The following is a 56,690-nucleotide window of genomic DNA, read 5'->3' as shown; positions in this document are numbered from 1 at the left end:
CGTGCGAACGTAGTTCAGGGGTAGAACACAACCTTGCCATGGTTGGGGTCGCGAGTTCGAATCTCGTCGTTCGCTTTAAAAATTGAATATTATGCACCCGTGGCTCAACTGGATAGAGTACCTGACTACGAATCAGGCGGTTGCAGGTTCGAATCCTGCCGGGTGCATTGATTTCTGAAAAAGAAATCATGATGATAATAAACTTTATCTCGGGAAGTAGCTCAGCTTGGTAGAGTACTTGGTTTGGGACCAAGGTGTCGCAGGTTCGAATCCTGTCTTCCCGATTGGTAGATATTTCTATCTTAATTTTGGCGGTGTAGCTCAGCTGGCTAGAGCGTTCGGTTCATACCCGAGAGGTCGGGGGTTCGATCCCCTTCGCCGCTATTATGTTTTACAGCTGGATCTTTAGCTCAGTTGGTTAGAGCTCTCGGCTCATAACCGAGCGGTCGTTGGTTCGAATCCAACAAGATCCATTTTTGGAGAATTTCCCCAAGTCCGACTGAGGGAAGCGGTCTTGAATACCATATGTGAGTTTGTCTCTCACGGTTTCCCTTTATTTCGGCTCGGTAGCTCAGTTGGTAGAGCAATGGATTGAAGCTCCATGTGTCGGCGGTTCGATTCCGTCTCGCGCCATTTGCGGGTGTAGTTTAGTGGTAAAACCTCAGCCTTCCAAGCTGATGTTGTGAGTTCGATTCTCATCACCCGCTTAGTTTTTTCTAGACATTTAGGAAAAATTATTTTATAATTTGGGAGCATAGCTCAGTTGGTTAGAGCACTGTGTTGATAACGCAGGGGTCCGAGGTTCAAATCCTCGTGTTCCCATAGATGTTTATAATATCTATATATTGTGAATAACTGGTGGGGAGTTACTCAAGAGGCTGAAGAGGACGGTTTGCTAAATCGTTAGGTCGGGAAACCGGCGCGAGGGTTCGAATCCCTTACTCCCCTTCTGTATAACGACTATTGTTAAATAGTCGTTTTTATGCTTTATATAGAAAGTTGAAGGAGAGGAGGTTCTATGTCTTTTCTTACCAAGGAAGAATTAACAGAACTAAAAAATCAGGTAAATATTGCTGATTTGATTTCGCAATACGTATCTCTCGTCAAGTCTGGGAAAAATTATTTGGGACTTTGTCCTTTTCATGGAGAAAAAACACCAAGTTTTAATGTTAATGCAGAAAAAGGATTTTATCATTGTTTTGGCTGTGGTAAGTCAGGCGATGCGATTGACTTTATAAAGGATTACAAGCAGGTTGGTTTCGTTGATGCAGTGAAAGATGTTGCTGATTTTGCAGGGATTACACTGAACATTGAAAATAATGGTGTGGAAGAAAAAGATAATCCTAATGCGCTTCTCTATGATATAAATAATCAAGCCGCTCGACTTTATCATATTGTTCTCACTTCTACTGAAATAGGTGAACAGGCTCGGCTCTATTTGGAGAAGAGAGGAATTACTTCAGAGATAATTAAACAGTTTAATATTGGTTTGGCACCAGATGAGAATGATTTTATCTTCGAAAATTTAGCTGGAAAATTTGATGAAACTGTTCAAGCAAATTCAGGTCTTTTCAATTTTTCCAGTAATAAAGTTTTTGATGCTTTTCAAAACAGGATTATGTTTCCTTTGAAAAATGAGTATGGGCATGTGGTTGGTTTCTCTGGGAGAAAGTGGCAAGAAGGTGACACAAGCAAGGCAAAGTACATTAATACAAGTGCAACAAGTATTTTTGACAAGTCATACGAGCTTTATAATCTGGATAAGGCTAAGCCTACTATTTCAAAGACACGTGAAGTTTATCTGATGGAAGGTTTCATGGATGTTATTGCAGCTCATAAGGCCGGAATATTTAATGTCGTGGCAACCATGGGAACAGCTTTAACTGATAAACATGTTAAACGTTTGAGGAAAATAGCTAAAAATTACGTACTCATATATGACGGTGACAATGCAGGACAAAATGCGATATATAAAGCGATTGACTTGATAGGTGAAAGTAAAACACAGATTGTACGTGTTCCAGAAGGTTTAGATCCTGACGACTACAGTAAGAAGTATTCTTTAGAAGCACTGGCTAACCTGATGGAAAATGGTCGGATACAGCCCACCGAGTTTCTGATTGATTATCTTAAGCCTGAAAATCTTTCGAATTTACAAAATCAGCTGGATTTTATTGAGCAAATGGCTCCAGTAATTGCAAGGGTCCCATCGATTACGGCGCAAGATGCTTTTATAAGAAAATTAGTTGAGATTTTACCTGATTTCGAGTATAATCAAGTAGAGCAATCTGTCAATTTAAAGCGTGAAAACGTCCTTAAATCAAGGGCAGAAACTGGAAATTTTGAAGAGAGTTTTGGAAACTTTGATGAGGAACAATTTTCAAATTATCCGGATCCTGGATTCATATCAGGGGAGCATGAATATTATGAAAGTTTTCCTCTTCATCAGCAAGAAGTAATTGCTCCTGTCCGCCCACAGCCCAATCTATCGAGAAGTGAACGAGCTGAAGAGCAGCTTTTGAATCGAATGATTTACCATCAAAATGTTCTTCAGAAGTTTGCGGACGATGAAACTTTTCGGTTTGTCCACCAACGCTATCAAAATCTTTTTGAAAAAATCATACTTGAAGCTATGAGTTTTGACGAAATTGATCCTTCTCACTTTGGCACGTCATTAGATGCGGAGGAGAAAAATTTATTTTATCAAATTTTAAGTTTAGATTTGCCAGAAGAGACAAGCAGTCAGGAGCTGGAAGATTTGGTAGTTGTTTTTGCTAAGGAAATGGAACAAATAAAGTTCAGTGAACTACAAAAACAATTAGAGAATGCCCAAAAATTGGGGAATAAGAAACGTGAGCTAGAGCTCACAATCCAAATTATTAATCAGAAGAAAAAAATATGAGCCAGTTGCTTATATTGTTCATTGAGGAGGATTAAATTGGCAAGTAATAATAAGAAAAGAATCAGTCAAATTGCAAAAGAAACTGGAATTACGAATAAAGCTTTAATTGCAAAAGCACAAGAACTTGGTATGGGAGTTAAATCTCACTCAAGTTCTATTTTCGAAGCTGAAGAAGAAAAACTCCTTAAAGCAATGGATTTCAAGCCAATTATTGTCGAAAAAGTTGATGTTTCAAAGCTGAAAGAAAAAGGTTCTAAGCAGGTTACTTCTGTTAAAGAAAAAGCAGATAAGAAGATGGCTATTCAAGAGACTGATACATTTGACAGCAAAGCATTTGATAAGGCAGTGTCAGACTATATCACAAAGCGTAAACCCCTTGAAGAAGCCCTAGATGATGAAATTACGGATGAGTTAGTTGTTAAGTTTGGCTTGGAAGCTGAAGCTATTGAAGATTTACTTCAACAAATCCAAGATGCAGGAATTTCAATCGTTGATAAGGACGGAAACCCAAGCCCTTTAGCTTTGCAAGCTGAAGAAGAAGAAAAGCTAGATGATAATGCGATGGATGAAATCGTAACGAATGTCCGTATTGATGATCCTGTTCGTATGTACCTTAAAGAAATTGGGCGTTATCCGCTGATTTCACTTGAAGAAGAAACAAAACTTGCAGAAGCTATCGTTGCGGGTGGAGATGAAGCAGAGTTTGCTAAGCAAATGCTTGCAGAGGCTAACTTGCGTTTGGTTGTTTCGATTGCGAAACGTTATTCTGGACGTGGCATGCAATTCTTGGATCTGATTCAAGAAGGAAATATGGGTCTAATGAAGGCTGTGGACAAATTTGACCATACTAAGGGGTTCAAGTTCTCCACTTATGCGACATGGTGGATTCGTCAAGCTATCACACGTGCCATCGCTGACCAAGCACGTACAATTCGTATACCTGTACACATGGTGGAAACTATCAATAAGTTAATCCGTGTGCAGCGTAATCTTTTACAAGAGTTGGGACGTGATCCATTGCCAGAGGAAATTGGTAAAGAATTGCATATGACCCCTGATAAGGTCCGTGAAGTCTTGAAAATTGCGCAAGAGCCTGTTTCATTGGAAACACCTATTGGTGAGGAGGATGATTCGCATCTTGGAGATTTCATTGAAGACGATGTGATTGAAAGTCCAGTAGACTACACAAATCGTATTTTACTTCGTGAACAGCTTGATGAGGTTATGGATACCTTGACGGACCGTGAAGAAAACGTATTGCGTATGCGTTTTGGTCTTGATGATGGGCGCATGCACACCCTTGAAGATGTTGGCAAACAATTTAAAGTGACACGTGAACGTATCCGTCAAATTGAAGCGAAAGCTATTAAAAAATTACGTCATCCACGTCGCAGCAAACCACTGCGTGACTTTATGTAGCTCTACAGGAACACTCTCGGAAAGTAAGCCGAGGGTGTTTTAACTCACGATATATGGCAGCTTTTTTTGAAGATTTCAGCCGTTTCAAAAGTTAAAACCAGTACTTTTAATCGGACAAAACATTTGATAAATTTTCTAGAAGTGATATAATAAAAATATTAAAGGTCAAAAAAGGTCAGACTCGAAAAGTGAGAAATCAGATAGGATTCTTACATTAATGAGAAACAAAGAAATAGAAAAGATATTATTACAAAGGAGAAAGATATGCTCTGCCAAAACTGTAAGATAAATGAAGCAACAATTCACCTTTACACCAATGTGAATGGGCAGCGTAAGCAAGTTGATTTATGCCAAAACTGTTATCAAATTATGAAATCAGGTGGTCAGGAAAGCCTCTTTGCTGGGGCTACAAATATTTCTAACAATGATGATCCTTTCAATCCATTTCCAGATATTTTTCAAGCTCTACATGGTAATGATCAAGGACGTTCAATGACGCCACCTACTCAGACAGGTCGGCGTGGTCCTGGTGGTCCGCAAAATCCTCGTGGAGGGCAAGCGCCTAAAGGGCTTTTAGAAGAATTTGGTGTCAATATTACTGATGCTGCACGCCGTGGGGAAATTGATCCAGTTATCGGTCGTGACTCAGAAATTACACGTGTCATTGAAATTTTGAATCGCCGGACAAAAAACAATCCGGTGCTCATCGGTGAGCCAGGTGTTGGTAAAACCGCAGTTGTTGAAGGACTTGCTCAGAAAATTGTTGATGGTGATGTGCCACAAAAACTGCAAAATAAAGAAGTCATCCGTCTTGACGTTGTAAGTCTCGTTCAAGGAACGGGCGTGCGTGGGCAATTTGAAGAGCGTATGCAAAAATTGATGGATGAAATCCGTAAACGTGATGATGTCATTCTCTTTATTGATGAAATTCATGAAATTGTTGGTGCAGGATCTGCGGGAGAAGGAAATATGGATGCTGGAAATATCCTTAAACCTGCTCTAGCCCGTGGCGAACTTCAACTTGTTGGCGCAACCACACTGAATGAATACAGAATTATAGAAAAAGATGCAGCGCTTGAACGTCGTATGCAGCCTGTTAGGGTTGATGAGCCATCTGTAGATGAAACAATCACGATTTTGCGTGGTATTCAAAAACGCTATGAAGATTATCACCATGTGAAATATTCAGATGAAGCTATCTTAGCTGCCGTAAATCTGTCCAATCGTTATATTCAGGACCGTTTCTTACCGGATAAGGCGATTGATTTGCTTGATGAGGCGGGCTCCAAAAAGAACCTCACACTCAAATTTGTGGATGCAGAAGATATCAAGAAACGCATTGAGGAAGCAGAAGTACAGAAAAATGAAGCGATGAAACGCGAAGATTTTGAGAAAGCTGCGCATTTTCGAGATCAAATCGCAAAATTACGTGAACTGCAAAATCATGAAGTTTCGGATACAGAAATGCCCAATATCACAGAAAAAGATATTGAAGCAATTGTCGAAGAAAAAACACATATTCCAGTTGGTGATTTGAAAGAAAAAGAACAAACACAGCTGATTAATTTAGCAGAGGATTTAAAAGCTCATGTTATTGGTCAAGATGAAGCTATCAATAAAATCTCTAAAGCTGTACGCCGCTCGCGTGTTGGACTCGGCAAGCCTAATCGTCCGATTGGTTCCTTCCTCTTTGTTGGACCAACTGGTGTAGGGAAGACAGAGCTTGCCAAACAGCTGTCTTATGAGCTCTTTGGCTCAAGAGATAGTATGATTCGCTTTGACATGTCGGAGTACATGGAAAAACATAGTGTGGCTAAATTAATTGGTGCTCCTCCAGGATATGTGGGTTATGAAGAAGCAGGTCAGTTGACAGAACGTGTGCGCCGTAACCCATACAGCTTAATCTTATTGGATGAGATTGAGAAAGCTCACCCGGATGTGATGCACATGTTCTTGCAAATTCTTGATGACGGACGTTTGACGGACGCACAAGGGCGTACAGTTTCCTTTAAAGATGCCATCATCATTATGACATCAAATGCTGGTACAGGTAAGGTTGAAGCGAGTGTTGGTTTTGGTGCTGCGCGTGAAGGCCGGACGAATTCAGTACTTGGAGAATTAGGTAATTTCTTCAGTCCAGAATTCATGAACCGTTTTGATGCTATCATTGAATTCTCAGCATTGAGTAAAGAAAACTTGCTTAAGATTGTAGATTTAATGTTGGATGAGGTTAATGCTCAAATCGCGCAAAATGACATTCATCTTGATGTCACACAAGCCGTTAAAGAAAAGCTTGTTGACTTGGGTTACGATCCAAAAATGGGTGCTCGTCCACTCCGTCGTACGATTCAGGACAATATTGAGGATGCCATTGCTGATTTTTACATTGAGCATCCTGAGTATAAAGAGTTACTTGCAGACTTGGTTGATGATAAGATTGTTATTGTGAATAAGCCTGAAGAAGTGAAGAACGAAGAGAAACAGGCGGAGACTTTAGAAGAGCCAGATGAAGAATAATTTCTCTAGAAAGTTTCTGGAAAGATGAAGAAATAAAGGTTGAAAAACTTTTATTTCTTTTTTTTGTGAATATTGTATTGGGTTTTCGTATTAATACTTATAGAAAGGAATTTATCATAATGAAATGAATTGTTAAGAAAGGCGGGAATATTTTAAATAAGAATTAAAAAAAAATAGTATTGGTATTTACACTTATCTTACTGCTATTTTCAGGCGTTTCTCCCATTTTTTCTATAAGGGTTGGAGCAGGAAGTTACGCAGCAGTAGAGGAAAATAATGAAGCCTTATTTCTAGGTTCTGAAGTAGAAAAGCTGAAAGAATTTCATCAACAGGTCAATGAAGTAATGATTACTAACCAAGAAGGCAACCAGGAAACAGCAACGATTTCAGATGTAGATTTAGTACGAATATTGGAAAAGTCAGGCTATGCGGTTTCTCCTGAGATTAAAAGGATAATGTTTCAGAGAGGGGCTGGAGTGACTGAAATAGTATGGTATGGCAATCGTAGAAATGGAAATTATAATCTTTATCTTTCAAGGAGTATGTTGCAAGCTATAAAATATGCACAGTCAGGTATAAATGTCCTCTTGGCAGCTATGTCTGCTTTTTCTGGTAATTTATTTATGTTTACACGTGGTATGATAAGAGCGACTGTAAATATGATTAGGGCAAATGCGATTATTCATGGAAAAGTTTTTTATTCCCGTGCATGGATTCCTAGAGGCTCTGGGAATCAGTAACCATGCTCTGGAGAATTTTAAACGAAGAAGATATAGCCCGGAAATATGATCAAAAAACGTCTTCAAAATACACAGCCTTTAATCAAGTCAATAATTATTTTATTGGAGCAATTAGTGGATTTGTGATAATAATCGCTCTCCCCCCCATATATTTTCCTTTTTTACCCCGTTTACCTCATAATAACAATTATCCTTAATGTTCAGGACTATAGGATAAGGAAACGACAGCTTGAAAAATTGTTAAACAAAAAAGAATAAGCCATAAATGCTTATTCTTTTTGCTTGGGTAAATTATTGAATAATCAAGAGTCCATCTTTAACAGCCCAAGGTTCTTTTTCATTGATGTGATCGTAGAACATGATACCGTTTGTATGATCAATCTCATGTTGTACGCACATTGAAGGGAAGCCTTTCAGACGTATTTTATGTTTTTCATTGTTTTTATCGTAGTACTCCACTGTTACGCGCGCGTGGCGGATAACTAAACCAGGCACTTCACGATCCACAGAAAGACAGCCTTCACCAGACTCAATAGCTGCATCTTGAACAGAGTGACTGACTATTTTGGCGTTATACATGATTTCGGCCATTTTATAAGCTTCTTTTGGAGCCACTTCATTACCATTTTCGTCAATCTCAGGATCATTAGGGATAAGAACAGCAATGATTTTTTTAGCAATATCAAGTTGATTAGCAGCAAGTCCAACACCAGGACGAAGTTGCATTTTTTCAGCCATTGTAGGATTTTGTGAATTACGGAGAAATTCCATCATTTTTTCACCGAGAAGGATATCTTCATCAGACAAGGGTAAGCTCACTTCATCAGCAACAGTGCGGAGGGTTTCATTTCCTTCACGAACGATATCATCCATATTAATCAGATGACTTGCTTTGATCAAATTTTCTTGCACAGACATATTTTTACTTCCTTGATCTATTATTACTATGTAATTTATTATAACAAATTATTTATATTTTGCTTATTATCATCGACTGAAAAATAAAAGAACAACACCTGCATCAAGAAAATATTGTCTATTTCAGCATATAAAAAAGATTTAAAAATGTCTATAAAATATTCTTTTGAAGGATTTAAAGATAAAGTTTACATATTCGTAACATTTTTTAACTGTTTGTTAAATTTAATTTTTTTTGATATAATGACTCCGTGTTATCCTGAGGAAATAGGAGAAAAAACTTAATATGATTGACGTTATCAACCTCGAAAAGAAATTTGACAATGGATTTACAGCTTTAAAATCTGTAAATTTTACTATCGAAAAAGGAGATTTAATCTGCTTGCTTGGCCCTTCAGGTTGTGGGAAGTCAACCATCTTAAACTTAATTGCTGGACTCTTGACCCCAACTTCTGGAGACATTAAGTTTTCTGGAAGCTCTGTTATTCACACAGCACCTAAAAACCGTGATATTGGATTTGTCTTCCAAAACTATGCGCTTTATCCGCATATGACCGTTTTAGAAAATGTTCTTTTTCCTTTAACAGTTGGTCAGAATAAAATTTCTAAAGCAGAGGCTATGCCGATTGTTGAAGAATATATGCATTTGACAAATATCGAAGATTTACGTGATAAAAAGCCTGGCACACTTTCAGGTGGTCAACAACAACGTGTCGCGATTACACGTGCCTTGGTACAAAAACCAGATATTCTCTTGCTTGATGAACCCTTGTCAAATCTCGATGCACGTTTACGCCTACGTATACGTGAGGAAATTCGTAAATTGGTGAAACAAGTCGGCATCACAGCTGTTTTTGTTACACATGACCAAGAAGAAGCTTTGTCTATTTCCGATAAGATCATTCTAATGAATGAGGGGATTGTCCAACAGTATGCGTTGCCGCAAGAACTGTATCTTGAACCATCAAACCTTTTTGTAGCCAAGTTTATTGGTTCTCCTATTATTAATACTTTTGATGTAACTGTTCGTTCACAAGCTGTTGATTTTGGTCTTTTCCAAATTCCCTTATCTAACTTTACAGATGCAAGATTTCAAGTTCAATTACAAGAAAATGAAAAATATACTTTTGCCATTCGTCCAGAAGATGTGCTGACTAAGCCAGAAAGTGCAGGACATTTTGATATGACCATTACAGGGTATGAGATTATTGGGCGTGATTGTATTCTTCAGTTTGAGCAAGACGATTTCAAACTCAAATCAATCGTGAATATTGAAGAAGCCAAAAGTGATTATCCGCTCGGTTTGAGTTTTGACCTTGATAAAGCGTTCATATTTAATGAGTCTGGGGAGCGTGCGTATTGATGATTAAAAAAGGTTATAATCCAGAAAACCAGAAAAAAGCTTGGGTATTTTTAGCACCTACTTTGGTTTTTATTTTCATTTTCAGTGTTTATCCGCTCTTCCGCTCATTTTATATGAGTTTTCAAAAAGGCTTTTTGCTTAACCAGCATTTTGCAGGTTTTGCAAACTATATTCAAATTTTTCAAGACCCTGTTTTTATTCACTCCATTGTTAATACTGCTCTTTTTGCCATAACAGTAGTACCTATTTCATTGATGATTGCTCTTTTTATATCTTGGGCAATTTTTGAAAAGGTGAAATTTAAAGCTCTTTTTGAGACGATCTTCTTTATGCCTTATGTGACTTCAATCATCGCTATAGGCATGGTTTTCCGATATTTTTTCAATAAATCCTACGGATTGGTTAATTTTTTCTTGGGCCTTATAGGAATTCCAGCTGTCAATTGGCTGGATAGTGTAAGCATGTCCATGACGACTTTGATTATTTTTGGCATTTGGAATGGTTTGGCTTTTAATATCATCATTCTCCTTTCTGGTTTTCGTAACATTAACCGTGAGTATTATACGATTGCGGATATGTATGGTGCGACGAACTGGGAAAAATTCCGACGTATCACTCTGCCCCAGCTAATGCCAACAATCAGCTTCCTTTTGACAGTTAACTTTATCGGTGCTTTCAAAGTTTATACGGAAGTCTTTGCTCTTTTTGGTGGGCAAGCAGGGATTGCTAACTCAGCAGTTACGGGGGTATTCTACGTTTATAATAAATTTTATGTGCAAAATCAATCAGGTACGGCTATGGCAGCATCGGTTGTTCTCTTCTTGATTATCATTATCAGTACTTTGATCCAAAGTAAAATTGTAAGGAGAAAACGCTTATGATGAATAAAATTGGTACATTCTTTTCTTATCTTCTATTGATTATATTCAGTTTGATTACATTGTTTCCTTTTGTATATATGGTCTTGTCGAGTTTGATGACCCATCGTGAAACGACGGCTATTCCACCGACATTTATACCGGAATCTTTTCAGTTTGTTAACTATGTGAAGGTCTTTCAACAAGTCCCATTCTTACGTTATTTTATCAATACCGTCCTTGTTTCGGGAATAACAACCTTTATGACATTGATTACTTGTACCTTGGCAGCATTTGCTTTGTCTAGCCTTGAGTTTAAATTCAAGAAAGTGATCTTTGGCTTGTTGATTGTGCTTCTCATGGTGCCTTACGAGTCAATTATCTTTACCAACTATAATACGATGGCACAGCTTGGACTCTTAAACACTTATGTAGCTCTGGTTTTACCATTTTTCACAAGTGTCTTTTATGTTTATTTCCTTAACAACTATATGAAAACAATTCCAGCTTCGCTATACAAAGCGGCTAAGCTTGATGGAGCAAGTGATCTAGAATATATTCGCCGTATTTTGATACCGATAATTAAACCCGCTTTAGTGACTGTAGGTATTCTTTCATTTATTATGAGCTGGAATTCATTCCTTTGGCCATTACTCATTACAAACAATGATAATATGCGTCTCTTGAATAACGGTTTAGCAGCTTTTGCCTCAGAAAATGGTTCCGCTACAGATCTACAAATGGCTGCAGCAACTTTGACTGTTATTCCTGTTTTGGCACTTTACTCTATATTCAGAAAACAAATTATTAGAGGAGTATCCAATAATGGAATTAAAGGATAAGGTAGAAGTTACCTTCCATGCCGGGGTTTTGACAATTGGTGGAACGATTGTTGAGATTGCCTATAAAGATTCACACATATTTTTTGACTTTGGAACAGAGTTCCGTCCAGGACTTGATTTACCAGATGAAAATCTGCAGACACTCTTGGATAACGGATTGATTCCGGAGCTTAAAGGATTGTATGATTTACGTTTTAACTATGAGTACAAGGGCGATGAGACGAAAGATTATGCACATACTGCTGTCTTTATCTCACACTCGCACTTGGACCACACGCGTATGATTAACTATCTGGATTCAGATATTTCAATGTATGCTCTTGAAGCAACTGCAGAAGTTGTTTCCATGCTTAATCAAAATGGGGATTTTCTTCTTCCTTCTCCATTTGAGAGTGAAAAAGCTTTTACACGAAAGATTACAGCTGTCGCGCCTTATGGAAAAATTCAGGTTAGCGATATCGAAGTTCAGTTGGTTCCTGTTGACCATGATGCGTATGGAGCTTGCGGGATGATTATCACGGTAGCAGGGCGTAAGATTGCTTATACAGGTGACTTACGCCTACACGGCTATAATCCAGAAGATACAGAGAAATTTACAGAGTTGGCCTATAAGGCTGATATGATGATTATGGAAGGTGTATCGATCAGCTTCCCAGAGCGCAAGCCAGTAAAGGTGGCTTGTCCGATTCACTCTGAAAATGCTCTCATTGCTGGTTTCGTTCAACTTCAAAAGGTAAATCCTGAACGACAAATAACATTTAATGCCTATCCAGCTAATGTTCAACGTTTTAGTGAAATGGCTAAGCAGTCGATTCGTCAAATCGTTTTAACAGCTGATATGGCTCTCTTGTTGAAGAAATTATTTGACCAAGATGTTGCTTATTACAAAGAAAATGTTGAACAAGATACCTCTCTGTTAGATAAGACTCTTGAAGTTGATTACGTCGACTTACTGGCTGATAAGACAAACTATATTTGGCAAGTCACTGATAACTTTGATAAGTTGCAGGCTGGTGGTCTTTATATCCATTCAGATGCTGCACCACTTGGTGACTTTGACCCTACTTATGAAAAATTCCTCGCGCTATTGAATTCAAACGCTATTGAATTCGTCCGTATGGCTTGTTCAGGACATGCTACTCCTGATGATTTGGACAAAATTGTTCGTCTCACTAAGCCTCAACTTTTGATTCCTATCCATAGCTACCATCCAGAAAAATTGGAAAATCCCTATGGTGAAAGAATACTGCCTCATCGTGGGCAAAAATTGCTACTGTGAGAAAAATTCGCAGAGAAATTAGGAGGATTCATGAAACTCAAAAAACTTGTTTTGCCGCTCGTTGGCTTAGCGGCTGTCACTACACTTGCTGCGTGCTCAAACTCTAAAAGCACGGGAACTTCGTCAAACCCATCTTCTATCCAAAATTCAGTGACAGAAGATACGACCATCACATTTTGGCATGCAATGACAGGTTCATCTTTGAAAACTTTGGAAAAGATGACAAAAGATTTTGAAGCAGCCCATCCCAAAATTCATGTAAAGCTAGAATCTCAAAGCTCATACCCATCATTGCAAGCGAAATTGACTTCTACAATGCAGTCTCCAAAAAACTTGCCTACGCTTACACAAGCTTATCCAGGTTGGCTCTATAATGCTTCTAAAAGTGATATGCTTGTAGACCAAGCCAACTTTCTTTCAAATAGCGAAATCGGAATTTCTGGTGACGAGTCTATCCAACCTCCTTTACTTAAAGGTGCCCAGCTTGACGGTAAACAATATGGTATTCCATTTAATAAGTCAACAGAAGTATTGTACTATAATAAAACTTTACTTGATGAATATGGAATCAAAGTACCGACAACAAAGGATGAACTTAAGGAGGCAGCTCAAAAAGTTTGGAAAAAATCAAACCACACAATAGTAGGTGCTGGTTTTGATTCCTTGAACAATTACTATTCTATTTCAATGAAAGATTCAGGAAAAGAATTTAATAAAGAACTTGACTTCACAGGTTCTGAATCTCAGTCTACAATCAACTATTACTTCAATGGAATTAAAGAAGGTTACTTCCGTATCGCCGGTTCAGACCAATATTTGAATGCACCATTTGATTCGAAAAAACTTGCCTTCTTTGTTGGCTCATCTGTTGGTGAAAGCTATCTTAATAAAGGGATTGACTTTGAGTATGGTGCAGCTGCACGTCCAACGAAGAATAATGTTCAACAAGGAACAGACATCTACATGTTTAGCTCAGCTGATAAAAATCAACAAACAGCAGCTTACCTTTACGAAAAATTCCTTGTTTCGACGAAAGAACAAGTTTACTGGGCAACCCAAACAGGTTATATGCCTGTAACAAATGCTGGTTTGACAGCTAAAGAGTATACAGAAAGTAAAACTTCTAAAGTACCAGCTATTATCGAAAAAACAACAAAGCATCTCTTTCCTTTACCAATTGCAGATAACTCCGATGCTGCTTACAGCCAATTGACTGCAAGCATGCAAGCTATCTTGTCAAATCCTAAGGGTAATCTTGATGACTTAATGGATGCTCAAGCAAAACAACTTAAGAGCGTTTGGAATCAATAAAAGTAAAAAAAGAAGAGTACTGGCTCTTCTTTTTAGTAGAAAGACAATCAACACATTATGAAAATTAGAATTTTAGAAACCAGTGATATGCATGGTTTTGTTCTTGCGAGTAACTATACAGAACGTCAGATGAATTTGCCCTTTGGTATGACAAAAGTGCGTTCAGTGATGCGTAAAATCGAAGAGGAAGCGACAAAAGATGACATTATCTTAAAAGTCGATAATGGTGATATCTTGCAAGGGTCTGCCTTGGCTTATTATATGGCTAAGCAATCATCAAATGGTGTAGTAGACTTAACTGCAGTGACCAATAGTTTTGATTATGACCTTGGACTTTTAGGGAATCACGAGTTCAATTATGGCATAGATTATTTGAAAGATTATGTGGCAAATGTCGATTATCCTATTTTAGCTGCTAATGTTCTTGATAAAGAAAACAAACCAGCTTTTGGACAAGCTTATAAGATAATTGAAAAAAAAGGTGTGAAAATTGCTGTTCTAGGTCTGTTGACACAGTATATCCCTCATTGGGAGCAACCAAAAACGATTAAAGGATTGACTTTTAAGTCAATCGTTGAAACAGCGAAAAAATATCTGCCTCAACTCCGTGAAGAAGCCGATGTTGTTATTGTTGCTTATCATGGTGGATTTGAGCGTAATTTAGAGACTGGAGAGCCGGAAGAAGCATTGACCGGAGAAAACGAAGGCTATCAACTCTTGAAAGAGTGTGGCCAATGGATTGATGCTTTTGTGACCGGGCATCAGCATCGTGAAATCGCGCAATCTGTTCTAGGGGTACCTTCAGTTCAACCGGGATATCGTGGTGCAAATTTGGCAGAAATTGTTTTGGAATTGTATGAAAATAAAAATATCATTGATTCAGAAACAAGGCTACATCCTGTAGGAGACTTTGCTGAAGATGCGGAAGTGCTCTCGCTTATTTCTCCTGTGTCTAATCGTGCCGAAGACTGGCTCGACCAGACGATGGGAAGAGTAAGTGGTGATATGCGTATCACAAACCCGATGCAAGTACGTGTAATGGAACATCCTTATATTGAGTTTATCAATAAAGTACAGATGGAAAGTTCAGGCGCAAAAATATCAGGTACAGCTTTATTTAACAACGAAGCTAAAGGTTTTCAAGAAAGTATTAGCATGCGTGATATTTTGACCAACTATATTTACCCCAATACTTTGACGGTATTACGCGTCACAGGAGAGGATTTAAGAGGGGCATTAGAGATGTCAGCCACTTATCTCTTTCTTGATGATGAAGGACGAATCGTCTTCAATCCTAAATTTATTAATCCTAAGCCACAGTACTACAATTATGATATGTATGAAGGAATTGAATACACTATAGATTTGGCGCAAGCTGAGGGCAGTCGTATCGTCGAGTTGAGCTTTGAAGGACAGCCTGTTGAGCCTGAGCAAGAACTGGAAATCGTTGTGAATCAATACCGCGGTGTCGGCGGCGGAAATTACTCAATGTTTGACAAAAGTAAAATCGTCTCAGAAATCACAGTCGATATGACCGAACTTATTGGTGAATATTTGGAAAAACACCCTGTGATTGAAGCGACAAGCAACCAAAATTTTAAAGTTTTACAAGCATTGAAAGATTAAAAAGCGTAAAAGTAAGGTCTTTGAGATTAGAAACGTAAAAAAACTTATCGTTCTTATTAACAAGAACTATAAGTTTTTTTATAGTGGGACACAGCTGTGCTTTGAGTGTGAAAAAGTTTGTTAAGGGTTCAATTTTGAAGTAAAAATGTTAAAATTAAGTAAAGCAAGAGTCTACAAGGTGGCAGAAATGAAAACTTACAGAAAAAATACAGCAGCAATTATTTTAAATGCCAAAAATGAAATTTTACTTTTTCAGCGCGCTGATTTTCCTCAAATGTGGGGCTTTCCACAAGGAGGAGTGGAGAGAGGAGAAAGTGCGGAACAGGCAGTAGTAAGGGAGCTTCAAGAGGAAATTGGTACAGGGGATTTTGAAATTATAGGGAAATATCCAGAACTTTTACGCTATGACTTTCCGGATGGTATGACTTTTCCTGACTGGAGCTATGCTGGACAAGAACAGCAGTATTTTCTTATTCGACTTTGCCCAGAAGCTTCGATTAATGTAAAAACAAATCATCCTGAGTTTATCAGCTATAAAGCGATACATTTTGCAGATATTGATTTTAGTTTATTTAGTTTTAAAGCCGATGTGTATCGAAAGGCCCTCACTTATTTTAAAAAAGAATTTAAGGAAATAAAATGATAGAACGTATAACAGATAATAAATTTGACCTGATCAGTAAGTATGAACCAGCTGGAGATCAAGGGGAAGCTATTGAAGCCCTTGTAGAAAATATTGAAAACGGTGAAAAAGCGCAAATTTTGCGAGGAGCTACTGGTACAGGAAAGACCTATACTATGAGTCAAGTTATTGCGCGTACAAATAAGCCAACATTAGTCATAGCACATAACAAAACTCTAGCGGGACAGCTTTATAGTGAATTTAAAGAATTTTTCCCTAACAATGCTGTCGAATATTTTGTCAGCTACTATGATTATTACCAACCAGAAGCTTATGTGCCCTCCTCAGATACTTATATCGAAAAAGACAGCTCAGTCAACGACGAGATTGACAAACTTCGTCATAGTGCGACAAGTTCACTTTTAGAGCGGAATGACGTGATTGTCGTCGCCTCTGTTTCCTGTATTTATGGTTTAGGATCACCTAAGGAGTATCAAGACAGCGTTGTGAGTTTGCGTCCCGGGCTTGAAATTTCTCGTGACAAACTGTTGAACGATTTGGTGGGCATTCAGTTTGAGCGTAATGATATTGACTTTCAGCGTGGACGTTTTCGTGTACGTGGCGATGTCGTGGAAGTTTTCCCTGCATCTCGAGATGAACATGCCTTTCGTATCGAATTTTTTGGCGATGAAATTGATCGCATCCGAGAAATAGAAGCCCTCACAGGTCAGGTTTTAGGAGAAGTAGATCACCTTGCCATATTCCCGGCAACTCACTTCATGACCAATGACGAGCGTATGGAAGAGTCTATTGCCAAAATTGAAGCAGAACTGCAACAGCAACTAAAAGTCTTCCGCAGTGAAGGAAAACTCCTAGAAGCGCAGCGTTTGGAACAAAGAACCAACTACGATATTGAAATGCTACGTGAGATGGGCTACTGTAATGGGGTCGAAAACTATTCACGTCATATGGATGGACGTACGGAAGGTGAACCACCTTTCACCTTACTCGATTTCTTCCCCGATGATTTTATGATTATGATTGACGAAAGTCACATGACGATGGGACAGATTAAGGGGATGTACAATGGTGACCGGGCGCGTAAAGATATGTTGGTCAACTACGGGTTCCGCCTGCCTTCAGCTTTAGATAATCGCCCGCTTCGCCGTGAAGAATTTGAAAGTCATGTGCATCAAATAGTCTATGTCTCTGCAACTCCTGGTGACTATGAAATGGAACAAACGGAGACGATTGTAGAGCAAATTATTCGTCCAACCGGCCTCCTTGATCCAGTCGTGGAAGTTCGGCCGATGATGGGACAGATTGACGATCTCTTAGGGGAAATCAATGCGCGTGTTGAAAAAGACGAACGTGTTTTTGTAACGACTTTGACGAAAAAGATGGCCGAAGATTTAACTTCCTATTTCAAAGAAATGGGTGTAAAAGTCAAATACATGCACAGTGATATCAAAACTTTAGAGCGAACAGAAATTATTCGTGACTTGAGATTGGGTGTTTTTGATGTTTTAGTCGGTATTAATCTTTTGCGTGAAGGAATCGACGTTCCAGAAGTTTCTCTGGTCGCTATTCTAGATGCGGATAAAGAAGGTTTCTTGCGTAATGAACGTGGTTTGATTCAGACTATCGGACGTGCAGCCCGTAATGCTAATGGGCGTGTTATCATGTACGGAGATAATATTACTCAGTCCATGCAACGGGCCATGGATGAGACCAGCCGTCGGCGTGAAATTCAAATGGCTTACAATGAGAAACATGGGATTGTGCCACAAACCATTAAGAAAGAAATTCGTGATCTGATTTCAATTACAAAACGTACTGAAAACGGAGAAGTTGAAGAAGTTTCGGCTGAAGCAATGACGAAAAAAGAGCGGAAAGCATTGCTTAAAAAGCTGGAAAAAGAAATGGCCGAAGCTGCCGGTGCGCTTGACTTTGAATCAGCCGCTCAGTTACGAGACATGATTTTGGAAATCAAGGCTTTGGACTAAATAAAAAAAGAGCTGCTGCTCTTTTTTATTATTTTTCTTGCTCAGCAGCTTCATCTACGATGAAGGTAAACTCACAGGTTGTTACTTTCTTGCCATCAACATATGCAGCAGCATCAGCCTTACCTACTTTTCCGCGGAATTTAGTAATTTCAAATTCGAGTTTCATTACATCGCCAGGAACAACTTTTTGACGGAATTTTGCTTTGTCAATCCCACCAATATAGGCCATTTTCCCTTGGAATTCTTCTTTTTTAAGAATCAAGATAGAACCGGCTTGTGCCAAACTTTCCAAAATCAAAACACCTGGAAAAGTTGGACTACCTGGGAAATGTCCATTAAAAACTTCTTCGTTGATTGTAACGTTTTTCGTTGCAAGAATCTTATTTTCTGAGATTTCGTCAACATAATCGATAAACATAATGGGATAGCGGTTGGGAATAACTTCCATAACCTCTGTAGCTGTCATAGCATACTTTGAATTTGTCATATTTAGTACCTCATATTTTATTTGCACCCCCTTATTATATCACTATTTTTATTGTTTTATACATAAAAACATTAGAATGCTGTATTGTTGAATATTTGCTGTCGTTGCAGGTCATTTTTAATACCTCATAGAATAAATCATATGTAAAAAAGAGCTAAAATAGCTCTCGTTTTAACCAACATATTCAGTTACAGCAGCATTTATCTCTATACTAACACTATAATATTTCGCATTTATCCTGTTCTAGAACAAGTGCAGAACGATGTTGGAGGATAAAAAAGAGGAAATCAAATTATTTTTTTGCTGATTTTATAGCAGATACAAAGCGTTCCGCAATTTCCTGAGGACGCGTGATAGCTCCACCAACAACTTGCGCTAAGACTCCCATTTCCTGAATTTCTTTAGCCTGTTCAGGATTATGAATTCCACCCTCAGCGATAACAGGAAGCCCTTCGTGGAGTAAAGAGGCAATGAGTTCAATATCGGGCTTAGGGCGGTTTTTAGTAGCCTCTGTGTAGCCAGACAGTGTTGTGCCTATGAAGTCACAGCCAGCTTCATAAGCTGCTTTTCCAGCTTCAAGCGTATCAATGTCAGCCATAAGCAGTTGATTAGGGTATTTTTTCTTTACTTGTTTGACGAATTCTTGCATGCTCAAACCATCATGCCGCTCCCTCAATGTGCAGTCTAAAGCAATCACTGCAATATTAAGCTCAGCAAGTTCATCAATTTCACGCATTGTGGCTGTAATATAAGGTTTCTGTGGTGGATAATCGCGTTTTATCAAGCCAATGATAGGGACATCTACGACTTCTTTTATTTCCTCAATGTCTTGTACCGAGTTTGCACGAATACCGACAGCACCAGCGTTCTGAACGCCGAGGGCAATCAAGGGCATGATACCACCATCTATACGATAAAGAGGTTCACCGGGTAAAGCTTGGCAAGAAACAATGAGGCCACCGCGTACTTTATTTATAAATTCTTGCTTATTCATATATCCTCACTTTCATTATGAGTTTATTGTATCACCAATTTTAGGATATTTAAAATATTTTTTTATGGGGAAGAAAGAAACTTGACAATTGAGTATTTTTACTTTACAATGTTTTATGTAGTAAGTATTTTTATACATTAAACTATTTGCTTATATTTTCTGAAATATATTTTTTTATTTTTAAGGGGACTTATTTATATGTTTTTAGAAGGAAAAAAAATTGTCGTTATGGGTGTAGCAAACAACAAGTCTATTGCTTGGGGCTGTGCTAAAGCTATGAAAGATCAAGGGGCAACGTTGATTTACACTTATCAAAATGAGCGTATGGAAAAGCAGCTTGCCAAGCTTGCTGAACCAGAAGATTTACTTATCGAGTGTGATGTTGCATCTGACGAATCTATTCATCAGGCATTTTTAACGATTGAAAGTCGTGTCGGTAAAATAGATGGTCTGGTGCATGCCATTGCTTACTCTAAAAAAGAAGAGCTTGACGGTAATGTATCAGATATTTCACGTGATGGCTATGCGCTTGCACAAGATATCTCAGCTTACTCATTGCTTGCTGTAGCAAAAGCTGCTAAACCTTTATTTAATGAAGGGGCTGGTATTGTTACTTTGAGCTACATGGGTTCTGTTCGTGCCATTCCTAACTATAATGTTATGGGGATTGCTAAAGCAGCCTTGGAAGCAACGGTACGTTACTTAGCGGCAGAAATGGCACATGTTGGCGTACATGTCAATGCGATTTCTGCTGGAGCAATCAAGACACTTGCAGTCTCAGGTGTTGCCGGCTATAAAGACCTGATTAAAGAGTCAAATAGTCGTACAGCGGATGGCAAAGGCGTTACTATTGAGGAAGTTGGTCAGACGGCTGCCTTCCTCGTCAGTCCATTGGCCACAGGAGTTATTGGTGACGTTATTTATGTAGACAAAGGCGTACATTTGACTTAAAGCAATCGAAAAAGTCCAGTAGCGTAATAAACTCTACTGGACTTTTTCGATTGCTCCTCTTTTGAGGTGCTTCCTCATGAAAGCTAAACTCTAGTTAGAATTTGTGTTTTTCGCTGAGGAATTAAAGGAGGTAAAAAGGAGGCTTACACAACTTGGTCACTGATTTCATCTTATCTCGAGCTCAGATGCCCAAATTTTTAACAGTCTATGTACTTTATTTTCAATAGCAAAAGGAGCTAACATAAGCTGCTCCTCTTTTTATACTTTTATTTGCGTTTTTGCTTACCGCTGTTACGTCCTTTATTATTTTTCTTATATGGGGCATCTAAGTTTTTCAAGCCCTGTTGTGTGGCAGACTTAGGTGTCACATCTTTTGGAAGATCTGCCATTTTTGGTGGATTATGCTTGAATTCCTCTTCAATTTTTTGGCGCATACGTGGCTTCATAATATAAGTAATGATAATTTGTTGAATAACCATAACGATACCGCCAACAGCCCAGTAAAGTGCTACACCTGCGGGAGACATGAAACTGAAAATGATGATCATTACAGGACTCATAATGAGCATCGTTAGGCCAGTTTTCTTTTGTTCAGGTGTCATGCTCTTTGTAGAAATCCAAGTTTGGAGGAAGTAGAAGACACCTGCAATAAGTGTGATAACAATACTAGAGCTCCCTAAGTTTATACCAAAGAAAGTTGCCGTAGAGATACCCGGAGTATATGCTGCTGCATTGTAAAGGGCAATGAAGAAAGGCCATTGAATAAGTAATGGTAGACAACCCAATGAAGATAACATATTGATTCCATTATCTTTTTGAGCTTTCATCAAAGCTTGTTGGGCAGCCATACGTTCTTCGGGCGTTGTTGCAGCTTTCAATCTCGCATTAAGGGGTTCAAAAACAGGAGCCAAATAGGCCGTTTTTTCCTGCATATAAGTTGATTTGTAGGCTTGATTAAGACCAAGAGGAAGAATGAGGAAACGGATAATCAAGGTTACCAAGACAATTCCCCAGCCATAACCCAGGTTCATGTTATTGGCGAATAAGTCGACAAAGGAAGACATTGGCTTGACAAGAATTTGATACGTTAAGCCTTGTGTCGCAGCTTCAGTAGGAACACGTACACCATCAACGATATGGGTTTGGACACAGCCAGAGAGCAGAAGCAAACCGGTACTTGCTACTCCTAATAAGGACAATTTTTTTTTCAAATTTTTCAAAATAAATTCGCTTTCTATAAATAAACAGTCTGTTACTATTCTACAGGAAATTATTTTATTTTTCAATAGGTCTATGGTCTGAAATCAGCTATTTTATCACATTAAAAAGACTTTTTATTTCCTTGAAACAAGTAAAATAGATAGCTTTTGATTGAAAGCTAAAATAAACAAAAAGTCTGTCTGTTAAAGACAGCTTTTTATCTGAATCTTAGGCAATAAAAGTTTTAATTTCTTTTTCAAAATGTTCAATCTTACTTTGTGCTTGTTCTTCTGTATCTGCAACGGCTGCCATATAGAATTTTATCTTAGGCTCCGTACCTGAAGGACGAACCGCAATCCAGCTGCCATCTTCTAAATGATATTTTAAAACATCAGAAGGAGGGGTGCTTAATTTTTCAACTTTACCGCTGTGCGATGTTGCAGTAAGTTCCTTGAAGTCTTCAGTCAAAAGAATTTCAAGACCGTCAAATTTTTCTGGTGCATTGTCACGGAATTTACCCATGATTTCAGCGATTTGTTCCTTACCAGTACTGCCTTCAAGCGTAACTGAAAGTGTCTTTTCAACAAAGTAGCCATATTCAGCATAGATATCTTGAATACCATCATAAAGTGTTTTACCTAAAGAGCGGTAGTAAGCCGCAACTTCACAGATAAGGAGCATGGCTTGGATGGCATCTTTATCGCGTACGAAAGGCTTGATAAGATAGCCAAAGCTTTCCTCGAAACCAAACATGTAAGTGTGGTCACCAGTAGTTTCCCAAGCATGAATCTTTTCACCAATAAATTTGAAACCTGTAAGGACATTGAACATTTCTACATTATAGCTTTCAGCAATATGACTGACTAACTCAGTAGAAACGATAGATTTAGCCATTGCCGCATTAGCAGGTAATGTGCCAGCTGTTTTGTGTGCTTCAAGGATATATTTAGCCAAGACAGCTCCGATTTGGTTTCCTGTCAAAGGTTGATAACTTCCATCAGGCAAGCGGACTTCCACACCGATACGGTCGGCATCAGGATCAGTCGCAACTAACATGTCAGCTCCAACTTTACGGCCAAGTTCTTCCGACATTGCAAAAGCTGCTTGACTTTCAGGATTTGGTGATTTTACAGTTGAAAAGTCTGGATCGGGAATAGCTTGTTCTTCAACGACGGCAATTTTTTCAAATCCAGCTGTGGCAAGCGCACGACGTCCGAGCATTTCGCCTGTTCCGTGAAGCGGTGTGTAAACGATGTTAAGATCGCGACCGTACTTATTAATCAACTCATGATTGATGGTTACAGTTTCGATATTTTTAAGATATTTTGCATCGATATCTTCGCCAATAATGGTAATCATGCCTTCAGCGATGTATTTATCCGTATCTCCTAAAGTGATAGAGAAAATATCATCGATTTGGCGGATATACTCTGTCAAGGCAGCAGCATCTTCAGGTGGCATTTGTCCACCGTCCTCGCCATAAACTTTGTAGCCGTTGTAAGGCGCAGGATTATGACTTGCTGTAATCATCACGCCTGTAAGCGTATTTAATTCACGAATTGTAAAGCTCAGCGCTGGTGTAGGGCGGAGACTGTCATAGACATAACTTGGAATACCGTGGTCTGCCAGAATCGTTGCCGTTTCCATAGCGAATTCTTTAGAAAAATGACGGCTATCATAAGCGATGGCTACTCCGCGTTTTTTAGCATCGCCTTTGCTGTCCATTAAACGTGCAAGTCCTTCAGTTGTCAAACGTACTGTGTAAATATTCATACGATTTGTTCCTGCACCTAAAAGGCCACGTTGGCCGGCTGTACCGAACTCAAGATAGGTATAGAAAGCGTCTTCCTTTGTTTTTTCGTCCATTGCAAGAAGTTCTTCATGCAAGTCGGGCGTTAAGTCAGCGTTTAACCATTGTTCGTAAATTTCTTTGTATGACATTGTTATCCTCCAAAGCCTGTTTTTAGGCTTCAATCAGTTATTGTTTGTTTTAAATCCTCATCTAAAAATGAATTCGGTTTCAGATGTATTATATCATTTTTCATTTCTATTTTCCAAAAAATAAAAAACAGCCAGAGAGCGGCTGTGTGATATTTTAACGAGATTTTTCTAATGAGGGAACAATGGCTGCGGTTAAAATTACAGCTATGATTACCTCAGCAATGGAATTGCCCGTAACGATAAGTTGAATGAGATTAGTAAAAGTCATACCTGTGTATTGCCCAAAAAACAGGGTAATAAAGCTTAACACAAGGATGGTATTTGTGGCTGTGCCAACAAAAGCGGCTATGGCTGCACCAGTGCGTGTTTTCATAGCTTTATAGATAAAATAAGGAAAAACGCCAATCAGAACTCGCGGAACAAGAGCAACCACTAAAGCCCAAAGTGAGCCGTGATTTGTACCAGGAATAGGTTGCAGTGGGCTAAATACGTAACTCAAAGGCGTGGTAAGAAGTGTTGAGTTGATGATACTGATAATCCCCATCACAAGTCCTAAGAAAGCTCCTTTACGTGCACCTAAGACAATGGAACCAATGATGACAGGAATATGCAAGAGTGTAGGCACAATGGGAAGGGGCCACATGCTATAGACGATTTGGCTCAAGACTTGCACGACAACCATGATAGCGATAAAAATCGCAAGGATGGCAATATCTGATGCTTTTGATTTTTTCATGTTTTAAATTTCCTTAATTTTAGTCGCTTGATCTAGCGTATCAACGATGGTATCAATATCAGCTAAGGCACCTTGGCCAAAGTCTCCACAAGCTAGGAGAGATTGTTTAGGTTGTATAACATTGTATCCTATTGATTTTAAAATATCAATATTTTTCATGGTTAAAGGATTGGCGTACATATTGGTATTCATGGCAGGAGCGATATATTTGCTTTTGCTTGGATGAAGCGCAAGTGCTACGGAAGTCACAATATCAGAAGCAGCACCGTGAGAAAGGCGACTTATGGTGTCAGCAGTGGCAGGAGCAACGATAAAGATATCAGTATGTTTGGCGATATCGATATGGTTGACAACATCTGGATGTTCTTCATCCATAATATCAGTGTGCACTTTATTTTTAGATAAGACTTGTAAAGTTAAGGGTGTAATGAATTGAGTGGCTGCTTTTGTCATCAAAACAGTAACGTTGTGGTTCTTTTTGTTGAGCATTGAGACGATATCGGCAGCTTTGTATGCTGCAATGCTACCTGTTACGGCAAGGGTTATATTAGCCATGATGTGACTCCTCAGATTTTTTTACAATTGTTTGAGCGATTTGTGATTTGGTTGTAAGTCGAGTAATATCTGCAGAATTACTAACTAAGAATGCCAGATGATCTTCTCCTTGGATGTTATCCAGATCATTTGCAAGGATAAAATCAGCAGAAGTTTCTTTGCGTTTGCTTTGGGCAACCTCAAGTAGGTACTCTTCACTTACACCAGAAAGGAGTTTAAAGCCAAAAAGAAGAACTTCAGGCTTCCACTTTTTAATAAATGAAATGACTTTTGGTGTTTTTTCTAATAACATCATTTGGTACTCAGAACTTGATGATATTTTTTTCTGTACTTCAGGACGGAAATGAATGAGCTGTTCTTTTGTAAGCGGCTGTGGTAAGTCATCCACTCCAGCTATATAAACAGGACGATAGTCAGAAACTGCCATGCTGTGGACAACCACATCGACTAATGGAAGATATTTTTCTACCTTGTCTAGCAAGTCTTGTGTATCGCCAATTTGAATGACAGTTAAATTTTCTCTAGCTGATGGCAACTGTGCAAAACGTCCAGCTAACAAAATAACATGATGTCCATGTCCTAAAAATTCTTCAGCAGTTAATTTTCCTAAACTGCCTGTAGCGAAATTAGTGATACCACGAACGGTATCAATGGGCTCAGTGGTACCACCTGCTGTAATTAAAATCTTCATGGCTTTATTTTAACCTAAGTCTTTTGGCAATGCAAGGAGCTCGTACCCATAGAGGTATAACAGCAAGGAAAACGCTTGCAATAAAAGTAGAGAAGTCTTATAATTTAAAGTGAAAAAGTCAGAAAATGAAAAGAGGGGAAAATGCTTACAGAAGATATCAAAACAAGTTTTATGCAGGTTTTAGAAGATGGAGTCAAGCCTGCGACAGGTTGTACCGAGCCAGTTGCTGTTGCTTATGCTGCAGCTATTTGCAGCAAATATTTAGGAAGCGCAAAGATTAGCAGCATAAATATCCGTGTTTCCGCTAATGTAATGAAAAATGCTTTGGCTGTCATTGTACCCGGAACGGGAGAAGCTGGAGTAAAAGTAGCAGCAGCTGCAGGTGCACTAGGGGGTGATGCAGAAGCTGGCTTGAAAGTTATTTCTAACCTAAAGGAAAATGTTTTAAGAGAAATTTTGGAGCTTGCAAAATCGGAGACCGTGAGCGCAGAGGTAGCCTCTGTAGAAGATAAGCTCTATGTTGAGGTGAGTATCCAGTCCAGCAACGACACCGTGACAGTAAAGATTGCTGGTGGGCATACTAACGTTTATTGGATTCAAAAAAATGAAGAAGTGATTTTTGAAAAGGAGAAACCCCTATCTGACGAAGAGACGACTCATACGGATTTCCTAAAAAAATGTCGCTTCACGGAAATCTGGGAATTTGCAACATGTCAAGACTTAGAAAGTATCTGGTCACTAAAAAGAGCCGAGGATTTAAACATGGCTTTAGCGGAGGAAGGGTTAGAGCATGACTATGGTATGAAGATTGGGAAAACGTTTCTTGGTGAAAGACAACTTCAGGCTCTCTCTTTAGAGGAGAAGATAGTTGCTTGCACCGCTGCTGCATCAGATGCTCGCATGGGAGGGTGCCAGCGTCCTGCAATGACAAATTCTGGATCAGGTAACCAAGGAATCACAGCAACAGTTCCAGTTTGTGTATTTGCACAGCATAGAGAAATGAGTGATGAAAAACTTATTAGAGCTCTGACTCTGTCTCACTTAACAGCCCTTTATATTCATGCTTTTTTACCTCTGTTATCCGCCTATTGTGCCACAGATTCTGCGGCTATGGGAGCTGCAGCAGCCTTGATTTATCTTGAGTCAGAAGATGAAATAAAGGCTGAGATGGCGATTAAAAATATGATTGGTGATGCAGTGGGGATGATTTGTGATGGTGCAGGATTTTCTTGTGCCATAAAAGTAGTCAGCTCAGTCTCTTCAATGTATCGTGCAGTACGTCTAGCCCAAGCTGGGATAGTTATACCAGCAACAAACGGTATAGTTTCTGAAAATGTAGATGATTGTATTCGTGATTTAGGCCGCTATGTTTCAAAAGGGATGCAGACTTCAGACCCAGTTATATTGGATATCATGATGAATAAAAATTAACTTGAAGGTGAGATTAAGGCAGAAATGTCAGGAAAAAACGTTCAATGCAGCATTACGGAGCTGTTTTGAACGTTTTTTCTGTTTCAGATTGAACTTTTTCTCTAGACTCTTTTATTGTTTTGGCTCGCCATGTGGATAGAAGTTTTCCTTAGCCATATCATCATAAATGACATAGATTGTCTCACGAGGAGCACCAGTGTGCTTCATAACGACTTCCGTAATCTCTTTGGCTAAAGCTGCTTTGACTTCAGCGCTACGTCCTTCAACTAATTCGACATGTACAAATGGCATGTGAATACCTCCTTCTGAGTATTTATATACCTATATTCTATCATTTTCCTAAATAATAAGCATATTTTAAGTAAAGATAAAAACGAAAGATTTATAAACATACCTGAGAAGGGAAATATTATGAGGTAAAGAAGCTCTAGCTCAGGCAAGAGCTTCTTTTTTGTCCACTTTTCAGGCGCTGACCACGGAAGCTGAAAGCAAGATTAAGTGAAAGTCTCCCTCGCTTTTCTCATCAAACACTCATTTCATTTGACCTTTTTTTTTTTATACTATAGACTCAGAAAGTAAACGTAACATTAGAAATGTATATGTAATGAAAAACCAAAAGTAAATGTTACGCCAAAGGAGGAGTTTATGACACCAGAAAAGAAAAAACAACGGCGGCTGCGCAACCTCGCACTCCTGTCGCTCTTGTTACTCGCAGTAGGCGGCACCTTCGCCTTCCAAGCCTTCAACCAACGGGCCATCAATGACCGGCTGAATGAAGTGGACATCAATGTCGGCGGCCGTGTCCACGACTACTACAACCGTGACACCGAAAACAAGGACGTCTTCGTGGAAAACTATGGGGAGCGGCCAATCATGGCACGGATACGCCTGTCCGAGTTCCTCGAAACCCGCCAGCGTAACGAAGCCAACTTCACGCCCCTGGTCGCAGGGACCAGCCGTGACGATGTAGAAAACTGGACCACATGGATCCCAAGCGCAGGCAATATCAATGACCGAGAAAATAGCAATGCCTCAAATGCCTTTGACCAGTATGCCAGCCTCATCTTCGGTTGGGAACGTTCCGGTCAAGATGCCCCATGGTATATGCCCACCTTCAACCACGACAACCTGGACTTAAGAACAGCAGCGGCAGGTCATGCGCGAGACTGGATCGAAGGGAACGGTGCAACAGATGCGGTCACAGACGGCGCGACACACCCGGGAGACGGAATTGATGCTTACTGGTCAGCAAACGAAAACTTTGACAACAGTGGTCCAATCTGGCCGGGAGAAGAAGTGACCAACCAAACCGCTCAGAACTTACAACAAGACCGTGCCCCAATGACCATGAACCAGTGGAGCAACTTGCCTAACGAAGACAAGATAGGCAACTTCTGGGTGGTTGACCACAACACAGGTTGGGCTTACTGGGCCAACAGACTGGACAGTGAGCAAGCCAGCTCTTACCTGCTTGATGCAGCGGAGATGACGGCTGCCATTGAGGACAAAGTTTTTAACGGTTTTTACTACTATGGGATTCATGTCGAGAGTGGACTGGTACACCCTGACCAGCATGAGGAGTTCCTCAATGACGGGGAACAACACCATGCGGAGCTGGCAGACTTCCTCAGAGGCATCCAGAACGGAGCGATGTACGATGACGGCCCTAACCCACTGCCTAACGAAGACAGTGCACCAGCAGCCTTTGACTTTTCGACCATGCGTCCGGGTCGTATCTTTACCATGGCCGGGGAGCAGTACCGCTACCTTGAAAACATGGGTTCTGGTAATCATATGATTATTCGGAATGAGGCGATTGGGAATGTGCATTGGAATAGCCAAAATAACCGTATCAATGAATGGTATGATGACCTTGAACTAGCAGTTCAAGCTATGGTTCAACCAGTCGCAGATAACTTTGAGACAGGACATCTAATTAATGATTCTAGTATTATTTGGTCATCTGGTAGATGGATTCCAACTAATTTGTCGGATTTTACAGAGGTTGCGATTGATGTGACTAAAATTGACACAAGTGGGACTTCACGTGCTTTTGCCCTCTCCTTTGCAGATGTTGTACGCTTATCAGGGACAGGGCTTGGATTTCCCAGTCATGCAGGGCGTGTAGGTGGGCGTAATACATGGTGGTGGCTTCGTACTCCAATGGATTCAGAACGTTTTTGGCATGTAAGTAATGCTGGTCAACTTCATAGCAGGAGAACCGACAGTAGTCTTTCCGGCGGCACTCGCCCCGCCCTCATCATCCACCAAACTCCAAACTAAAAAATGTCGAGTTTTATTCGATTATAACCAAGTGACTGGAATAAAAGTTTCAAAAGTAAAAGAGACTAACCTTTGCATAAGAACGTGTTGCGGTTAATCTTTTTTATTTTTTACATTTTAGTCTGAAATTATTCAAAGTACTGTTTTTGTTCACCGTTGGGGGTATCTCACTTGAACAAATCAATGTCCACTTGTAATTTTAATCCCAATAAGACCAACAATGAGCATGAGTATAAAAAACCATGTTAATGTGGGGAGTTTATCTTTGAAAAGAAGGATACCAACTAAGATACTTCCTACTGCCCCAATCCCCGTCCAAATGGGGTAAGCAATTCCTAAAGGTAACTTTTTCATCGCCAAGGTTAAAAAGCCAAAGCTGATCAACATACCAATGACAGTTAAAATATCATACTTTAGTATAGAAAAACCCTGGCTTAACTTCATCATTGTTGCCCAAATAACTTCAAATATTCCCGCAAGAAATAAGAAAACCCATGCCATATTATACCTCTTTCAAAAAATCAACTTGCTCCTAAGGACCATGAAGCAGTCATGTTTTTATAAGTAAAAAGAGCCATGTCAACTAACCACAAGGCCTAAGGTTAGTTGCATGACTCTGATAAGTAGTGCTCCGGCGAGCAATACTTTCGTCCTTTTTATTATAGTATCATTATTTCATATTTAGGGGAAGAATTCAAGGTTTAGATTAAATATTATAAAATCATAGGAAAGTTGACAGTAAGGCTAGGGCAGCGAGTCCTCCCTGAGTAAAGATGATTTTTTTATCGCTGCTCACGCTTCCATAGGCTGCAACAAGTAAAATATAAATCAACAGCATTCGACTGATCAATACAGGAGCTGACGATAAAAAAGCACCATAAAGCAGACCAACAGCAATCAAACCATTGTATACGCCTTGATTTTTTAACAGAGTATTTACACTGTCTCTTTTTAGTTCTTCCTGACTTAAGTTAAATACTTTACTGGTTTGTTTTGAAGCGGTTGCGAGCGTCTCTAGATAGAGAATGTAAAAAAATTCCAGTGCAACAAGTATGATGAGTATTTGAGAATAAAGTGACATCATGTATTTCTCCTTTCGTTTAATATTGTACACTTTTTTACTTTTCTGCGCAGCAACGAGATATCAAGGACTTTTTTAAAGGTGTAACTGATTTAAGATTTGGAAAAAGTTGGCGCATTGTTCCGAAAAAAATGAGAGAAAGCTCAGGGGATAAAAAGTTCGCAGTAAGTTTGTGGTGAACGTGAGGGATTTAGAGTACTTACTATCACTAATTCATGGTGGTGTTCGGTTAACTTCCGCTGTCTTTTAAACATCATATAGGGTATAATGATAGTATGAAAATTATTGATGGAAAAGCTCTTGCAGAAAAAATGCAAGAAGAACTTAAAAATAGAGTGATTAAACTGAAAGAAAAGGACATTCAACCAGGTCTAGCTGTTATTTTGATTGGGGAAAATCCAGCCAGTCAGGTTTATGTTCGAAATAAAGAACGTGTAGCTGCCAAGCTTGGCCTCAGGTCAGAAGTTGTCCGTTTGCCAGATACAATTTCTGAAGCGGAGTTATTAGACTTGATTGAAAGCTATAATAAGGACATTTCTTGGCATGGGCTTCTTGTACAGCTGCCTCTCCCTCCCCATATATCGGAAGAAAAAGTTTTGCTCGCAATATCACCGGATAAAGATGTTGATGGCTTTCACCCTATTAACATGGGCAAGCTATGGAGTGGCAGTCCTTTGATGATTCCTTCAACGCCAGCAGGTATTATGGAGATGTTCCGAGCTTATGGTGTGGAACTCTCAGGAAAAAAAGCGGTTGTCATTGGGCGTTCAAATATTGTTGGAAAACCGATGGCTCAGTTGATGATGATGGCGAATGCAACGGTAACGATTGCGCATTCACGCACGGAAAATCTTTCTGAACTGACACGTTCGGCAGATATTTTAGTCGTGGCTATTGGGCAAGATCGTTTTATCAAGGCGGAAGATGTAAAAGCAGGTGCTGTTGTCATTGATGTGGGAATGAATCGTGATGAAAACGGTAAACTTCATGGTGATGTTGATTTTGAACAGGTAAAAGAAGTTGCGGGCTTATTGACTCCAGTTCCCGGTGGAGTTGGGCCAATGACAATTACTATGTTGATGGAACAAACTATACGTGCGGCAGAAGCTTCGATAAAATAAAAGAGTGAAACCTAGGATAATTAAGCACATCTAGAAAGATAAAAACATGACAGAGTATTTAACAGTATCAACTCTAACCAAATACTTGAAAGCAAAGTTTGATCGCGATCCTTATTTGGAACGTGTTTACTTGACAGGAGAGATTTCAAATTTTCGTCAGCGCCCCAGTCATCAGTATTTTGCCATTAAAGATGAAAAAGCGGTGATACAGGCAACCATGTGGGCGGGACAGTTTAAAAAGCTCGATTTTAAGTTGGAAGATGGGATGAAAGTCCTTGTGACTGGCCGCATCAGCCTCTATGCTCCCTCAGGTTCTTATTCTATCAATATTGAAAACATTGTTCCAGATGGTATCGGTGCTTTGGCTGTGAAGTTTGAACAGCTGAAAAAGAAACTAACAGCAGAAGGTTTATTCAATCCGCAGTGGAAGCAAGAACTGCCACTTTTTTCTAAAAAAATTGCAGTAGTTACTAGTCCGTCTGGTGCTGTTATCAGAGATATTATCACAACGGTTAATCGCCGTTTTCCAATGAGTCAGATTTTACTTTATCCAACAAAGGTTCAGGGCGCAGGAGCTGCGGAAGAAATCGCAGCAAATATTGAAGCTGTGAATGAACGTACAGATGTTGATATACTCATCGTTGGACGAGGCGGTGGCTCCATTGAAGATTTATGGGCTTTTAACGAAGAAATTGTTGTGCGTGCTATTTTTGAATCTCGTATCCCCGTTATCTCATCAGTGGGACATGAAACTGATACGACTTTAGCTGATTTTGTTGCTGATCGACGCGCAGCAACACCAACAGCAGCAGCAGAGTTAGCAACTCCTAATACAAAATTGGATTTGCTCGCTTGGGCAGATGATCAAGAGCTCCGTATGCGCAACCGTGTCACTCACCTTATCCAGACACAGAGAGAGCGGGTGGAAAAGCTAGCCAATTCAGTAGTCTTTCGGCAACCTGAGCGTCTCTATGACGGGCATATTCAGAAGATTGATCATTTGACCAGTCGTTTACAAAATTTGACCGAAAACAAAATTTATCGGGAGAAGCACCGCTATGAATTATTGGAGGGTAGACTCCTTCCCGCTTTTGTAAAACTTTATGAACAAAAGAAAAATCAAGTGGATAATCTGGTGCAAGCACTCCTCTTGATGGATATTAGCAAAATCAAAGCACGTGGATTTTCGCTCGTCACCACAAGCAGTGGTAAAATTATTAAAAGTGTTAATGATGTCCAAACTGGTGACCAAGTCAATCTTGATTTGAGTGACGGTACAGTTCGTGCGGAAATAAAATAGAGGATAAGTATGGCTACAAAAAAAGAAGCAAAATTTGAAGAGAATTTAGTAGAACTTGAAACAATTGTCAAAAAACTAGAGAGTGGAGATGTGGCTTTAGAAGATGCCATCTCTGAATTTCAAAAAGGGATGCTCCTCTCTGAAAAACTTAAAGCAACCTTGAATGAAGCGGAAAAAACTCTGGTAAAGATTGTTGGCAAGGACGGCTCAGAAACTGATTTTTTGGGAGAATAAGGGGAGGCAAACCGGCAATCTTTTGGAGTATAGAAATAACCCAAGAAGACTAAAAACGGAGCTTCCTTCACTATAGTGACAATGCAAAGCTGTGAAAGAGAGAAAAATATGAAAGTCGTCGTAGCGATAGATTCTTTCAAAGGCTCCGCCACAAGTGCAGAGCTAAATCGGGCAGTAAAAACTGCGATTTTATCTTCCTTTCCCGAGATTAAAGTTGAAACTTTCGAAATTGCTGACGGTGGAGAAGGAAGCCTTTCAGCAGTAAAAACGGGCTTAGGCGGACATTGTATTAATGTTGAAACAGTTGATTTATTACACCGTCCCTTGCAAGCTTCCTATCTATTGGTTGATAGAGCGCAGGCTTTTATTGAGGCAGCCGAAGTGGTAGGAATCGATAAGATTACACCCAGTGAAGAAACAGTGCAAAGGGCAACAAGTTTTGGACTTGGCGCCTTGTTTTTAGATGCTAAAAAGAGAGGGGCAACTGAAATTATACTCAGTCTTGGAGGTACAGGAAGTTCTGATGGTGGCCTCGGTCTTTTGAAAGCCCTGGAGGGCGAAGACTTTTCAGATATAAAAATCACAGGTTTAGCGGATGTCACTAATGTTTATGCAGGGCCAAAAGGTTATGCAAAATTCTTTGGCAAGCAAAAAGGAGGAAATTCTGAAATTCTTGAAGCCCAAGACTTGGCTGCACAGAATTTTGTTCAAAAAATAAAACAAGAACGAAATATTGACTTGCAAGAGATACCAGGAACAGGTGCAGCCGGTGGTTTAGGCGCAGCTATTATCTTACTAGGTGGGAGACTAGAGTCAGGATTTTTCAAAATTGCTCAGCTTCTAAAAATTGAAGACAGTATTAAAAACGCAGATTTGATTATCACAGGCGAGGGCCGAATGGACTTCCAAACTGCAAAAGGCAAGGTTCCTTTTGGAATGGCGAAGTTGGGAGAAAAATACAATGTACCGACGCTTGCTTTTTGCGGCGCTTTGGCAGATGATTTAGGAGAAATGAACCGAGTGCTGCTGGCAAGTTACAGTGTTCAACGCTCAGTACTTTCTTTGGAAGAAGCAATGGACAAAGAAGTAACCTTAAAAAACATCAAGGCTTTAACAGAGAACGTCATTAAAACCTGGCTTCACTGTGATAGAAATAAATAAGCAAGTAGGAAAAATCGTTGTTTCCCCACCAAAATGTAAAAAAGGGGAGACAGATGCAGATAAGAGCAACAAAAAGAACTTGAAAATTAAAAAATGAGCTTAGAGGCTATGACAAAATCTCCAAAAAATGAAGAAAGGCTTAACCATAAGTACAAGCATACACCGGTTAAGCTTTTTTTGCGTTTTGTTTTGCATCCTTTAACTCACTACCTTTGTTTCAGATTTTTGTTAATAAAAGGCAGCGAGTCATGAAAAGATAAAGAGAGAAGCTCCCAAGCATAAGATTTTATTTTTGTGCATTTTGTGCAAGGCGGAATTTTTTAGTCTCCTTCTTACAGAGAATGTTTTTTCACTCAAAGTAACTTTTTCAGCTATAGTGCACGCAATTTTCTATTGGACATTATTTCTTTGAAATGGGATAATATAAGAAATGGTTATCAATATGAAAAGGCTTGAAAAAGAGCTCACAAAATTTTATGAAAAAGCTGAAATTCCTCAACATTTGGCAGCTTCAATAGTTTATTCACTTACAGCAGGTGGTAAAAGAATTCGTCCCCTTTTGTTCCTAAAGATGCTTAAAGCTTTTGGAATCCCACTTGAAACGCCGCATTATCGAGTTGCTGCTGCTGTAGAAATGATTCACACAGGCAGTTTGATTCATGACGACTTGCCGGCCATGGATAACGATGATTACCGTCGAGGACAGCTGACGAATCATAAGAAATTTGATGAAGCAACAGCAATCTTAGCAGGAGATGCACTTTTTTTGGATCCTTATTATATACTGGCAAAGTCATCTTTTTCCGCACCAATAGTTGTAGCCCTAGTGAAAGAATTGTCTTATGCAAGCGGCTCCTTGGGGATGGTTGCTGGACAAGTTTTAGATATGGATGGCGAGAGAAAAGTCTTATCTCCAGATCAAGTTAAAGACATTCATCATTTGAAAACAGGAAGAATGTTGGCTTTTCCTTTTGTAGCAGCTGGAATCATTGCTGAACAACCAAAAGAAGTTATTGCAAAGTTGCGAGAGATTGGACAAAATTTGGGATTAGCTTTTCAGATACGGGACGATATAATTGACGTTACAGGAACATTTGAAGAAATCGGCAAAACACCTGGAAAGGATCAAGCGGAAGAAAAGTCAACCTATGTTGCCCTACTTGGCTTACAGGGCGCACAGAAAACTCTAAAGCAATTGCTGAAAACTGTAAAAGATGACTTGGCACAAGTTGCATCAAGTGCTGAAATTATCGAAATTATAGAAAGTCTAGAAATAAAATGAAAGAAAGAGTAGATGTTTTAGCAACAAATCAAGGCCTGTTTGAAACGAGAGAGCAGGCTAAACGTGGTGTTATGGCCGGTTTGGTGGTGGATGCTAAATCAGGTGAGCGCTTTGACAAGCCAGGACAAAAGATTGAAGAAAGTACAGAACTAAGGCTCAAAGGTGAAAAACTAAAGTATGTGAGTCGTGGTGGTCTGAAGCTAGAAAAAGCTTTACAAGAGTTTAGCCTTTCTGTGGAAGAAAAAACTTGCTTGGATATCGGAGCCTCAACAGGAGGTTTTACGGATGTCATGCTCCAAAATGGTGCCAAGCGTGTCTATGCCTTGGATGTAGGCACCAATCAGCTCGCATGGAAGCTTCGTAAAGATAGTCGTGTTGTGGTGATGGAACAGTTTAACTTTCGTCAGGCTGTTTTAGAAGATTTTGCACAGGGACAACCAGAATTCGCCTCAATTGATGTTAGCTTTATCTCCCTTGACTTGATTTTACCTCCCTTGTTTGATATTTTGACAGAAGATGGCGACGTTGCTGCTTTAATTAAACCTCAGTTTGAGGCCGGACGTAACCAAGTGGGGAAAAAGGGAATCATTAAGGATCCGAAAATACATAAGTGGACGATTGAAAAAGTCATAAATACAGCGCTGGATACTGGATTTTCAGTAAAACACTTAACCTTCTCCCCCATCAAGGGAGGAGCAGGCAATGTTGAATTTTTAGTGCATTTAAAAAAAGAAAAGACAGCTACAGTCGCGTCTCATATTGATATTGAAGCTGTACTAAAAACAGAAAAGGAAACATTGACATGAGAAGAGAAGAACGACTTGATTTTATTTCAAAACTCATCACCGCAAAAGAGGTACAAACTCAAGATGAACTTGTACAAGAGCTTTTGGAAAATGATATCGATGTGACTCAAGCAACAGTTTCACGAGATATTAAGTCCTTAGCTCTCATCAAAATCCCAGGAAGTCAAGGGGGCTATCGTTACGCTTTGCCACACCAGCACGATGAAGAGCAAAAAGATCTCTTGCATAAAGAACTGGCCAATGAGGCGATTCTTGAATTGAAAATGCATGAAAACATGATTTCAATTACGGCTAAACCTGGAACAACCAGCGTCATTAAAAAAAGTCTAATCAACCGTTACAGTAAAAAAATATTTTCAATTATGACGGATGACGACAGTATTTTGATTATTTGTGAAACAAGACGGCAAGCAAACACAATTTATGACGAATTAAGTTTATAAAAGGAAACGGTATGCTACAAGAAATTTCTATTAAAAACTTTGCAATTATCGAAGAAATTCATATCTCTTTTGAGAATGGGATGACGATTTTGACAGGTGAAACGGGAGCTGGGAAGTCTATTATCATTGATGCAATGGGGCTTTTACTTGGAGGGCGTAGTTCAAGTGACTTTGTCCGTACAGGTAAAGATAAGGCTGAGATTGAGGGGCTATTTTTTGCAGAGGAAAACAAAGAACTTGAGCAAAGACTTGAAGATTTGGGTCTTGAGAGCAGCAGTGAACTTATCTTGCGTCGGGATATTTTTGCTAACGGTCGTTCAGTTTGCCGTGTGAATGGGCAAATGGTTAATCTTGCAACATTACGAGAAATAGGAGAGCTTCTCGTTGATATTCATGGGCAACATGACAATCAAGAATTGATGAATGCTAAGCACCATCTTCGTTTGCTTGATGAGTTTGGGGATGAAACATTTGAGCAAATCAAGTCGGAGTATCTGACTAAGTTTGAACACTATAAAAAAATTCGACAAGCATTAGAAACCCGTCAAAAAAATGAGCAAGAGTTTGCACAGCGTATTGAAATTTTACAATTTCAAGTTGAAGAGATTGAAGCAGCAGAAATTAATCTAAAAGAAGATGAGCAACTGCAAGCACGAAGGGCTAAACTCAACAATGCTAAAAATATAGCAGATGCCCTGAATACAGCTTATTTGGCTTTGGACGATGACGAAGGGGACTTTTCAAGTCTAAGTGGCATTCGTACAGCTATGTCTGAGTTAGAACATGCTGCTGAGTTTGATCAAGATTATCAAGACTTGTCGGACAAAACAATGGATGCTTATTATCTGCTTGAAGAAGTGTCCACAAGGTTAGCAACAGCTATGGATATGATTGAGTTTAACCCTACAGAGCTTTTGCAAATTGAAGAAAGAATCTTAACTTTAAACACACTGCGTAAAAAATACGGTCCAGAACTTTCTGATGTTTTGCAAAGCTTGGAAAAGATCCAGCTCGAACTTTCAGACTTGACTGGAGGAACAGAAGACAGTGAGAGTCTAGAGGAAGCACTTAAGGAAGCGCAGTCTGAACTTTTGGTGGCAAGCGAGCAACTCAATACTGCGCGGCATGCTATAGCCAAAGAACTTGAAGAAGACATAAAAAAGGAGCTTGCTGATCTTTACATGGAAAAAGCCGACTTCTCTGTGAAATTTGAGAGTGGCAAATTCTCAAGCAGAGGTAATGAGCAAGTAGAGTTTTATATTCAAACCAATCCAGGAGAGGGATTCAAACCTTTGGCAAAAACAGCATCTGGTGGAGAACTGTCTCGTCTGATGTTGGCGATCAAGTCTAGTTTTTCAAGGCGTGAAAATAAAACTTCCATTGTTTTTGATGAGGTGGATACAGGTGTGTCAGGGCGCGTTGCTCAGGCAATTGCACAAAAAATATACAAGATTGCACAAGCTGGGCAAGTATTAGCGATTTCCCATCTCCCTCAAGTTGTCGCTATTGCCGACACGCAATTTTATATTGAAAAAGCTTCAACAGACGATGTTACAACTTCGACAGTTCGAAAACTTCACCTAAAAGAACGAATTGAGGAGGTCGCAAAAATGCTAGCAGGGGACGATGTAACTGCAGAAGCCTTAGCTCAAGCAAAACGATTACTAATGAAATGAGGAAAGTATGTTTAGTTTCAGAGAGTTCAAACAATCTTATCAAAAATTTTGGTTAGGGTACATCTCTTTTAAAGAAAGAACCAATCGAAAAGACTATTGGTTGGCTATGTTAGGCCATGGTGTTTTAACACTTTGTTTACTTGTCTTGGCGGGATTATTTAATCTTTTATCAAATGATGTGTTACCAGATATCTGGTCTGTTTTTTCCTACTTTTTCATTGGATTATGGGGGCTTTATAGCTTAGTGGCTACTCTTCCTTTTTGCGCCATAGCTGTACGTCGTTTACGTGATGCTGGTTTACCTTGGGAATTGATTTTTATCCTTATAGCCCCTTTTGGTGGCTTTCTAAGTATGCTTATCCTTAATGCTCTACCCTCATCCAAGTCACAAGTTGGCATACCTGAGTTTTCACAACCTGTTTATAGAATTCACAAAATCCAAGAAACAGGTCATGAATCATTTTTTCAAGCTATCAAGAATTATTTTTTGGGCTATGTGTCCTTTAGGGGGAGGAGTAGTCGCATCAGTTTTTGGATGATTCAGCTTGTCTTTGTTGCTCTTTTCGCTGTTTTGGGATTGTTGTTTGTAGGTACTCAGCTCTTTGAAAATATATTTTTCGGACATGCTTTTCTTGCTACCTGGCTGCTTTTATTTATTAATTTCCTCATTGCTTTAGGCTTATTTCTACCAACACTTGCCTTATTTGCACGTCGTTTTCGTGATGCTGGTTTATCAAACTTTGGGATTGTTTTGTTCTTTTTCAGCGCTGCCTCTTTATTTTTATTAAGGAATATTATTCATACTGTAGATGTGGCGAGTTTTGGTATACGTGATTTTTCGCTGCTAAACTATCTTTTGTTTCTGGTAAATTTTGTTTTTGTAGCGTGCCTTATTTTTGTGGCGGTTCAGGACAAGGATCAACTTGCTCAAAAGGAAAAAACACTTTTATTTAGGAGGAAAGGCTGAAATATCTAGCCTTTTTTGCTATAATAAATAAAATCATTAAAGAGATAAGGATATGTTTTGAATTATAAATTAAGAGAAATTTCAGCTGAAGAATTTGCCCAGTTCAATGAAAACGTAAGCCGAGGAAGTTTTTTACAGACTCCTGAAATGGCAGACTTGATGAAGGCGAATGGCTGGGAAGTCACTTTCTTGGCTGTACAATCAGACAAAATAGAAATGGCCGCTCTTTTAGGGGCAAAAAACATGACTGGAGGTAAGCATTACGAAATCCAGTATGGTCCAATTTACCAAGAATATCAAGAGGATGTGGAAAAGTTTTTCTATAAAGAGCTGCGACAGTTCGTCAAAGAGCATGGTGGTATGGAACTCTTAGTTATTCCTAATACAAACTATCAAGAATTTGATAGCTCAGGGCAGCCACTTACAGCAGAAAACAAAAAATTTATCGCAGACATGCAAGAGCTTGGCTATAATCACACAGGTTTGGAAGTAGGCTATAACCAGCGGGGAGAGTCAACTTGGCACTATATCAAAGATTTATCAGAAATTGCAGATGATAAAAAATTGCTTAAATCTTACACAAAGGATGGGCAATATTCTGTAAAGAAAACACAGCAGTTTGGTATTCGTGTGCGCCCCTTGGCCTATGAAGAGTTAGACAAGTTCAAAAAAATTACCTCTGAAACTTCGGAACGTCGTGGTTATGATGATCATGACTTAGCCTATTACCAAAGCCTTTATAAAACTTTTGGCGCTAAAGCGGAGTTTCTGGTTGCAGAAATCAACTTTGCAGATTATGAGAGGGCTATTTTAGCTCAAATTGATAAACTCACAGGCCAGATTGAAAAAACTAAAAAAGAGGGCAAGCGTAAGGAATTAGAAAGCCAGCTTGAAACTCAAAAAGTTCGTTTAGCAGAAGCGCGTGAGTTTATTGCGAAACATGGTCGTGAAGACATCGTATTAGCTGGCTCACTCTTTATTTACGGAGCCAGCGAGACAATCTATTTGTTCAGTGGTTCATATGAAGCTTTTAAAAAATTATATGCACCATTCGCTATCCAACATTATGTGATGAAAAAAACTTTGAATAAGGGTGTAAAGAGTTATAATTTCTTTGGTGTTGCTGGCACTTTTGATGGCACAGATGGTGTCCTGCACTTTAAACAAAATTTTTCAGGCTATGTCGTACGTAAGGTTGGTTATTTCACTTACTATCCAAAACCACTTAAGCATAAAATCTTAAGCATGGTTAAAACTATGTTAGGTAGAAAATAATGGAATTCTTAGAAATCTCTCAAGAACAATTTGCAGCATTTGCAGCTGAAGAAACAACATCTTTTTTGCAAACTCCACAGATGGCAGACGTGTTGGCAAAACGGGGGTACAGGCTTAATTTTTTAGGTGTAACAATCAATGATAAGATTAAGATGGCAGCTTTGATAACTTCTATCTCTGTTTCTGGCGGTGCAAAGCTTGAAATTAACTTTGGACCAATTGGTAACTTTGACCAAGTCATTTTTAATTATTTTATTCAAGAATTGAAAAAATATGCTAAAAATCACCAAGCCCTAGAAGTGAAGGTGCGCCCAGATATAAACTATATGGTTTTTGACAGTAAGGGGCAAGCGTTAGAAGAAGCTAATGAGTCCTTTATTTCTGAGATGAAAAAGCTAGGCTTGACTTATAATGGACGTCATGTTGGCTATGAAGAACAAGATGCAGTTGCAGAGTGGCAATATATTAAGGATTTATCCGAAATTACTGACGAGACATCACTGCTCAAAAGCTATAACTCCAATGCCAAGCGTAATGTAAAAAAAGCGATAAAAAATGAAGTTGTTGTGAGACCTGCAACTTATGATGAGCTTGCAGAAGTTGAACGATTGATTGGCAACACAGGAGAAAAACGCCACTTTGCAACAAAGGACTTGGACTATTATCAAGAACTCTATACGGCTTTCGGTGACAACATTGAATTTCTGCTGACTTTTCAAGGCGAAACAGCAATTGCAGCGGGTGTTTTTATTGAAGTGAATCGTGAATTTCTCTACCTTTATGGTGGTTCAGATGGCGCCTATGGCAAGCTTGGAGGTCCTTTCCTCATGCAACATACAGCCATGCTTCATGCGCTTGAACGCCAGTTGGTAACATATAACTTCTACGGTATTTCAGGTAAATTTGACGGCAGCGATGGTGTTTTGAAGTTTAAGCAAAACTTTGGCGGCTACATTACGCAAAAGGTTGGAGAGTTTTCATACTATCCACAACCGATAAAATACAAGATTATTCAGGGAATAAAGAAGCTGTTAGGACGAGCTTGAAGCTAAAAACAGGGACTTTGTCCTAGATTAAAGTACTAGAAGAACTGCAAAGAGAATCAAGTTAGAATTTGATTTTTTAGTGTGGGATAAAGATTATAAAACTCTATCGGAATGAACTTCGGTAGTTTTTTTAGAATTTCAAGCCAAGGGATGTCAAAAACTTTTGACAAATATGCTTTTCTGCTATAATGTGACTATGGAAAATTTATACGATTTAACAATTATCGGTGCAGGGCCTGTTGGGCTCTATGCCGGGTTTTATGCGGGTATGCGCGGAATGACGGTCAAAATTATTGAGGCTTTAGAAGAAGCAGGCGGTCAACCTCAAGCACTTTATCCAGATAAAATGATATATGACATAGCAGGACTTCCTGAAATTTCAGGTACAGCTTTGGCAGAAAATCTTTTGGCACAGCTTGCGCGTGTTCCACATGAGCTTTATTTGGATGAGAAGGTGGAAAATATCAGTTTAGATGATGAGGGCAAGGAGTTTAAACTGCAAACTGATAAAGGGACACATCATTCAAAAGCAGTTTTATTGACAACAGGTTCGGGATTATTAAGTCCGCGCAAGCTTAATCTCGAGGGCGAGGAAGCACTTCATAATGTAGGGAGGCTTAGCTATTTTATAAAAAATTTAGAGGAATACAGTGGGAAAGAAGTAGCTGTTCTAGGCGGTGGTGACAGTGCCTTAGATTGGTCACTTATGCTAGAGAAAGTAGCGAAAAAAGTTCACTTGGTTCATCGGCGGACCTCATTTAGAGCGCATGCTTTAACTGTAGCAGAACTTGAACAATCAACAGTTGAAGTGCATACGCCATATCTTCCTGTATTCTTATCCACAAATGGCCTTGAGCTTCAACGCGTGAAGTCTGAGGAAATACAGAAATTAGAAGTGGAAAAAATATTGGTAAATTATGGGATGATGACCAATCATGTGGATTTAAATGAAAAATTAGCGCTAAGTCGCAGAGGACGCATCCAGTCTAATCGGCAGCAAGAAACAAATATTGCAGGACTATATGTAGCTGGTGATGCAAGTGATTATGAAGGAAAAGCGCCTCTAATGTCTGTTGGTTTTGGCGAAGCGGTTCTCGCTATTAATGACATGACACAGAAGTTAGAATTTAGCCACAGCTTGCAAACGGGACATTCTTCAAGCCTTTTTGGTAAATGAGGAGAAAATAAGGTATAATGAGTATAATACGAATGATTTACAGAAATTTAGGAAAAGATTATGCTTATTAACTTACTTATTTTAGTATTGCTGGTATGGGCCTTTTTAGTTGGTTATTCCCGCGGGCTTGTTTTGCAGGCAATTTACAGTTTAGGTCTCATTGTATCAGCTATCATTGCCTTTTTAAATTATAAGACGCTGGCAGCGCATCTCACAATGTGGATTCCTTTTTCAAGCGCAACAGAAGACTCTCGCTTACTCTTTTTTGATAACAGCATACTGTTCCAAGTTGATGAAGCTTTTTACGCAGGGCTAGCTTTTATTATCATTTTTGTGCTTTCTTATGTTGTCATTCGTCTCATTGGCCTTTTTGTCCATATTACGCGCTTACAACCGCTTGGAAAAAATGGAAAAATTATTGCGGGTGTGCTTGCTGTAGGAGCAACTTATTTTGGGATTCAGATGGCCCTTACTTTATTGGCACTTGTACCGATGATGAACGTTCAAAATCAGTTGAATGCTTCAGTATTAGCCCGTTTAATGGTCAGCTATACCCCAATTTCTTCGGGAATGCTGAAAAATATCTTTATTGAGAACATTATAGGTAACATTTAAAACTTATGAATAAAAAAATCATCCAAATTTTAGAATTTGATAAGGTCAAAGAGCAATTTTTGGCCTTTTTAACCACCGCTCAAGGCAAAAAGGAGTTGGAAGAGCTAGAACCTCTTTCTGATAGACGTAAAATACAAACCTTATTTGATGAACTGGCTGAGTTTGAAAAACTAATCCAAGAAAATGGGCCAATTCACTTGTCTAAAACAGGAGATATTAATGAGATTTTACGACGTTTAGAACTGGATGCTCAACTGAGCGGCCGTGAATTTGTAGAGATTAAAAAAATCGTCCAGCAGGGATTGAATATTCTGCGCTATTTTGAGGAGGCAGAGAATGTTGATATTCCAGTTTTAGAAGGACTTATCGGCAAGTTTACGGATCTTTCTACCGTCCATAAAGCCCTTGAAATTTTTGATAATTCTGGAACACTTTATGACAATGCTTCACCCGAACTGATGCATATTCGTTCAGCCATCAAACGTTACCAATCAGAAATCAAAAAAGTCATGCAGGAACTCCTGTCTAAAAATGCAGCTTCTTTGACTGAAAATCTGATTACGGTTCGTAATGAACGCCAAGTTCTTCCTGTCCGTGCGGATAGTAAGAATAGAATCCCAGGTGTTGTGCATGACATGTCTGCCTCGGGGCAAACACTTTATATTGAGCCGAATGCCGCTGTTTCCCTTAATAATAACCTCAATCAAAAGAAAATTGAGGAGAAAAACGAAATTCTCCGGATTTTACGTGAACTTAGTGAGCAATTAAAACCGTTCAGTGCAGATATTCGACAAAATGCTTGGTTACAAGGTCATCTGGACTTGATCAAGGCCAAGTATAACTACTTGTTGAAGCACAAAGCAAGCATTCCCGAATTGGCGCATGATAATGACATTTGTTTTTACGATGCCCGCCATCCATTCATTGATCCCAAAGTCGTTGTGTCGAATGATATAAAGTTTGACAGCAGTTTAAATACGATTGTCATTACAGGGCCTAATACTGGGGGGAAAACCATCACTTTAAAAACTGTTGGTTTGCTGACTTTAATGGCGCAATCTGGACTTCCTGTTTTGACAAGTAAGGGAAGCCGAGTACATGTTTTCAACGAAATTTTTGCAGATATTGGGGATGAACAATCGATTGAGCAAAGTCTTTCGACTTTTTCAAGTCATATGACAAACATTGTAGAGATTTTGGCAAAATCTGACCACACTTCCTTGGTTCTTTTTGATGAGCTTGGAGCAGGTACAGATCCTAAGGAAGGCGCAGCACTAGCCATTGCCATTCTAGAATTTTTACGTGAAAGACATGTAAAGACACTGGCGAGTACGCATTATCCAGAACTTAAGGCTTATGGTGTGGAAACACCTGAGGTTATTAATGCAAGTATGGAATTTGACATTGATCAAATGCGTCCGGTTTTTCGCTTGCAACTTGGTGTGCCTGGACGTTCAAATGCCTTAGAAATTTCACGACGTTTAGGCTTGTCGGATTACATTATCCAACAATCCAGTGGCCTGCTTTCAGATGAAGAACATGATGTGAATCAGATGATTGCCCGTTTGGAAGAAAAGACGCGTGAAGTGACGGAAGCTGCTGCCCATATTAAAAAGCTAGAGCAGGAAAACATTGCACTTCATAGGGACTTGACCAGAGTTTATGACCAGATTAATCGAGAGCGTGAGCAAGAGCTGGAAAAAGCTAAACGTGAAGCACAAGAAGTCGTGAAAAAGGCAAGCCAAGAAGCACAAGCAATTCTCAAAACACTTAATGAGAAGGCACAGCTCAAACCTCATGAGATTATAGCTGCGCGTGGCGAACTTGAAAACCTAGTTCCTGCGGTTGATTATAGTAAGAATAAGGTGTTGAAAAAAGCTAAAGCCCAGCGTGGGCTCAAGCAGGGTGCTGAAGTCCTTGTTACGGCTTATGGTCAGCGTGGAAAACTTATTCGTCTTGAAAAAGATGGACGTTGGCAGGTTCAGATGGGTTCAATAATGACTAAACTACAAGAGAATGAGTTTGAGTTAACGGAGGAAGAAGCTGCTAAACAGCGACCAGCTAAAACAAAATCAGTTACGCGAAAAGTAAGCAATAAAGTGAAAGCACAGCTGGATTTACGTGGGATGCGCTATGAAGAAGCAGAACTTGAGTTGGATAATTATATTGATCAAGCGCTTTTGGCAAATTTGTTACAAATTACGATTATACATGGCATAGGGACAGGAGTTATTCGTGAAATGGTTCAGAAAAAACTACAAAAGCATCGCCATATCAAGAGTTATGAGTATGCTCCTGTAAATGCTGGAGGAAGCGGGGCAACAATTGCTATCCTAAAATGATTTAAAATGTAAAGAGAATCATAATATTTGTAAAGCAGAGAAAAATTCGCTAGAATGTACTCATAATAAAAAATGAGGGTACAAAAATGGAATATAATATTACTGATGCTACTTTTAGAGAAGAAATCAAAGAAGGATTAGTTCTTGTAGACTTTTGGGCTACATGGTGTGGTCCATGTCGTATGCAAGCGCCTATCTTGGAACAATTGGCTGAGGAACTTGACGAGTCAGAACTTAAAATCTGCAAGTTGGATGTCGATGAAAATCCAGCAACACCTCAAGCCTTCGGCGTAATGAGTATCCCAACATTGATTTTCTTTAAAGATGGTCAAATGGTTAAACAGGCAGTTGGTGTTCAAACCAAAGCGCAGCTCAAAGCGATTGTTGCGGAGTTATCATAACATAAGATAAAAAGAACCAAGTAAAATAGACACTATAGCAAAAGCTATGGCAATCTATTTTACTTGGTTCTTCTTTTAATACAGAGAACTATAATATTATAGTTCAGACTTTGTTATAATAGAGGTGGACACCCCAAATGAAAAGGAGAAAACTATGAGAATCAGTACCTTAAAAGAAAAAATAGCACGAGAAAATTTAGAGGGTTTAATCCTTACTGACATGAAAAACATCTACTATCTGACGGGTTTTTCAGGTACGGCTGGAACGATTTTCATAACAGCAGACCATTCCTACTTTATGACTGATGATCGTTATATTGGGATTGCACGGCAATTAATTACGGGTTTTGAAATTATCCAGTCACGTGATGCCTTATCCGAAATTGCTCGCCTTGCTGAAGGACTCCGAACCGTTGGCTTTGAAGATACAGTTGATTTTGCATTTTATCGTGTGCTGGCGGAAAAATTAAAAGATACCACGTTGGTGCCTACAACTAATCTTGTAGCAGAGTTACGCCAAATTAAAGAAGCGGATGAAATAGCAACAATAAAGAAAGCCTGTCAAATTGCAGATAAAGCATTTGAAGCTGTACTGAAATATATTGAGCCCGGCAGAACAGAGATAGAAGTCGCTAATTTTCTAGACTTCAAAATGCGAGAAATGGGAGCAAGCGGGATTTCTTTTGACACGATCGTTGCTTCAGGCAAACGAAGCAGTTTGCCACACGGTGTAGCCACTCATAAAATGATCGAGTTTGGTGATCCTGTGACCATTGATTTCGGGTGCTACTACAATCATTATGCGAGTGATATGACAAGAACGGTCTTTGTTGGCGAAGCCAGTCCAAAGATGCGGGAAATCTATCATACTGTACGTCAAGCTAATGAAGCCTTAATCACAGAAGCAAAGGAAGGCATGTCTTTGGCTGACTTTGACAAAGTACCACGTGATGTGATTGAAGCAGCCTCATATGGAGAGTACTTTACACATGGTATTGGTCATGGTTTAGGATTGGACGTGCACGAGATTCCTTATTTTGGTGCAAAGGCAAAGGGAGTGCTCAAACGGAATATGGTTGTCACTGATGAACCAGGCATCTATATTCCTGACTTTGGTGGCGTCCGGATAGAGGATGATTTACTTATCACTGAAGAAGGCTGTCAAGTCTTGACACAAGCGTCAAAAGAACTTCTTATACTTTGATTTAATAGCTTGAACGAAGGCTTCATTCACTTTAAATGCTCCTTTTAGCAAATAAACAGAGATTTGAAAAAAAGGTGAATTTGTGCTAAAATGAGTTGTTAAAGGCTGCCTCTTTGGGCAGTAAATAGAATATTTACTAGGAGATATATATAATTATGGTAGCAGCAAAAGACCTCAAAGCCGGAATGACATTTTTGAACGGAGACAAACTCCTCCGTGTTATGGAAGCAAGTCATCACAAACCAGGTAAAGGGAATACAATCATGCGTATGAAATTGCGTGATGTGCGTTCAGGCTCTACATTTGACGATACATACCGTCCAGAAGACAAGTTTGAACAAGCAGTTATTGATACAGTGGCTGCACAATATCTTTATCAAATGGATGATACAGCCTTCTTCATGAACAATGAAACCTACGATCAATATGAAATTCCAGTTGAACAAATCAAAGAAGAGTTGCTCTATGTTCTTGAAAATACAGATGTAAAAATCCAATTCTATGGCACAGAGGTCATTGGTATCCAATTGCCGACAACTGTTGTTCTTGAAGTAACTGAAACTCAACCTTCTATCAAAGGTGCAACAGTGACAGGTTCAGGGAAACCAGCAACAATGGAAACAGGTTTGGTCGTTAACGTTCCTGACTTTGTAGAAGTAGGAACAAAGCTTGAAATTAACACGCAAACGGGTGAATACCTTAAACGTGCGTAAGCAGTTTATTGTTAGGCCTCGTGTTTATATTGGGGTGTTATAAAAGTCCCTGCTCCACAGAGAAGCAAAAGAAAAGATAGAGGAGAGAAGATGACAGATACAACTGTTCATACTGCAGAACTTGGTGAAATCGTTATTGCACCGGAAGTTCTTGAAGTTATTATCGGTATCACAACTGCAAAAATTGACGGTGTTTATGCGCTACGCAACAAGCACTTTTCAGACAGTCTCGGCAAAAAATCAGAAGGCCGTGGTGTTTATATCGAAAGTAAAAAAGACAAAGTTATTGTTAATATTTATGTCTACTTGGCTTTCGGTATCAACGTGCCACAAGTAGCCTTAAACATTCAAAAAGAAGTGAAAGAAGCAGTTGAACAAGCAACAGAAATTGTAATTGATGATGTGAACATCCATGTTGTAGGTATTGTTCCTGAAAAATTACCAAAACCAAGCTTTGACGATTTGTTTGATGAGGGTTTCTTTGATGCCTAACAAGCTAACGCAACATAGTATTCGTCAGCGCACAGTGCAAACACTTTTTGAATACGATATCCGAAAAGCCATGTCAGAAACTGTTCTGACAGAGTTTAAGAACAATATAGAAAAAATTAATCGTGAATTGGCAAAGCCAATTCGTTTTGATATTGCTTACAAGGATGAGCGCATCACAGTCCGTGACTTTCCACGTTTTTTCACCAAACCTTTAAAAGAAATTGACAAGATTTATGAAATTTTGGACATTCCTAACCGTGAAAAAACAGCAGTTTACAAGGCATTGAGCTTCATTCGTGATTTTGGGGGCTATACCAAACGTATGACGGATCAAGAAGCTGTTGATTTATACAAAGATATTTTCTTGAATTTGAATTTGGTACGCCTTTTTAATATCGAACTTGAAGAAGAAAACATTGCGGTTCGTGTTCGTGATTTCTTGCGTGCAAGCTTCAGAGCTGAAACTCCAGAAGAAAAACTAGAAGTTTTTAATAAGGTGTTCTCTGATGTACATTCAAGTGTTCGTGAAAAGATTACAGTTGAGCTTTTTAAACCTCTGACCGTCCAAGATGAAGTTGCAGAAATTTTGGCGAGGGCTGAACCAAAGTTTGCTACAGCTTCTCAGGATATCTTGGTTCAAGCAAAAGCTTTTGCCTTGAATTACGATAATGATACAGATGAGCCAGTAGAAGCACCCGCTTATTTCACAGAATTAGTTGAGGGTATCTTAGAGAAGCAAAGCACTCTTGATTCTACTTTGTCTGAGTATTTGGCTAAAGGCTGGACTTTTTCTCGTTTGACAATGATTGAGCAGGTCTTGCTTCGCTTAGGTGCTTATGAAATTTTATTCACAGAGACACCGGATCTCGTTGCCATTAATGAGTCTATTGAATTAGCAAAAGACTTTAGCGATGAAAAATCAAGTAAATTTATTAATGGAATGTTGACAAATTTAATCAAAGAATAATATATTGAAGACACAGAATGATTACATTTCTGTGTCTTTTTGTGTAAATGTTGGTAAATTTTCCCGTAAAATATTATAATTAAAGCATATTAGGTCACTTATATGCGGATATGCTTCTAAGGCTCATTGAGCCTCAAAAAAATATTATAAGTTTTCTGAATTTTGGGATATATAACGTAATGAAACTTTTGTCAAAATATCAACTTTATTTTTATGGAAAGTTGAAAACTCAAAATTAAATTTTCTTTATAATTATGAGCTTGAATAATGTGTTTTAAGAGATTTAGTTTTTTCTATACCATAAATCTTATAAAACGGATAAATAACAGCTTTTTCTGGTGGTGTTTCTCGCGAAATTTCATTTTGTTTATAAAAGTAAAATGAGTTTTATATTAAAAACATTTGACTTTGCTATTTTAATTATATAAACTTGTATTAAGTTGATAAAAAATTTCTAATGCTACAAAGATGGAGGTCTGTTATGGGAATAGAAATGCTTGGACTCATTCTTGCGGGAGGGCAAGGAACACGTCTGGGAAAGCTGACTAAGGATGTCGCAAAACCGGCTGTGCCTTTTGGAGGGCGTTATCGTATCATTGATTTTGCCCTGTCTAACTGTGTCAATTCAAATGTCAAAAATGTCGGTGTCATTACACAATATGAACCTTTGGTACTTAATGAGCATATCGGAAATGGTGCTCCCTGGGGATTAAATGGTGTCAACAGTGACGTAACGATTTTGCAACCTTATTCTTCAGCAGAGGGAAGCAAGTATTTTGAAGGAACAGCGCATGCTATTTACCAGAATATTGCTTATATTGCTAGTTTTGAAAATAAATGGCTTAATAATAGCTTTTTTCGGAGTATTTTTATAAAATTATATCTTTTAGTGGGCCAAAAGTGGGCCAATTGAGTTTAAAACTGCTAGAGTAGTTCTAGCAGTTTTTTGGTCTTATCTTTTGCTTTTGAGGTAATATGCAAGTAGATATCTCGTGTTATATCCTCACTAGCATGTCCTACACGACGTTGAATAATATGAAGGGGAATATCTAATTCAGCAAGTTTAGAAACATGAGTATGCCGAAATATATGGGTAGATATGCGCTTATCTTGACTAAGGTTCATTTTGTCTTTGTGTTTTCTAAAGTATGTGTTGAGCGCAGAAATGGAGAGTGGGGTTTGTTTTGAAGTTGTAAAAATATATTCAGAGTTCTTGGAAAGCTTACAAGCTTCTTGAAATATTTTTATGGCTTGAGAGTTCAATTCAACCTCTCGCATACCGGAACTAGTTTTTGTCTGAGAAGTTTTTGTTTGACTCTTGGTTTTCTTTCCGGCATAATCAAGAGTCCCTGTAACTTTGCAATAACTTCGTTCTTCGGTTATTATTACATCAGATTTGAGCATTGCTGCAGCCTCACCGAAACGTAAACCATTGAGATATAGCCATTGACAAAAAAGATAATAGCGCATATTATGATTTTTGAGATAATTCATCACATTTTTTAACTCATCTTCTTCAAGAAAAAATTCGGTTACTACCTTTGCTTCTTTTTTCTTATTTGGAATCTTAAGTTTGTCTATAGGATTCTCTATCAAATAGTGGTGATCAATACCATAATTAAAAATTGCATTTAAACGTGATTTAAGAGAACGGGCGTAGCTGGTAGAAACTTTGTGTTTACTTGTGTCGCTGAATATAATCTCTTCAAATTTGTGCCGTAAATATTGTGGAGTGATTTTCGCAGGAAGTGTGTCTTTGCCGACCATTTCAATCACAATTTTCACTTGTCCTTGTACAGAATAGACAGTAGAATCTTTGACTTGTTTTTTATAATATTCAAACCATTTGTTGGCCAAATTTTCAAAAGTGATGGTCTTTAGTGAACGAGAGCTGTCTTGTTGGCGAAGTGAAATTCTTGATAATAAGATTTTCTGAGCTTTTGTTCTCGTTTCACGAGTATTCTTATCAAAAGTTACGGAAATTGTCCGCTTTTTACCTGTCAAATTATCATTATATTTTTCTCTAAATAAATATTTTACTTTGTTTGTTTCTGGATTTATCTTTTTTTCTATCCACATTTGAAATTCACTCCCTTTTCATGTAAAATAGAGTACAAGAAAACTTCACGCAAGCCGTGTTTTTTCTGTAACTTTGTTTAAAGTCGCCCCACAGTCGCCAAACTTGGGCGGCTTTTTTTTAATAAATAAACTGTTGTGAAATATAATTTACCAAGGTAATCCAGCAGCTATAATTTCTTTTTTAGATGCAAATTGTCCATTAGGACGATGCCATCTTCCGTTTGAATCCCGAGTGTAACCACCTGCGGAGATACTGCTTTCCTCTTGTTGAGCGATTGTAGCTTGTCTTTCAGCTTTGGCTTGTCTTTCAGCTTCGGCTTGTCTTTCAGCTTCGGCCTGTTTTTTAGCTTCGGCCTGTTTTTTAGCTTCGGCCTGTTTTTTAGCTTCGGCCTGTTTTTTAGCTTCGGCCTGTTTTTTTAGCTTCGGCCTGTTTTTTTAGCTTCGGCCTGTTTTTTTAGCTTCGGCCTGTTTTTTAGCTTCAGCTTGTTCTTTTAGTTTTTGTTGTTCAACCCTATTTTTATGTATTTCTTCAGGATGTGTCTGAGAGTATCCGTAAGTACCGATGGAAATCAAAGCAAGAGAACTTAGAAGAAGATGTCGTACTTTGAAACGGGAAGTTTTCTTAATGGTGTGTTTCTTGATAAAGATGATTATTGCATATATAAATAAAAGAGTACCCAAAAATACAGCAAGACTACCAAACCAATAGAAGATACTAGTTAGAGTAATTGCGGCTAATATTTTAAACCACAACGTATTGTTCCATAATTCAAGTATTTTTTTCATAAAAATTTCCTATCCCTTTTAACGTGAATAGCGCACGTGATGCTTATTTAGTCGAACTTAAGATTATGGGCGATTTCTGAAAAATCATTTGATGTTTAAAGTTTGTTCATAATTGAAGTACAGCTCTCCTCGCAAATCTGGAGGGATTTTTTGTTAGTAATCTAAAAATTCGACAACTCCAGTATTAGGCCCAGTTGGTGTAATATGAATTTCTAGATTAACATCACGCTTTGCACCATATTCGTTAGCGATTACGGCTTCTACTTTTTTATACCATGTTTTATTATCGGAGGTTGTCCATGGTTGTATTACTCCCAAAACATTTCTCATCTTGCTTCCTTTATACGGATATTGTTCTGAAAAGGAGGAATTAGCAAGAGTGTCGAGTATTGCTTCTTGAGAGCTATTTGGGGTTTTTGTATAAATTTTATCAATTCCGTCTGATGTAACGGTGGTAGAGGAAGCAGAAGAAGACTCAAGAGTAGATTCTGAGTGATTTTCTGAAGAGAACTTAACTGAAGATTCTGAAGAAGGAACAGAAGCTTTGGGTTCGCTAGTGCTAGCAATTGTCTTGCTACTTGAGGTGGTAGAAGTGTTTTTGTTGTTATATAAAGAATTTAGCATTATAAAAGCAACAAAGACAAAATATATGACAACCATAACAAACCAAAATCTTTTGTATATAGGTTTTTTTACTTTAGGTATATTAGATTTATTTTTCATTTTTTATTTTTTATTTTTTATTTTCCTAATTAATGTATTATCTATGTAATTTTATTTAGTCGAACTCAGGGTTATAAATATTTCTTGTGGAGTTATCATATTTCTTTTACACTCCCCAATTATGCCTTACTAAATATTTTTTTATCGCTATACTAATATCGTCGAATAATGCTTCTGGTAGATTGAAGCGAGTTATTATTTCGTAAGCAGTCAATAAGTAAGGACAATCCTCATAATCTGGAGCCACTTCATCAATACAAGCACCAATCATAAAATCATTAGCTTTTCTTTCTTGTTTTAGTTCTACAGATTTTAAATGTGTTTTTGTATCTTCAGAAAGCAGATGCCCACATTCATGATAAAGAAATGATTTTGTTTCCAATTCGTCATAGTCTAAGCTTAAGTAGATACAATTTAGTTCTTTAATATAGAGACCTTTAGCATTACTATGATTCCATATTATTTCACAACCTGTTTCTTTAAGAATATCTTTGACAGAATTCATTACTTATTTTTTCTTTGACTCCTCTTCAGCTTTCTTTTCTAGATGTGTTTTTAAAGCAATCATTATTGCCTCACGATCTTCTTCAGATAATTCTTCACCTTGCCAAGCAGCCGCACGATCAATATGCCCGTAAATAGCTTCGTCGTCCATATGCAACGGTATTGGTTCCTTGGCTTTTTTCTCAGTTTCTTGTTCGTGATATTGTTCTTGAGCGGTGTCAAGGACAACTTGTTGACGAGATTCTTTAAGTTTTGAACTAATATTTGTAATTTTATCTAGAGTAGTAGAAGCTTCAGATATACCATACATTAGTATATCAGGATCTGTATTGAAGAGATTGACCATTTTATCAAAATCTTCAACCATAGGACTTCTAACACCTTTTATCCATTTTGAAATAGCAGACTCTGATTTATTTAGTTTCTCTCCAAACTCTTTCATTGTCCAACCATTTTCTTTTCGGAAGTAGTCTATCATTTCAGGTAGTCGTATCTTTCTCATGCTCTAATTATAGTATAAACTGCAAAACTTGTCAATTTGGAAAGTTTTAACTTGACATTTTGGACAGTCGTTGTTATAATTAAATCATAAAATCAAACGAGCGAACAAACATAGCAACACCTAGTACGGCTGACGGAACGATGTTGTGACTGTAGGTACACGGCGTATTCACCTCGACGTAAGTAGCTGTTTGGTAAATAAAAAGTCCTAGGAGACGTAGATTATTTTTTTCTAAATATTTCTTGAACAATGCCCATGATTAAGAATATTATTATTGGGAATAATGGATCGTTGGGTTTTACTAGAACTATTAAGCTTGATAAAGCTGATGCAAAGCCATAGTTAGATAACAATCTGTCAAAAGAGTAGGAGATACTATGATTAAGAGATTCTTTAAGAAGTTTGCAAGAGACAACAAACTCAAAAAACGCATTTTGCAACGCTTGTATCTTCTCTGCTTTAGTTACTATGTCTACTTCGCTTTCGGAGTTACTTGGCAAGTCATTGGTCTCTATCTTCTCATCGGTGTTTATGGTCTCATCTTTGATAAATGATTCGAATGTGTCAGATAGATAGAGATGTTTGAAAGGATAATGGCTTGATTTTAATAAATTGGAATAATTTCTAGTTAGTTCTTGAATTTTTCGTACATGAGCTTGTTGGGCATATAATTCAATAAATTTTGTGGCAGGAAATGTTGAATTAATTAATTCATTTGAGTATGAGGAAATTTTTGATTCTCTTATTATTTTTTCTACATTACTTGAACTGAAATAAAGTTGAGAAAGATTAATTTTAGGTATATTTTGGACAGCTGATAATAGTATTTTGTTGTTTTGTCGAATTGATTTTACTACAGCAATAGAATTACTAAAAGTTTCGTCGTTAAAAGGCGACGTTAAATAATCTTTGTTCATAAAACCTCCAATATATCTTAGTTTGGTCGCTTATATTATATCAGTTTTAGAGTTGTGTTAAAACTGAGGGTTTTCTCAGACCCACGGAGTTATGATACGTGGCACGAGCCACAGGGAAGACTGGCGAAGGGGTTCGATTCCTCAACTTCCCCTACTGCGTAAGCAGATTATAAAGTATAGAAAGGAGTCAGTATGGTAAAGAAGAAAACTTATAAACCATTAGATGATTTGCTTGATTCTTCTGGTTTAAAGTACAAAGTTATTGCCAAAAAAATAAATGTTCCTTACAATACATTCTATAAATGGCGTATTAATCCATCAAGAATAGATGCTATTTCAGCAGCAAATATTGCAGAAGTTATTGGAGTAGATTTAGCTGATGTTATTTTCGTGCTAAAAAATTTTAAACAAAAACTTGACAAAATGGCTAGTTGAAGAACGGATAGAAATCATAAAAATAAAAAAGCTCGCTGCGGATGCAGCGAGCCAATCAATAGAGATAAGGGTATTATAACATATGGACAAAAAAGAAAGCAAGATGTTGGTTACTGGCGTATTCTTGAATGGAACACTGGAAGTCAGTAGTGATGAAGTTGAGAACAACGAAAAAGTGCAAAAACTTTTTCAAGAGTATCAACCAGCTTATCATATTTTAGCAGCGATAAATAATGAAATGGGCTATGGCAATCCATAGCTAGAAAGGAGATGTTCATGTACTTAATCGTTGATTGTGACACAGGCGAAATCCTCGCAGATTTTATCACCAAGAATGTGTGGTGCATGAATATCATTGCACAACGTTTGAATTCGAAAGTGGTAAAAGTGTGAGGCAATCACTGTTTGAAACTATATGCGAATCGTTGATGAGCTAGACATCAGTTTATATAACTTTAGATAGAAAGGAAAATTATGGTACTAAATTTAGCCGATGAAAATTGGCTAACAAAAGCAGAGTTTAAAAAGAGATTTGGTATGAATGGTAAACCGATGAGTGAAGGCACCTATCAGTCTAGAATGAGGAAAATGACTGCTGGAGATTCTGAGTTCAAGAATGGTTATGCCAAAGTCAATAACAGAGAGGTATATATCAATGCAGAAGTATACAATGCTTGGCGAAGTGCTGAGGCATGGACTAATGTCAAATAATTAGACAGAAAATGAGCTATGTTTTCTTAAAATAGTTTTCCTCCTTCTGATTTGGAGTT

General features: G+C 38.5%; 54 protein-coding genes, 9 tRNA genes and 1 pseudogene. 47 read left to right on the top strand and 17 right to left on the bottom strand.

Features of this window, described 5'->3' with window-relative positions; all coding sequences use genetic code 11:
• Positions 1-3: 3 nt before the first annotated feature.
• The 13 genes from NFR51_RS07995 to NFR51_RS07935 all read left to right on the top strand — a co-directional run bounded on the left by NFR51_RS07995 (position 4) and on the right by NFR51_RS07935 (position 7,578).
• A tRNA-Gly gene (locus tag NFR51_RS07995) sits at positions 4-75 on the top strand.
• A gap of 18 nt (positions 76-93) precedes the next feature.
• Positions 94-167: transfer RNA gene (locus NFR51_RS07990), tRNA-Arg, on the top strand.
• Positions 168-210: 43 nt separating this feature from the next.
• Positions 211-284: transfer RNA gene (locus NFR51_RS07985), tRNA-Pro, on the top strand.
• A 26-nt stretch (positions 285-310) separates the two neighbouring features.
• A tRNA-Met gene (locus NFR51_RS07980) sits at positions 311-384 on the top strand.
• A 15-nt stretch (positions 385-399) separates the two neighbouring features.
• A tRNA-Ile gene (locus NFR51_RS07975) sits at positions 400-473 on the top strand.
• An 87-nt stretch (positions 474-560) separates the two neighbouring features.
• A tRNA-Phe gene (locus NFR51_RS07970) sits at positions 561-633 on the top strand.
• Between the two features lie 3 nt (positions 634-636).
• Positions 637-707 (top strand) — tRNA-Gly (locus tag NFR51_RS07965).
• Between the two features lie 41 nt (positions 708-748).
• Positions 749-822: transfer RNA gene (locus tag NFR51_RS07960), tRNA-Ile, on the top strand.
• Between the two features lie 38 nt (positions 823-860).
• Positions 861-948 (top strand) — tRNA-Ser (locus NFR51_RS07955).
• Positions 949-1,018: 70 nt separating this feature from the next.
• Positions 1,019-2,902, top strand: coding sequence for a DNA primase (gene dnaG, locus NFR51_RS07950; RefSeq protein ID WP_251713179.1), 1,884 nt, complete (start codon positions 1,019-1,021; stop codon positions 2,900-2,902).
• A 36-nt stretch (positions 2,903-2,938) separates the two neighbouring features.
• Positions 2,939-4,321 (top strand): RNA polymerase sigma factor RpoD, encoded by a 1,383-nt coding sequence (gene rpoD / locus NFR51_RS07945; protein WP_251713178.1) that lies wholly within the window; start codon positions 2,939-2,941, stop codon positions 4,319-4,321.
• A gap of 264 nt (positions 4,322-4,585) precedes the next feature.
• Positions 4,586-6,838: an ATP-dependent Clp protease ATP-binding subunit gene (locus tag NFR51_RS07940; protein ID WP_251713177.1), complete on the top strand. Its 2,253-nt coding sequence runs from the start codon at positions 4,586-4,588 to the stop codon at positions 6,836-6,838.
• 179 nt (positions 6,839-7,017) lie between these two features.
• Positions 7,018-7,578 carry a hypothetical protein gene (locus NFR51_RS07935; protein WP_251713176.1) on the top strand — a complete coding sequence of 187 codons (561 nt, stop codon included), beginning with the start codon at positions 7,018-7,020 and terminating at the stop codon, positions 7,576-7,578.
• A 291-nt stretch (positions 7,579-7,869) separates the two neighbouring features.
• On the opposite strand, the gene def is transcribed toward NFR51_RS07935, so the two are convergent.
• The gene (def, locus tag NFR51_RS07930; protein ID WP_251713175.1) at positions 7,870-8,496 is read right to left on the bottom strand and encodes a peptide deformylase; all 627 of its coding nucleotides are present in this window, start codon (positions 8,494-8,496) and stop codon (positions 7,870-7,872) included.
• 286 nt (positions 8,497-8,782) lie between these two features.
• Between def and NFR51_RS07925 the strand changes: the two genes are divergently transcribed.
• From NFR51_RS07925 to uvrB, 8 genes are all read left to right on the top strand, one after another.
• Entirely contained in the window at positions 8,783-9,859 is a 1,077-nt protein-coding gene (locus NFR51_RS07925) for an ABC transporter ATP-binding protein (RefSeq protein WP_251713174.1), read from the top strand.
• The gene (locus tag NFR51_RS07920; RefSeq protein ID WP_251713182.1) at positions 9,859-10,740 is read left to right on the top strand and encodes a carbohydrate ABC transporter permease; all 882 of its coding nucleotides are present in this window, start codon (positions 9,859-9,861) and stop codon (positions 10,738-10,740) included. Before NFR51_RS07925 ends, NFR51_RS07920 begins: the two co-directional genes overlap by 1 nt.
• Positions 10,740-11,558 (top strand): carbohydrate ABC transporter permease, encoded by an 819-nt coding sequence (locus NFR51_RS07915; protein WP_251713181.1) that lies wholly within the window; start codon positions 10,740-10,742, stop codon positions 11,556-11,558. The genes NFR51_RS07920 and NFR51_RS07915 overlap by 1 nt, the downstream gene beginning before the upstream one ends.
• Entirely contained in the window at positions 11,542-12,837 is a 1,296-nt protein-coding gene (locus tag NFR51_RS07910; RefSeq protein WP_251713173.1) for an MBL fold metallo-hydrolase, read from the top strand. Before NFR51_RS07915 ends, NFR51_RS07910 begins: the two co-directional genes overlap by 17 nt.
• Before the next feature lie 30 nt (positions 12,838-12,867).
• Positions 12,868-14,148, top strand: coding sequence for an extracellular solute-binding protein (locus NFR51_RS07905; RefSeq protein WP_251713172.1), 1,281 nt, complete (start codon positions 12,868-12,870; stop codon positions 14,146-14,148).
• Positions 14,149-14,205: 57 nt separating this feature from the next.
• The gene (locus NFR51_RS07900) at positions 14,206-15,774 is read left to right on the top strand and encodes a bifunctional metallophosphatase/5'-nucleotidase (protein ID WP_251713171.1); all 1,569 of its coding nucleotides are present in this window, start codon (positions 14,206-14,208) and stop codon (positions 15,772-15,774) included.
• Between the two features lie 187 nt (positions 15,775-15,961).
• Entirely contained in the window at positions 15,962-16,417 is a 456-nt protein-coding gene (locus tag NFR51_RS07895) for an RNA pyrophosphohydrolase (RefSeq protein WP_251713170.1), read from the top strand.
• The gene (gene uvrB / locus NFR51_RS07890) at positions 16,414-18,402 is read left to right on the top strand and encodes an excinuclease ABC subunit UvrB (protein WP_251713169.1); all 1,989 of its coding nucleotides are present in this window, start codon (positions 16,414-16,416) and stop codon (positions 18,400-18,402) included. Before NFR51_RS07895 ends, uvrB begins: the two co-directional genes overlap by 4 nt.
• 28 nt (positions 18,403-18,430) lie before the next feature.
• Here the strand turns inward: uvrB and fabZ are convergent, their stop codons facing one another.
• Positions 18,431-18,889: a 3-hydroxyacyl-ACP dehydratase FabZ gene (gene fabZ / locus NFR51_RS07885; protein WP_251713168.1), complete on the bottom strand. Its 459-nt coding sequence runs from the start codon at positions 18,887-18,889 to the stop codon at positions 18,431-18,433.
• A 292-nt stretch (positions 18,890-19,181) separates the two neighbouring features.
• A complete protein-coding gene (locus tag NFR51_RS07880) occupies positions 19,182-19,883 on the bottom strand; it encodes an N-acetylmannosamine-6-phosphate 2-epimerase (protein ID WP_251713167.1) in 702 nt (233 codons plus the stop codon).
• Positions 19,884-20,081: 198 nt separating this feature from the next.
• On the opposite strand from NFR51_RS07880, the gene fabI reads away from it, so the two are divergent.
• The gene (gene fabI / locus NFR51_RS07875; RefSeq protein WP_251713166.1) at positions 20,082-20,834 is read left to right on the top strand and encodes an enoyl-ACP reductase FabI; all 753 of its coding nucleotides are present in this window, start codon (positions 20,082-20,084) and stop codon (positions 20,832-20,834) included.
• A gap of 266 nt (positions 20,835-21,100) precedes the next feature.
• On the opposite strand, the gene yidC is transcribed toward fabI, so the two are convergent.
• From yidC to NFR51_RS07850, 5 genes are all read right to left on the bottom strand, one after another.
• Positions 21,101-22,054 carry a membrane protein insertase YidC gene (gene yidC / locus NFR51_RS07870; RefSeq protein ID WP_251713165.1) on the bottom strand — a complete coding sequence of 318 codons (954 nt, stop codon included), beginning with the start codon at positions 22,052-22,054 and terminating at the stop codon, positions 21,101-21,103.
• A gap of 208 nt (positions 22,055-22,262) precedes the next feature.
• Entirely contained in the window at positions 22,263-23,975 is a 1,713-nt protein-coding gene (locus NFR51_RS07865) for a phospho-sugar mutase (RefSeq protein ID WP_251713164.1), read from the bottom strand.
• Positions 23,976-24,129: 154 nt separating this feature from the next.
• Positions 24,130-24,711, bottom strand: coding sequence for an ECF transporter S component (locus NFR51_RS07860; protein ID WP_251713163.1), 582 nt, complete (start codon positions 24,709-24,711; stop codon positions 24,130-24,132).
• 3 nt (positions 24,712-24,714) lie between these two features.
• Positions 24,715-25,266 carry a phosphopantothenoylcysteine decarboxylase gene (gene coaC / locus NFR51_RS07855; protein ID WP_251713162.1) on the bottom strand — a complete coding sequence of 184 codons (552 nt, stop codon included), beginning with the start codon at positions 25,264-25,266 and terminating at the stop codon, positions 24,715-24,717.
• On the bottom strand, positions 25,259-25,957 hold the full coding sequence (locus tag NFR51_RS07850) for a phosphopantothenate--cysteine ligase (RefSeq protein WP_251713161.1): 699 nt from the start codon (positions 25,955-25,957) through the stop codon (positions 25,259-25,261). Before NFR51_RS07850 ends, coaC begins: the two co-directional genes overlap by 8 nt.
• A gap of 141 nt (positions 25,958-26,098) precedes the next feature.
• On the opposite strand from NFR51_RS07850, the gene NFR51_RS07845 reads away from it, so the two are divergent.
• The gene (locus tag NFR51_RS07845; RefSeq protein WP_251713160.1) at positions 26,099-27,388 is read left to right on the top strand and encodes an L-cysteine desulfidase family protein; all 1,290 of its coding nucleotides are present in this window, start codon (positions 26,099-26,101) and stop codon (positions 27,386-27,388) included.
• A 111-nt stretch (positions 27,389-27,499) separates the two neighbouring features.
• Here the strand turns inward: NFR51_RS07845 and thmT are convergent, their stop codons facing one another.
• On the bottom strand, positions 27,500-27,679 hold the full coding sequence (thmT, locus tag NFR51_RS07840) for a 2-hydroxymuconate tautomerase (protein WP_202231467.1): 180 nt from the start codon (positions 27,677-27,679) through the stop codon (positions 27,500-27,502).
• A gap of 354 nt (positions 27,680-28,033) precedes the next feature.
• On the opposite strand from thmT, the gene NFR51_RS07835 reads away from it, so the two are divergent.
• Entirely contained in the window at positions 28,034-29,671 is a 1,638-nt protein-coding gene (locus NFR51_RS07835) for a DUF6273 domain-containing protein (RefSeq protein ID WP_251713159.1), read from the top strand.
• A 180-nt stretch (positions 29,672-29,851) separates the two neighbouring features.
• Here NFR51_RS07835 and NFR51_RS07830 read toward each other — a convergent pair whose 3' ends face one another.
• Positions 29,852-30,172 (bottom strand): DMT family transporter, encoded by a 321-nt coding sequence (locus NFR51_RS07830; protein WP_251713158.1) that lies wholly within the window; start codon positions 30,170-30,172, stop codon positions 29,852-29,854.
• Between the two features lie 220 nt (positions 30,173-30,392).
• A complete protein-coding gene (locus tag NFR51_RS07825) occupies positions 30,393-30,752 on the bottom strand; it encodes a DUF1304 domain-containing protein (RefSeq protein WP_251713180.1) in 360 nt (119 codons plus the stop codon).
• 275 nt (positions 30,753-31,027) lie between these two features.
• Here NFR51_RS07825 and NFR51_RS07820 point away from each other — a divergent pair, with 275 nt between their 5' ends.
• From NFR51_RS07820 to NFR51_RS07725, 20 genes and pseudogenes are all read left to right on the top strand, one after another.
• Positions 31,028-31,873 (top strand): bifunctional methylenetetrahydrofolate dehydrogenase/methenyltetrahydrofolate cyclohydrolase, encoded by an 846-nt coding sequence (locus tag NFR51_RS07820; RefSeq protein ID WP_251713157.1) that lies wholly within the window; start codon positions 31,028-31,030, stop codon positions 31,871-31,873.
• Between the two features lie 46 nt (positions 31,874-31,919).
• On the top strand, positions 31,920-33,173 hold the full coding sequence (gene xseA / locus NFR51_RS07815) for an exodeoxyribonuclease VII large subunit (RefSeq protein ID WP_251713156.1): 1,254 nt from the start codon (positions 31,920-31,922) through the stop codon (positions 33,171-33,173).
• Positions 33,174-33,182: 9 nt separating this feature from the next.
• Positions 33,183-33,407: an exodeoxyribonuclease VII small subunit gene (locus tag NFR51_RS07810; protein WP_202229902.1), complete on the top strand. Its 225-nt coding sequence runs from the start codon at positions 33,183-33,185 to the stop codon at positions 33,405-33,407.
• A 108-nt stretch (positions 33,408-33,515) separates the two neighbouring features.
• Positions 33,516-34,568 (top strand): glycerate kinase family protein, encoded by a 1,053-nt coding sequence (locus tag NFR51_RS07805; RefSeq protein ID WP_251713155.1) that lies wholly within the window; start codon positions 33,516-33,518, stop codon positions 34,566-34,568.
• A gap of 430 nt (positions 34,569-34,998) precedes the next feature.
• Entirely contained in the window at positions 34,999-35,850 is an 852-nt protein-coding gene (locus NFR51_RS07800; protein WP_251713154.1) for a polyprenyl synthetase family protein, read from the top strand.
• The gene (locus NFR51_RS07795) at positions 35,847-36,656 is read left to right on the top strand and encodes a TlyA family RNA methyltransferase (RefSeq protein ID WP_251713153.1); all 810 of its coding nucleotides are present in this window, start codon (positions 35,847-35,849) and stop codon (positions 36,654-36,656) included. Before NFR51_RS07800 ends, NFR51_RS07795 begins: the two co-directional genes overlap by 4 nt.
• Complete coding sequence (locus tag NFR51_RS07790; RefSeq protein WP_251713152.1) at positions 36,653-37,099, top strand: arginine repressor; 447 nt, start codon at positions 36,653-36,655, stop codon at positions 37,097-37,099. Before NFR51_RS07795 ends, NFR51_RS07790 begins: the two co-directional genes overlap by 4 nt.
• A gap of 11 nt (positions 37,100-37,110) precedes the next feature.
• Positions 37,111-38,775, top strand: a complete 1,665-nt coding sequence (gene recN / locus NFR51_RS07785) for a DNA repair protein RecN (RefSeq protein WP_251713151.1) — start codon at positions 37,111-37,113, stop codon at positions 38,773-38,775.
• Between the two features lie 7 nt (positions 38,776-38,782).
• Positions 38,783-39,742: a DUF805 domain-containing protein gene (locus tag NFR51_RS07780; protein ID WP_251713150.1), complete on the top strand. Its 960-nt coding sequence runs from the start codon at positions 38,783-38,785 to the stop codon at positions 39,740-39,742.
• 57 nt (positions 39,743-39,799) lie between these two features.
• Entirely contained in the window at positions 39,800-41,017 is a 1,218-nt protein-coding gene (locus NFR51_RS07775; RefSeq protein ID WP_251713149.1) for an aminoacyltransferase, read from the top strand.
• Positions 41,017-42,063, top strand: a complete 1,047-nt coding sequence (locus tag NFR51_RS07770) for a peptidoglycan bridge formation glycyltransferase FemA/FemB family protein (RefSeq protein WP_251713148.1) — start codon at positions 41,017-41,019, stop codon at positions 42,061-42,063. Before NFR51_RS07775 ends, NFR51_RS07770 begins: the two co-directional genes overlap by 1 nt.
• 196 nt (positions 42,064-42,259) lie before the next feature.
• Positions 42,260-43,240, top strand: coding sequence for an NAD(P)/FAD-dependent oxidoreductase (locus NFR51_RS07765; RefSeq protein ID WP_251713147.1), 981 nt, complete (start codon positions 42,260-42,262; stop codon positions 43,238-43,240).
• A 60-nt stretch (positions 43,241-43,300) separates the two neighbouring features.
• Positions 43,301-43,855 (top strand): CvpA family protein, encoded by a 555-nt coding sequence (locus NFR51_RS07760; protein ID WP_251713146.1) that lies wholly within the window; start codon positions 43,301-43,303, stop codon positions 43,853-43,855.
• A gap of 5 nt (positions 43,856-43,860) precedes the next feature.
• The gene (locus NFR51_RS07755; RefSeq protein ID WP_251713145.1) at positions 43,861-46,197 is read left to right on the top strand and encodes an endonuclease MutS2; all 2,337 of its coding nucleotides are present in this window, start codon (positions 43,861-43,863) and stop codon (positions 46,195-46,197) included.
• Positions 46,198-46,283: 86 nt separating this feature from the next.
• Positions 46,284-46,598, top strand: a complete 315-nt coding sequence (gene trxA, locus NFR51_RS07750; RefSeq protein WP_251713144.1) for a thioredoxin — start codon at positions 46,284-46,286, stop codon at positions 46,596-46,598.
• 154 nt (positions 46,599-46,752) lie between these two features.
• Positions 46,753-47,802, top strand: a complete 1,050-nt coding sequence (locus tag NFR51_RS07745; protein ID WP_251713143.1) for an aminopeptidase P family protein — start codon at positions 46,753-46,755, stop codon at positions 47,800-47,802.
• 155 nt (positions 47,803-47,957) lie between these two features.
• Positions 47,958-48,515, top strand: coding sequence for an elongation factor P (gene efp / locus NFR51_RS07740; RefSeq protein ID WP_251713142.1), 558 nt, complete (start codon positions 47,958-47,960; stop codon positions 48,513-48,515).
• A 90-nt stretch (positions 48,516-48,605) separates the two neighbouring features.
• Positions 48,606-49,007 (top strand): Asp23/Gls24 family envelope stress response protein, encoded by a 402-nt coding sequence (locus NFR51_RS07735; protein WP_202229917.1) that lies wholly within the window; start codon positions 48,606-48,608, stop codon positions 49,005-49,007.
• Positions 49,000-49,974 (top strand): transcription antitermination factor NusB, encoded by a 975-nt coding sequence (gene nusB, locus NFR51_RS07730; protein ID WP_251713141.1) that lies wholly within the window; start codon positions 49,000-49,002, stop codon positions 49,972-49,974. The genes NFR51_RS07735 and nusB overlap by 8 nt, the downstream gene beginning before the upstream one ends.
• Before the next feature lie 481 nt (positions 49,975-50,455).
• Positions 50,456-50,794 (top strand): annotated as a pseudogene (locus NFR51_RS07725) (sugar phosphate nucleotidyltransferase); the annotation flags it as partial.
• Between the two features lie 104 nt (positions 50,795-50,898).
• Here the strand turns inward: NFR51_RS07725 and NFR51_RS07720 are convergent.
• From NFR51_RS07720 to NFR51_RS07695, 6 genes are all read right to left on the bottom strand, one after another.
• A complete protein-coding gene (locus tag NFR51_RS07720; RefSeq protein WP_251713140.1) occupies positions 50,899-52,053 on the bottom strand; it encodes a tyrosine-type recombinase/integrase in 1,155 nt (384 codons plus the stop codon).
• Between the two features lie 435 nt (positions 52,054-52,488).
• Positions 52,489-52,839, bottom strand: coding sequence for a hypothetical protein (locus NFR51_RS07715; protein ID WP_251713139.1), 351 nt, complete (start codon positions 52,837-52,839; stop codon positions 52,489-52,491).
• A 153-nt stretch (positions 52,840-52,992) separates the two neighbouring features.
• The gene (locus NFR51_RS07710) at positions 52,993-53,562 is read right to left on the bottom strand and encodes a YPYG domain-containing protein (protein ID WP_251713138.1); all 570 of its coding nucleotides are present in this window, start codon (positions 53,560-53,562) and stop codon (positions 52,993-52,995) included.
• Between the two features lie 106 nt (positions 53,563-53,668).
• On the bottom strand, positions 53,669-54,067 hold the full coding sequence (locus NFR51_RS07705; protein WP_251713137.1) for a hypothetical protein: 399 nt from the start codon (positions 54,065-54,067) through the stop codon (positions 53,669-53,671).
• A gap of 3 nt (positions 54,068-54,070) precedes the next feature.
• A complete protein-coding gene (locus NFR51_RS07700; protein ID WP_251713136.1) occupies positions 54,071-54,568 on the bottom strand; it encodes a helix-turn-helix domain-containing protein in 498 nt (165 codons plus the stop codon).
• Positions 54,569-54,789: 221 nt separating this feature from the next.
• Complete coding sequence (locus NFR51_RS07695; protein ID WP_251713135.1) at positions 54,790-55,485, bottom strand: hypothetical protein; 696 nt, start codon at positions 55,483-55,485, stop codon at positions 54,790-54,792.
• Between the two features lie 192 nt (positions 55,486-55,677).
• On the opposite strand from NFR51_RS07695, the gene NFR51_RS07690 reads away from it, so the two are divergent.
• The 3 genes from NFR51_RS07690 to NFR51_RS07680 all read left to right on the top strand — a co-directional run bounded on the left by NFR51_RS07690 (position 55,678) and on the right by NFR51_RS07680 (position 56,631).
• Positions 55,678-55,920, top strand: coding sequence for a hypothetical protein (locus tag NFR51_RS07690; protein ID WP_251713134.1), 243 nt, complete (start codon positions 55,678-55,680; stop codon positions 55,918-55,920).
• Positions 55,921-56,002: 82 nt separating this feature from the next.
• The gene (locus NFR51_RS07685; RefSeq protein ID WP_251713133.1) at positions 56,003-56,179 is read left to right on the top strand and encodes a hypothetical protein; all 177 of its coding nucleotides are present in this window, start codon (positions 56,003-56,005) and stop codon (positions 56,177-56,179) included.
• A gap of 215 nt (positions 56,180-56,394) precedes the next feature.
• Positions 56,395-56,631 (top strand): hypothetical protein, encoded by a 237-nt coding sequence (locus NFR51_RS07680; protein WP_251713132.1) that lies wholly within the window; start codon positions 56,395-56,397, stop codon positions 56,629-56,631.
• Positions 56,632-56,690 lie beyond the last annotated feature (59 nt).

This window comes from Lactococcus ileimucosae, assembly GCF_943193185.1.
Lineage (GTDB): Bacteria > Bacillota > Bacilli > Lactobacillales > Streptococcaceae > Lactococcus > Lactococcus ileimucosae.
The sequence above is the reverse complement of the archived record's forward strand: the minus strand, read 5'-3'. Positions and strand labels throughout refer to the sequence as shown.

Coding starts and splice junctions, on each gene's coding strand:
- NFR51_RS07865 (WP_251713164.1), bottom strand. CDS start 23,975: ATGTCATACAAAGAAATTTACGAACAATGGTTAAACGCTGACTTAACG.
- NFR51_RS07765 (WP_251713147.1), top strand. CDS start 42,260: ATGGAAAATTTATACGATTTAACAATTATCGGTGCAGGGCCTGTTGGG.
- NFR51_RS07800 (WP_251713154.1), top strand. CDS start 34,999: ATGGTTATCAATATGAAAAGGCTTGAAAAAGAGCTCACAAAATTTTAT.
- NFR51_RS07760 (WP_251713146.1), top strand. CDS start 43,301: ATGCTTATTAACTTACTTATTTTAGTATTGCTGGTATGGGCCTTTTTA.
- coaC (WP_251713162.1), bottom strand. CDS start 25,266: ATGGCTAATATAACCCTTGCCGTAACAGGTAGCATTGCAGCATACAAA.
- NFR51_RS07915 (WP_251713181.1), top strand. CDS start 10,740: ATGAATAAAATTGGTACATTCTTTTCTTATCTTCTATTGATTATATTC.
- NFR51_RS07810 (WP_202229902.1), top strand. CDS start 33,183: ATGGCTACAAAAAAAGAAGCAAAATTTGAAGAGAATTTAGTAGAACTT.
- NFR51_RS07820 (WP_251713157.1), top strand. CDS start 31,028: ATGAAAATTATTGATGGAAAAGCTCTTGCAGAAAAAATGCAAGAAGAA.
- NFR51_RS07780 (WP_251713150.1), top strand. CDS start 38,783: ATGTTTAGTTTCAGAGAGTTCAAACAATCTTATCAAAAATTTTGGTTA.
- NFR51_RS07710 (WP_251713138.1), bottom strand. CDS start 53,562: ATGAAAAATAAATCTAATATACCTAAAGTAAAAAAACCTATATACAAA.
- xseA (WP_251713156.1), top strand. CDS start 31,920: ATGACAGAGTATTTAACAGTATCAACTCTAACCAAATACTTGAAAGCA.
- NFR51_RS07860 (WP_251713163.1), bottom strand. CDS start 24,711: ATGAAAAAATCAAAAGCATCAGATATTGCCATCCTTGCGATTTTTATC.
- NFR51_RS07720 (WP_251713140.1), bottom strand. CDS start 52,053: ATGTGGATAGAAAAAAAGATAAATCCAGAAACAAACAAAGTAAAATAT.
- NFR51_RS07685 (WP_251713133.1), top strand. CDS start 56,003: ATGGACAAAAAAGAAAGCAAGATGTTGGTTACTGGCGTATTCTTGAAT.
- NFR51_RS07925 (WP_251713174.1), top strand. CDS start 8,783: ATGATTGACGTTATCAACCTCGAAAAGAAATTTGACAATGGATTTACA.
- NFR51_RS07825 (WP_251713180.1), bottom strand. CDS start 30,752: ATGTCACTTTATTCTCAAATACTCATCATACTTGTTGCACTGGAATTT.
- NFR51_RS07905 (WP_251713172.1), top strand. CDS start 12,868: ATGAAACTCAAAAAACTTGTTTTGCCGCTCGTTGGCTTAGCGGCTGTC.
- NFR51_RS07850 (WP_251713161.1), bottom strand. CDS start 25,957: ATGAAGATTTTAATTACAGCAGGTGGTACCACTGAGCCCATTGATACC.
- NFR51_RS07895 (WP_251713170.1), top strand. CDS start 15,962: ATGAAAACTTACAGAAAAAATACAGCAGCAATTATTTTAAATGCCAAA.
- efp (WP_251713142.1), top strand. CDS start 47,958: ATGGTAGCAGCAAAAGACCTCAAAGCCGGAATGACATTTTTGAACGGA.
- NFR51_RS07920 (WP_251713182.1), top strand. CDS start 9,859: ATGATTAAAAAAGGTTATAATCCAGAAAACCAGAAAAAAGCTTGGGTA.
- NFR51_RS07700 (WP_251713136.1), bottom strand. CDS start 54,568: ATGAGAAAGATACGACTACCTGAAATGATAGACTACTTCCGAAAAGAA.
- NFR51_RS07695 (WP_251713135.1), bottom strand. CDS start 55,485: ATGAACAAAGATTATTTAACGTCGCCTTTTAACGACGAAACTTTTAGT.
- NFR51_RS07715 (WP_251713139.1), bottom strand. CDS start 52,839: ATGAAAAAAATACTTGAATTATGGAACAATACGTTGTGGTTTAAAATA.
- NFR51_RS07835 (WP_251713159.1), top strand. CDS start 28,034: ATGACACCAGAAAAGAAAAAACAACGGCGGCTGCGCAACCTCGCACTC.
- NFR51_RS07795 (WP_251713153.1), top strand. CDS start 35,847: ATGAAAGAAAGAGTAGATGTTTTAGCAACAAATCAAGGCCTGTTTGAA.
- NFR51_RS07755 (WP_251713145.1), top strand. CDS start 43,861: ATGAATAAAAAAATCATCCAAATTTTAGAATTTGATAAGGTCAAAGAG.
- NFR51_RS07790 (WP_251713152.1), top strand. CDS start 36,653: ATGAGAAGAGAAGAACGACTTGATTTTATTTCAAAACTCATCACCGCA.
- NFR51_RS07805 (WP_251713155.1), top strand. CDS start 33,516: ATGAAAGTCGTCGTAGCGATAGATTCTTTCAAAGGCTCCGCCACAAGT.
- trxA (WP_251713144.1), top strand. CDS start 46,284: ATGGAATATAATATTACTGATGCTACTTTTAGAGAAGAAATCAAAGAA.
- NFR51_RS07770 (WP_251713148.1), top strand. CDS start 41,017: ATGGAATTCTTAGAAATCTCTCAAGAACAATTTGCAGCATTTGCAGCT.
- thmT (WP_202231467.1), bottom strand. CDS start 27,679: ATGCCATTTGTACATGTCGAATTAGTTGAAGGACGTAGCGCTGAAGTC.
- NFR51_RS07830 (WP_251713158.1), bottom strand. CDS start 30,172: ATGGCATGGGTTTTCTTATTTCTTGCGGGAATATTTGAAGTTATTTGG.
- NFR51_RS07900 (WP_251713171.1), top strand. CDS start 14,206: ATGAAAATTAGAATTTTAGAAACCAGTGATATGCATGGTTTTGTTCTT.
- NFR51_RS07845 (WP_251713160.1), top strand. CDS start 26,099: ATGCTTACAGAAGATATCAAAACAAGTTTTATGCAGGTTTTAGAAGAT.
- fabI (WP_251713166.1), top strand. CDS start 20,082: ATGTTTTTAGAAGGAAAAAAAATTGTCGTTATGGGTGTAGCAAACAAC.
- NFR51_RS07940 (WP_251713177.1), top strand. CDS start 4,586: ATGCTCTGCCAAAACTGTAAGATAAATGAAGCAACAATTCACCTTTAC.
- NFR51_RS07745 (WP_251713143.1), top strand. CDS start 46,753: ATGAGAATCAGTACCTTAAAAGAAAAAATAGCACGAGAAAATTTAGAG.
- NFR51_RS07880 (WP_251713167.1), bottom strand. CDS start 19,883: ATGAATAAGCAAGAATTTATAAATAAAGTACGCGGTGGCCTCATTGTT.
- recN (WP_251713151.1), top strand. CDS start 37,111: ATGCTACAAGAAATTTCTATTAAAAACTTTGCAATTATCGAAGAAATT.
- def (WP_251713175.1), bottom strand. CDS start 8,496: ATGTCTGTGCAAGAAAATTTGATCAAAGCAAGTCATCTGATTAATATG.
- uvrB (WP_251713169.1), top strand. CDS start 16,414: ATGATAGAACGTATAACAGATAATAAATTTGACCTGATCAGTAAGTAT.
- dnaG (WP_251713179.1), top strand. CDS start 1,019: ATGTCTTTTCTTACCAAGGAAGAATTAACAGAACTAAAAAATCAGGTA.
- NFR51_RS07705 (WP_251713137.1), bottom strand. CDS start 54,067: ATGAATTCTGTCAAAGATATTCTTAAAGAAACAGGTTGTGAAATAATA.
- NFR51_RS07735 (WP_202229917.1), top strand. CDS start 48,606: ATGACAGATACAACTGTTCATACTGCAGAACTTGGTGAAATCGTTATT.
- NFR51_RS07910 (WP_251713173.1), top strand. CDS start 11,542: ATGGAATTAAAGGATAAGGTAGAAGTTACCTTCCATGCCGGGGTTTTG.
- NFR51_RS07680 (WP_251713132.1), top strand. CDS start 56,395: ATGGTACTAAATTTAGCCGATGAAAATTGGCTAACAAAAGCAGAGTTT.
- NFR51_RS07690 (WP_251713134.1), top strand. CDS start 55,678: ATGGTAAAGAAGAAAACTTATAAACCATTAGATGATTTGCTTGATTCT.
- nusB (WP_251713141.1), top strand. CDS start 49,000: ATGCCTAACAAGCTAACGCAACATAGTATTCGTCAGCGCACAGTGCAA.
- fabZ (WP_251713168.1), bottom strand. CDS start 18,889: ATGACAAATTCAAAGTATGCTATGACAGCTACAGAGGTTATGGAAGTT.